Source organism: Achromobacter sp. EG18, assembly GCF_059759395.1.
In genome coordinates this window covers 6,184,033-6,238,755 of sequence record NZ_CM186213.1, presented here as the reverse complement: position 1 = coordinate 6,238,755, position 54,723 = coordinate 6,184,033, and the positions used below count along the sequence as shown (strand labels likewise).

At 66.9% G+C, this 54,723-nt stretch carries 58 protein-coding genes and 1 tRNA gene (2 of these 59 cut by a window edge); 18 read left to right on the top strand and 41 right to left on the bottom strand.

Annotated features, from left to right (window positions below; all coding sequences use genetic code 11):
• The 4 genes in view from AC6CR5_RS28715 to AC6CR5_RS28700 are tightly spaced (at most 13 nt apart) and all read right to left on the bottom strand, a layout consistent with a single transcriptional unit that may run on beyond the window.
• Positions 1–335, bottom strand: the beginning of a protein-coding gene (locus tag AC6CR5_RS28715; protein WP_498085119.1) for an ABC transporter permease. It extends 1,543 nt beyond the left edge of the window; the window shows 335 of its 1,878 coding nt (coding positions 1–335); its start codon is at positions 333–335; its stop codon lies off the left edge, out of view.
• A 13-nt stretch (positions 336–348) separates the two neighbouring features.
• Entirely contained in the window at positions 349–1,041 is a 693-nt protein-coding gene (locus AC6CR5_RS28710) for an ABC transporter ATP-binding protein (protein ID WP_020924491.1), read from the bottom strand.
• A complete protein-coding gene (locus tag AC6CR5_RS28705) occupies positions 1,041–1,802 on the bottom strand; it encodes an ABC transporter ATP-binding protein (RefSeq protein WP_006388423.1) in 762 nt (253 codons plus the stop codon). Before AC6CR5_RS28705 ends, AC6CR5_RS28710 begins: the two co-directional genes overlap by 1 nt.
• 10 nt (positions 1,803–1,812) lie before the next feature.
• The gene (locus tag AC6CR5_RS28700) at positions 1,813–2,592 is read right to left on the bottom strand and encodes an SDR family NAD(P)-dependent oxidoreductase (RefSeq protein ID WP_054484690.1); all 780 of its coding nucleotides are present in this window, start codon (positions 2,590–2,592) and stop codon (positions 1,813–1,815) included.
• A gap of 217 nt (positions 2,593–2,809) precedes the next feature.
• On the opposite strand from AC6CR5_RS28700, the gene AC6CR5_RS28695 reads away from it, so the two are divergent.
• The 4 genes from AC6CR5_RS28695 to AC6CR5_RS28680 all read left to right on the top strand — a co-directional run bounded on the left by AC6CR5_RS28695 (position 2,810) and on the right by AC6CR5_RS28680 (position 6,125).
• On the top strand, positions 2,810–3,208 hold the full coding sequence (locus AC6CR5_RS28695) for a cupin domain-containing protein (RefSeq protein WP_006388421.1): 399 nt from the start codon (positions 2,810–2,812) through the stop codon (positions 3,206–3,208).
• A 90-nt stretch (positions 3,209–3,298) separates the two neighbouring features.
• Positions 3,299–4,510 (top strand): ABC transporter substrate-binding protein, encoded by a 1,212-nt coding sequence (locus AC6CR5_RS28690; RefSeq protein ID WP_238920318.1) that lies wholly within the window; start codon positions 3,299–3,301, stop codon positions 4,508–4,510.
• A complete protein-coding gene (locus AC6CR5_RS28685; protein ID WP_272559070.1) occupies positions 4,507–5,271 on the top strand; it encodes an SDR family NAD(P)-dependent oxidoreductase in 765 nt (254 codons plus the stop codon). The genes AC6CR5_RS28690 and AC6CR5_RS28685 overlap by 4 nt, the downstream gene beginning before the upstream one ends.
• 14 nt (positions 5,272–5,285) lie before the next feature.
• On the top strand, positions 5,286–6,125 hold the full coding sequence (locus AC6CR5_RS28680; RefSeq protein ID WP_054472026.1) for an IclR family transcriptional regulator: 840 nt from the start codon (positions 5,286–5,288) through the stop codon (positions 6,123–6,125).
• Here the strand turns inward: AC6CR5_RS28680 and ppa are convergent, their stop codons facing one another.
• The 13 genes from ppa to metE all read right to left on the bottom strand — a co-directional run bounded on the left by ppa (position 6,126) and on the right by metE (position 22,553).
• Positions 6,126–6,656, bottom strand: a complete 531-nt coding sequence (gene ppa / locus AC6CR5_RS28675) for an inorganic diphosphatase (RefSeq protein WP_006388417.1) — start codon at positions 6,654–6,656, stop codon at positions 6,126–6,128.
• Positions 6,657–6,685: 29 nt separating this feature from the next.
• Entirely contained in the window at positions 6,686–8,299 is a 1,614-nt protein-coding gene (locus tag AC6CR5_RS28670) for a heme biosynthesis HemY N-terminal domain-containing protein (RefSeq protein ID WP_026383143.1), read from the bottom strand.
• 4 nt (positions 8,300–8,303) lie between these two features.
• The gene (locus tag AC6CR5_RS28665) at positions 8,304–9,497 is read right to left on the bottom strand and encodes a uroporphyrinogen-III C-methyltransferase (RefSeq protein ID WP_409138251.1); all 1,194 of its coding nucleotides are present in this window, start codon (positions 9,495–9,497) and stop codon (positions 8,304–8,306) included.
• Positions 9,498–9,534: 37 nt separating this feature from the next.
• Positions 9,535–10,347 (bottom strand): uroporphyrinogen-III synthase, encoded by an 813-nt coding sequence (locus AC6CR5_RS28660; protein WP_498085118.1) that lies wholly within the window; start codon positions 10,345–10,347, stop codon positions 9,535–9,537.
• Positions 10,347–11,291: a hydroxymethylbilane synthase gene (gene hemC / locus AC6CR5_RS28655; RefSeq protein ID WP_006388413.1), complete on the bottom strand. Its 945-nt coding sequence runs from the start codon at positions 11,289–11,291 to the stop codon at positions 10,347–10,349. The genes AC6CR5_RS28660 and hemC overlap by 1 nt, the downstream gene beginning before the upstream one ends.
• 9 nt (positions 11,292–11,300) lie before the next feature.
• The gene (locus AC6CR5_RS28650; RefSeq protein ID WP_020924500.1) at positions 11,301–11,423 is read right to left on the bottom strand and encodes a hypothetical protein; all 123 of its coding nucleotides are present in this window, start codon (positions 11,421–11,423) and stop codon (positions 11,301–11,303) included.
• A complete protein-coding gene (locus AC6CR5_RS28645) occupies positions 11,410–12,129 on the bottom strand; it encodes a TerC family protein (protein WP_498085117.1) in 720 nt (239 codons plus the stop codon). The genes AC6CR5_RS28650 and AC6CR5_RS28645 overlap by 14 nt, the downstream gene beginning before the upstream one ends.
• A 114-nt stretch (positions 12,130–12,243) precedes the next feature.
• Positions 12,244–12,942: a TerC family protein gene (locus tag AC6CR5_RS28640; RefSeq protein WP_006388411.1), complete on the bottom strand. Its 699-nt coding sequence runs from the start codon at positions 12,940–12,942 to the stop codon at positions 12,244–12,246.
• A 262-nt stretch (positions 12,943–13,204) separates the two neighbouring features.
• Entirely contained in the window at positions 13,205–14,086 is an 882-nt protein-coding gene (gene sucD, locus AC6CR5_RS28635) for a succinate--CoA ligase subunit alpha (protein WP_006388410.1), read from the bottom strand.
• A 103-nt stretch (positions 14,087–14,189) separates the two neighbouring features.
• Positions 14,190–15,350, bottom strand: a complete 1,161-nt coding sequence (gene sucC, locus AC6CR5_RS28630) for an ADP-forming succinate--CoA ligase subunit beta (RefSeq protein WP_006388409.1) — start codon at positions 15,348–15,350, stop codon at positions 14,190–14,192.
• A gap of 10 nt (positions 15,351–15,360) precedes the next feature.
• A complete protein-coding gene (locus tag AC6CR5_RS28625) occupies positions 15,361–15,963 on the bottom strand; it encodes a DUF2889 domain-containing protein (RefSeq protein ID WP_006388408.1) in 603 nt (200 codons plus the stop codon).
• Between the two features lie 151 nt (positions 15,964–16,114).
• Positions 16,115–20,089: a Pls/PosA family non-ribosomal peptide synthetase gene (locus tag AC6CR5_RS28620; RefSeq protein WP_498085116.1), complete on the bottom strand. Its 3,975-nt coding sequence runs from the start codon at positions 20,087–20,089 to the stop codon at positions 16,115–16,117.
• A gap of 166 nt (positions 20,090–20,255) precedes the next feature.
• Positions 20,256–22,553 (bottom strand): 5-methyltetrahydropteroyltriglutamate--homocysteine S-methyltransferase, encoded by a 2,298-nt coding sequence (metE, locus tag AC6CR5_RS28615; protein WP_498085115.1) that lies wholly within the window; start codon positions 22,551–22,553, stop codon positions 20,256–20,258.
• A 195-nt stretch (positions 22,554–22,748) separates the two neighbouring features.
• Here metE and AC6CR5_RS28610 point away from each other — a divergent pair, with 195 nt between their 5' ends.
• Positions 22,749–23,666 carry a LysR family transcriptional regulator gene (locus tag AC6CR5_RS28610; RefSeq protein ID WP_006388402.1) on the top strand — a complete coding sequence of 306 codons (918 nt, stop codon included), beginning with the start codon at positions 22,749–22,751 and terminating at the stop codon, positions 23,664–23,666.
• Positions 23,667–23,712: 46 nt separating this feature from the next.
• On the opposite strand, the gene recX is transcribed toward AC6CR5_RS28610, so the two are convergent.
• Positions 23,713–24,450, bottom strand: coding sequence for a recombination regulator RecX (gene recX, locus AC6CR5_RS28605; protein WP_054445465.1), 738 nt, complete (start codon positions 24,448–24,450; stop codon positions 23,713–23,715).
• Positions 24,451–24,551: 101 nt separating this feature from the next.
• Positions 24,552–25,616 (bottom strand): recombinase RecA, encoded by a 1,065-nt coding sequence (gene recA / locus AC6CR5_RS28600; protein ID WP_020924505.1) that lies wholly within the window; start codon positions 25,614–25,616, stop codon positions 24,552–24,554.
• A 379-nt stretch (positions 25,617–25,995) separates the two neighbouring features.
• On the opposite strand from recA, the gene AC6CR5_RS28595 reads away from it, so the two are divergent.
• The 3 genes from AC6CR5_RS28595 to AC6CR5_RS28585 all read left to right on the top strand — a co-directional run bounded on the left by AC6CR5_RS28595 (position 25,996) and on the right by AC6CR5_RS28585 (position 30,165).
• Entirely contained in the window at positions 25,996–26,685 is a 690-nt protein-coding gene (locus tag AC6CR5_RS28595) for a response regulator transcription factor (RefSeq protein WP_006388398.1), read from the top strand.
• 115 nt (positions 26,686–26,800) lie between these two features.
• Positions 26,801–28,177, top strand: a complete 1,377-nt coding sequence (locus AC6CR5_RS28590) for a sensor histidine kinase (protein ID WP_085941802.1) — start codon at positions 26,801–26,803, stop codon at positions 28,175–28,177.
• A gap of 326 nt (positions 28,178–28,503) precedes the next feature.
• A complete protein-coding gene (locus AC6CR5_RS28585) occupies positions 28,504–30,165 on the top strand; it encodes an MFS transporter (RefSeq protein ID WP_035183535.1) in 1,662 nt (553 codons plus the stop codon).
• Positions 30,166–30,594: 429 nt separating this feature from the next.
• On the opposite strand, the gene AC6CR5_RS28580 is transcribed toward AC6CR5_RS28585, so the two are convergent.
• On the bottom strand, positions 30,595–30,804 hold the full coding sequence (locus AC6CR5_RS28580; RefSeq protein WP_006388393.1) for a hypothetical protein: 210 nt from the start codon (positions 30,802–30,804) through the stop codon (positions 30,595–30,597).
• Positions 30,805–30,955: 151 nt separating this feature from the next.
• Between AC6CR5_RS28580 and AC6CR5_RS28575 the strand changes: the two genes are divergently transcribed.
• Entirely contained in the window at positions 30,956–31,855 is a 900-nt protein-coding gene (locus tag AC6CR5_RS28575) for a recombination-associated protein RdgC (protein WP_020924508.1), read from the top strand.
• 250 nt (positions 31,856–32,105) lie between these two features.
• Here the strand turns inward: AC6CR5_RS28575 and AC6CR5_RS28570 are convergent, their stop codons facing one another.
• The 5 genes from AC6CR5_RS28570 to AC6CR5_RS28550 all read right to left on the bottom strand — a co-directional run bounded on the left by AC6CR5_RS28570 (position 32,106) and on the right by AC6CR5_RS28550 (position 36,173).
• On the bottom strand, positions 32,106–33,518 hold the full coding sequence (locus tag AC6CR5_RS28570; RefSeq protein WP_498085114.1) for a diguanylate cyclase: 1,413 nt from the start codon (positions 33,516–33,518) through the stop codon (positions 32,106–32,108).
• Positions 33,519–33,648: 130 nt separating this feature from the next.
• Positions 33,649–34,941, bottom strand: coding sequence for an aspartate carbamoyltransferase (locus AC6CR5_RS28565; RefSeq protein ID WP_006388390.1), 1,293 nt, complete (start codon positions 34,939–34,941; stop codon positions 33,649–33,651).
• Positions 34,942–35,041: 100 nt separating this feature from the next.
• A complete protein-coding gene (locus AC6CR5_RS28560) occupies positions 35,042–35,455 on the bottom strand; it encodes a hypothetical protein (RefSeq protein ID WP_054484682.1) in 414 nt (137 codons plus the stop codon).
• Positions 35,456–35,457: 2 nt separating this feature from the next.
• Complete coding sequence (locus AC6CR5_RS28555; protein WP_054515406.1) at positions 35,458–35,883, bottom strand: BPTD_2524 family lipoprotein; 426 nt, start codon at positions 35,881–35,883, stop codon at positions 35,458–35,460.
• A 158-nt stretch (positions 35,884–36,041) separates the two neighbouring features.
• On the bottom strand, positions 36,042–36,173 hold the full coding sequence (locus AC6CR5_RS28550; protein WP_006388387.1) for an entericidin A/B family lipoprotein: 132 nt from the start codon (positions 36,171–36,173) through the stop codon (positions 36,042–36,044).
• Between the two features lie 168 nt (positions 36,174–36,341).
• Here AC6CR5_RS28550 and AC6CR5_RS28545 point away from each other — a divergent pair, with 168 nt between their 5' ends.
• Together AC6CR5_RS28545 and AC6CR5_RS28540 are read left to right on the top strand one after the other, a co-directional pair.
• Entirely contained in the window at positions 36,342–36,701 is a 360-nt protein-coding gene (locus tag AC6CR5_RS28545; RefSeq protein WP_006388386.1) for a hypothetical protein, read from the top strand.
• Between the two features lie 63 nt (positions 36,702–36,764).
• Positions 36,765–37,166 carry a hypothetical protein gene (locus AC6CR5_RS28540; RefSeq protein ID WP_006388385.1) on the top strand — a complete coding sequence of 134 codons (402 nt, stop codon included), beginning with the start codon at positions 36,765–36,767 and terminating at the stop codon, positions 37,164–37,166.
• Between the two features lie 6 nt (positions 37,167–37,172).
• Here AC6CR5_RS28540 and AC6CR5_RS28535 read toward each other — a convergent pair whose 3' ends face one another.
• From AC6CR5_RS28535 to AC6CR5_RS28520, 4 genes are all read right to left on the bottom strand, one after another.
• On the bottom strand, positions 37,173–38,423 hold the full coding sequence (locus AC6CR5_RS28535; protein ID WP_437257684.1) for a TIGR03862 family flavoprotein: 1,251 nt from the start codon (positions 38,421–38,423) through the stop codon (positions 37,173–37,175).
• A gap of 255 nt (positions 38,424–38,678) precedes the next feature.
• Complete coding sequence (locus AC6CR5_RS28530) at positions 38,679–39,023, bottom strand: hypothetical protein (protein WP_006388383.1); 345 nt, start codon at positions 39,021–39,023, stop codon at positions 38,679–38,681.
• Between the two features lie 222 nt (positions 39,024–39,245).
• Positions 39,246–39,322, bottom strand: a tRNA-Met gene (locus AC6CR5_RS28525).
• A gap of 20 nt (positions 39,323–39,342) precedes the next feature.
• Entirely contained in the window at positions 39,343–39,729 is a 387-nt protein-coding gene (locus AC6CR5_RS28520; protein WP_498085113.1) for a hypothetical protein, read from the bottom strand.
• Between the two features lie 163 nt (positions 39,730–39,892).
• Here AC6CR5_RS28520 and AC6CR5_RS28515 point away from each other — a divergent pair, with 163 nt between their 5' ends.
• Together AC6CR5_RS28515 and AC6CR5_RS28510 are read left to right on the top strand one after the other, a co-directional pair.
• Positions 39,893–41,332, top strand: coding sequence for an aminotransferase-like domain-containing protein (locus AC6CR5_RS28515; RefSeq protein WP_150101581.1), 1,440 nt, complete (start codon positions 39,893–39,895; stop codon positions 41,330–41,332).
• Positions 41,329–41,898 (top strand): DedA family protein, encoded by a 570-nt coding sequence (locus AC6CR5_RS28510; RefSeq protein WP_006388380.1) that lies wholly within the window; start codon positions 41,329–41,331, stop codon positions 41,896–41,898. The genes AC6CR5_RS28515 and AC6CR5_RS28510 overlap by 4 nt, the downstream gene beginning before the upstream one ends.
• Positions 41,899–41,933: 35 nt before the next feature.
• Here AC6CR5_RS28510 and AC6CR5_RS28505 read toward each other — a convergent pair whose 3' ends face one another.
• Both AC6CR5_RS28505 and AC6CR5_RS28500 read right to left on the bottom strand, forming a co-directional pair.
• Complete coding sequence (locus AC6CR5_RS28505; RefSeq protein WP_020924519.1) at positions 41,934–42,188, bottom strand: hypothetical protein; 255 nt, start codon at positions 42,186–42,188, stop codon at positions 41,934–41,936.
• A gap of 214 nt (positions 42,189–42,402) precedes the next feature.
• Positions 42,403–42,648, bottom strand: coding sequence for a hypothetical protein (locus AC6CR5_RS28500; protein ID WP_006388378.1), 246 nt, complete (start codon positions 42,646–42,648; stop codon positions 42,403–42,405).
• A gap of 138 nt (positions 42,649–42,786) precedes the next feature.
• Between AC6CR5_RS28500 and AC6CR5_RS28495 the strand changes: the two genes are divergently transcribed.
• The 5 genes from AC6CR5_RS28495 to AC6CR5_RS28475 all read left to right on the top strand — a co-directional run bounded on the left by AC6CR5_RS28495 (position 42,787) and on the right by AC6CR5_RS28475 (position 46,389).
• Positions 42,787–43,392, top strand: a complete 606-nt coding sequence (locus AC6CR5_RS28495) for a hypothetical protein (protein ID WP_006388377.1) — start codon at positions 42,787–42,789, stop codon at positions 43,390–43,392.
• Positions 43,393–43,437: 45 nt separating this feature from the next.
• A complete protein-coding gene (locus tag AC6CR5_RS28490) occupies positions 43,438–43,896 on the top strand; it encodes an Lrp/AsnC family transcriptional regulator (protein ID WP_026383132.1) in 459 nt (152 codons plus the stop codon).
• A gap of 125 nt (positions 43,897–44,021) precedes the next feature.
• The gene (locus AC6CR5_RS28485; protein WP_006388375.1) at positions 44,022–44,333 is read left to right on the top strand and encodes a hypothetical protein; all 312 of its coding nucleotides are present in this window, start codon (positions 44,022–44,024) and stop codon (positions 44,331–44,333) included.
• A gap of 14 nt (positions 44,334–44,347) precedes the next feature.
• Entirely contained in the window at positions 44,348–45,328 is a 981-nt protein-coding gene (pdxA, locus tag AC6CR5_RS28480; protein WP_150101580.1) for a 4-hydroxythreonine-4-phosphate dehydrogenase PdxA, read from the top strand.
• Positions 45,329–45,411: 83 nt separating this feature from the next.
• Entirely contained in the window at positions 45,412–46,389 is a 978-nt protein-coding gene (locus tag AC6CR5_RS28475; protein WP_006388373.1) for a bile acid:sodium symporter family protein, read from the top strand.
• A 68-nt stretch (positions 46,390–46,457) separates the two neighbouring features.
• Here AC6CR5_RS28475 and AC6CR5_RS28470 read toward each other — a convergent pair whose 3' ends face one another.
• From AC6CR5_RS28470 to AC6CR5_RS28425, 10 genes are all read right to left on the bottom strand, one after another.
• Positions 46,458–47,840, bottom strand: a complete 1,383-nt coding sequence (locus tag AC6CR5_RS28470) for a replicative DNA helicase (protein WP_006388372.1) — start codon at positions 47,838–47,840, stop codon at positions 46,458–46,460.
• Positions 47,837–48,676: an RIO1 family regulatory kinase/ATPase domain-containing protein gene (locus AC6CR5_RS28465; RefSeq protein ID WP_006388371.1), complete on the bottom strand. Its 840-nt coding sequence runs from the start codon at positions 48,674–48,676 to the stop codon at positions 47,837–47,839. The genes AC6CR5_RS28470 and AC6CR5_RS28465 overlap by 4 nt, the downstream gene beginning before the upstream one ends.
• 146 nt (positions 48,677–48,822) lie before the next feature.
• Positions 48,823–49,278, bottom strand: coding sequence for a 50S ribosomal protein L9 (gene rplI, locus AC6CR5_RS28460; RefSeq protein ID WP_006388370.1), 456 nt, complete (start codon positions 49,276–49,278; stop codon positions 48,823–48,825).
• Positions 49,279–49,292: 14 nt separating this feature from the next.
• Complete coding sequence (gene rpsR / locus AC6CR5_RS28455; protein WP_006218308.1) at positions 49,293–49,565, bottom strand: 30S ribosomal protein S18; 273 nt, start codon at positions 49,563–49,565, stop codon at positions 49,293–49,295.
• 105 nt (positions 49,566–49,670) lie between these two features.
• Positions 49,671–49,994, bottom strand: coding sequence for a primosomal replication protein N (priB, locus tag AC6CR5_RS28450; RefSeq protein ID WP_006388369.1), 324 nt, complete (start codon positions 49,992–49,994; stop codon positions 49,671–49,673).
• A 51-nt stretch (positions 49,995–50,045) separates the two neighbouring features.
• Positions 50,046–50,420 carry a 30S ribosomal protein S6 gene (gene rpsF / locus AC6CR5_RS28445; protein WP_020924524.1) on the bottom strand — a complete coding sequence of 125 codons (375 nt, stop codon included), beginning with the start codon at positions 50,418–50,420 and terminating at the stop codon, positions 50,046–50,048.
• A 234-nt stretch (positions 50,421–50,654) separates the two neighbouring features.
• Positions 50,655–51,569, bottom strand: coding sequence for a DUF817 domain-containing protein (locus tag AC6CR5_RS28440; protein WP_053499617.1), 915 nt, complete (start codon positions 51,567–51,569; stop codon positions 50,655–50,657).
• Between the two features lie 7 nt (positions 51,570–51,576).
• Positions 51,577–52,374: a GTP cyclohydrolase FolE2 gene (gene folE2 / locus AC6CR5_RS28435; protein ID WP_006388366.1), complete on the bottom strand. Its 798-nt coding sequence runs from the start codon at positions 52,372–52,374 to the stop codon at positions 51,577–51,579.
• A gap of 190 nt (positions 52,375–52,564) precedes the next feature.
• Positions 52,565–54,427 (bottom strand): 1-deoxy-D-xylulose-5-phosphate synthase, encoded by a 1,863-nt coding sequence (gene dxs / locus AC6CR5_RS28430; protein ID WP_054480941.1) that lies wholly within the window; start codon positions 54,425–54,427, stop codon positions 52,565–52,567.
• A gap of 53 nt (positions 54,428–54,480) precedes the next feature.
• On the bottom strand, positions 54,481–54,723 hold the 3' portion of the coding sequence (locus AC6CR5_RS28425; RefSeq protein ID WP_006388364.1) for a polyprenyl synthetase family protein. Its footprint extends 669 nt past the window's final position; 243 of the gene's 912 nt are visible here — the last part of the coding sequence; its start codon lies beyond the right edge, outside the window; it ends in the stop codon at positions 54,481–54,483.

Below are 54,723 nucleotides of genomic sequence, written 5' to 3'. Positions count from 1 at the left end.
AAGGCCAAACCGAAGGTCAGCGGCAGCCCGTACAGATGGTCCATGCGGTAGGTGCGCGAGATCAGCACGCGCTCGACCACGATGGCGAACGCCGCCATGATGAGCGGCACCAGCACCAGCGCGGCCCAGTAGTTCACCCCCAGGTAGTTCAGCAGCATCCAGGCCAGGAACGCGCCCGCCGTGTACTGCGCGCCATGGGCGAAGTTGATGATGTTCAACAGACCGAAGATCACCGCCAGCCCGATCGAGAGCAAGGCGTAGAACGAACCGTTGATCAGGCCGAGCAGGAGCTGGCCGAACAGTGCCGTGGACGGCACGCCGAAAATTTCGAACACAGGATTCTCCCCCTCAGACACCCAGGCGGCGCGCGATCCGCCCGGGATCGTTGCGCGCCTCTTGCGCCGACAACTGGTCGACCACGCGGCCATGCTCCATCACGTAGTGGCGGTCGGCCACCTTGGTGGCGAAGCGGAAATTCTGCTCGACCAGCACGATGGTGAAGCCGCGCTCCTTGAGCGTGCGGATGGCCTGCCCGATCTGCTGCACGATCACCGGCGCCAATCCTTCGGTGGGCTCGTCCAGCAGGATCAGCTGGGCGCCAGTGCGCAGGATTCGCGCGATGGCCAGCATCTGCTGCTCGCCGCCGGACAGGTTGCCACCGGAGCTGCCGCTGCGTTCGCGCAGGTTGGGAAACAGGGTGTAGATCTCGTCCAGCGACATGCCGCCGTCGGCCAGGCGCGGCGGCAGCATCAGGTTCTCGGTCACGTCCAGGCTGCGGAACACCGCGCGTTCCTCCGGGCAATACACCACGCCCAGGCGCGGGATGCGGTGCGGCGCCATGCCCACGGTTTCCTGGCCATTGAGCCGGATCGAGCCGCGGCGCTTTTCCAGGATGCCCATGACGGCGCGCAGCGTGGTGGTCTTGCCGGCGCCATTGCGGCCCAGGATCGTGACCAGCTCGCCGCGCCGCACCTCGATGTCGACGCCGTGCAGCACATGCGATTCGCCATACCAGGCGTTGAGGTCCTTGATCGACAGCATCAGTCGTCTCCCTCGTCGGCGCCCATGTAGGCGGTAATGACGCGCTCGTCGCGCGACACCGTGGCGTAGTCGCCCTGCGCCAGCACCGCGCCACGCGCCAGCACCGTGATGGAATCGGACAGGTCCGCCACCACCGACAGGTTGTGCTCCACCATCAGAATGCTGCGATTGGCCGAGACCCGGCGGATCAGCGCCGCGATACGGGCCACATCTTCCTGGCCGAGGCCGGCCATCGGTTCGTCCAGCAGCATCACTTCGGGTTCCAGGGCCAGCGTCATGGCGATTTCCAGCGCGCGCTTGCGGCCGTAGGGCAGCAGCGCCGCCGTGGTGTCGGCCAGGCCCGCCAGGCCGACGGCCTCCAGCAGGGCCAGGCCCTGGTCGTTGAGCCGATCGACGCTGCGGCGGCTGCGCCAGAACCGCATGCCGTCGCCATGCTGGCGCATCAGCGCCACGCGCATGTTCTGCAGCACGGTCAGCCCCAGGAACACCGCCGAGATCTGGAACGAGCGCACGATGCCCAGGCGCGCGATCTGCTCCGGCGCCAGCGCGGTGATGTCGCGGCCGCGGTAGTGGATCGTGCCCTGGTCGGGCGTCAGGAACTTGGTCAGCAGATTGAAGCAGGTGGTCTTGCCGGCGCCATTGGGGCCGATCAAGGCATGGATGGAACCTTCCCGCAGGGCCAGGGACACGCCGTCGACGGCATTGAAGCCGCCGAACCGCTTGACCAGCCCCTGGGCGGACAGAACCGCTTGGGTGCTCATGGCCGTCCTCCTACATGCGGGCCAGCAGGCCGCCGTCGATGGCCAGCACGTGGCCGTTGACGAACGCGGCGCCCGGCGAGGCCAGGTAGACCACCGCCGGCGCGATGTCTTCGGGCGTGGCCCAGCGTCCCGCCGGCACCGCGGTCGACAGGAACGACTGGAACTGCGGATTGTCTTGCAGCCCCTGGGTGAAGTCGGTGCGCACGAAACCCGGCGCCAGCGCATTGCAGGTGACGCCCTGGCCGCCATACTCGACCGCCAGCGCGCGGGTGAACGCCGCGATCGCGCCCTTGGCGGTGGCGTAGGCCGCGATGTTGGGCATGGTGGCCTGGCCCGCGACCGACGACATCAGCACGATGCGGCCGAAGCCGCGCGCCGTCATGGCGGGCAGCACCGCGCGGGCGCAATGGAAGGCGCCGTTGACGTGGACGTTCTGCAGCGCCTGCCACTCGGCCGGAGTCATCTCGACCACCGGCTTGCGGTTCTGGTTGCCGGCATTGCTGACCAGCACGTCGATGGCCACGCCATCGGCTTCCAGCTGCGCGACGGCCGCCGCCACGGCGGCGCCGTCGGCCACGTCGAACACCGCGCTACGCGCCGTGACGCCGGCCGCGGCCAATCGTTCGCAGGCGCCATCGCAGGCGGCCTGCGACAGATCGTTGATGATCACGCGCGCGCCCGCCCGGCCCAGGCCGGCGGCAATCGCATAGCCCAGCCCGCGCGCGCCCCCCGTCACCAGCGCGGTGCGCCCGGCCAGCCCGAAGGCCTGGCCCAGATAGTCCTGATTCAAGCTTGTCTCCTTGTTTTATAGGCGCCGGATCTCTCGCCGCGGCGACCTTCGGGACTGGCTCCTGAAGGTCGCCGCGCCCTGGCCCGGCCCGTGTCGCTCCGCTTTCCTTGCTGGAAAACGTGATTGACATAAATCTCAATATACGCGACTATTTTTAAACACTCAATAACAAGATTTTTAGTTTTTCTTCCATAACGAGTTTTGGCTAGGAGACATCATGGCCCTCGAAACCCCTGGCTGCCCTGCGGCCAACGCGCTGCCGCCGCTGGCATCGCGCTTTTTGAAAGTGGATGAATTGCCCTGGAAACCCACGCAAGTGGCAGGCATCGACATGAAGGTACTGATGCAGGACAAGGAGTCCGGCCTGCTGACCGCCCTGTTCCGCTGGCAGCCGGGCACCGAGCTGCCGCTGCACGAGCACGTCGAGGTCGAGCAGACCTACGTGCTGGAAGGCTCGATCGTCGATGCCGAAGGCGAAGTGCGCGCCGGCGACTACGTCTGGCGCCCGCGCGGCAACCGCCACGTGGCGCGGGCGCCGCACGGCGCGCTGGTGCTGAGCTTCTTCCTGAAACCCAATCTGTTCATCGACGCCTACGCCGGCCAGACGCTGGAATAGACGCCGGAACAGGCGCACCCCGGCAAGACCCGCGCGACCGCCCGGCACAGGATGGCGCGCCAAGATACAAGCCCCCGAGGAGACAAACCCATGAAGATCCGTTTCAAGCATTGCCTGGCCGCCTGCGCGCTGGGCGCCGTTTCACTGTCGGCCCAGGCACAGGTGTCCGACGACGTCGTCAAGATCGGCGTGCTGGGCGACCAGTCTGGCATGATGGCCGACCTGTCCGGCAAGTTCGGCGTCGAGGCCGTGAAGATGGCCGTGGAGGATTTCGGCGGCACGGTGCTGGGCAAGCCGATCGAGGTGGTGTCCGCCGACCACCAGAACAAGGTGGACATCGGCGTAGCCACCGCGCGCCGCTGGTACGAGAACGAAAAGGTCGACCTGATCCTGGACGTGCCCAACTCCGCCATCGCCCTGGCGGTGCAGGACCTGACCCGCCAGATGAAGCGCGTGGTGATCTTCACCAGCGCCGGCTCGGCCGACCTGACCGGCAAGGCGTGCTCGCCCAACGGCATGCACTGGACCTACGACACCTACGCCTACGCCACCGGCGTGGCCAGCGGCGTCATGGAGGACGGCGGCAAGAGCTGGTACTTCATCACCTCCGACTATGCCTTCGGCCATTCGCTCGAACGCGACGCCATGGCGGTGGTCAAGGCCAAGGGCGGCCAGGTCGTGGGCAGCGTGCGCCACCCCATCGCCAGCGCCGATTTCTCGTCATTCCTGCTGCAGGCGCAGGCCTCCAAGGCCCAGGTGATCGGACTGGCCAACGGCAGCGGCGACACCATCAACAGCATCAAGCAGGCCTTCGAGTTCGGCATCATGGGCAGCAAGCAGCGCGTGGCCGCGCTCTTCATGAGCATCGTCGACGTGCGCAGCGTCGGGCTGGAATACGCGCAGGGGCTGAACCTGGTCGAGCCGTTCTACTGGGACCAGGACGACAAGGCGCGGCAATGGTCCGAACGCTACTTCAAGCGCACCGGGCGCATGCCCTCGATGGTGCAGGCCAGCAACTACAGCGCCGCCATGCACTATCTGAACGCCATCAAGGCGGCCGGCACCGACGGCTCCGAGGCGGTGATCAAGAAGATGCACGAAACGCCCATCAACGACTTCATGACCGAGAACGGCCGCGTTCGCGAGGATGGCCGCGTGATGCGCGATCTGTACCTGTTCCAGGTGAAGAAACCGTCCGAATCGAAGCGCGACTGGGACTACTACAAGCTGGTGCGCAAGATCCCCGCCGAACAGGCGTTCCGTCCGCTGGACCAGGGCGGCTGCGCGCTGGTGAAGCCATGAGCGGCGGCTCACTCGGACTGCTGGCCGGCAAGCGCGCCGTGGTCACGGGGGGCGCCAACCCCCGTGGCATCGGCGCGGCCATCGTCGCGCAGTTCCTGGCGCAGGGGGCCAGCGTGGCGGTGCTGGACCGCGACTACCCGGCCGGCGCCGACGCCGCGCTGGCCGGCGGCCGCGTCAACCTGCACTGCGACGTGTCGAGCGGCGCCTCCTGCGAGCAGGCCGTGGCGCGGGCGGCGCAGGCGCTGGGCGGCATCGACCTGCTGGTCAACAACGCCGGCATCGTCGCCGCGACCCGCATCTGGGACCTGCCCGAGGACGAGTTCCGCCGCATGCTCGACGTCAACCTGACCGGCACCTACAACGTCACCCGCGCCGCCCTGCCCCATCTGTTCGAGAGCGGACGCGGTCCCGCCATCGTCAACCTGGGCTCGACCGCCGCATTGCGCGGCGGCGGGCTGCTGGGCGGTTCGCACTATGCCGCGTCCAAGGGCGGCGTGATCAGTTTCACCAAGGCGCTGGCGCGCGAACTGGGGCCTCGCGGGGTACGCGCCAACTGTGTGGCGCCGGGCATCATCGAGACCGACATGACGCTCGGCAAATTCGGCGAAAATTGGGAACAAGAACTCAAACAGGGCATTCCGCTGCAACGCTTCGGCTCTCCGGCCGAAGTGGCGCAGGCCATTCTGTTCCTGGCCTCGGACCTGTCCTCCTACTCAACCGGCATCGTGGTCGACGTCAACGGCGGCTTCCACATTCACTAGGCGCGTCAGCAGCAATGAGCACTCCCGATCGCATGTTGTCCATCCTCGACCTCTTCCGCGACGACACCACCGCCGCCTTCCAGGAGGACGTCATGGCGCATCTGGAGTGCTCGCGCGCCACCGCCTACCGCTATCTCAAGTCGCTGACCGAAAGCGGGCTGCTGGCGCCCACCGCGGGCGGCGCCTACGTGCTCGGCTCGCGCATCATCGAGCTGGACCGGCACCTGCGCCGGCACGACCCGCTGATGCGCGCGGCCCGCGACGTCATGCGCGCCACGGGCGACGAACTCAACGCCAACCTGATGCTGTGCAGCTATTACGGCGACAAGGTCATGTGCGTGGACCGCTACTGGACCGACCATTCGATCGAATCCAGCTACGCCCGCGGCCGCCCCTTCCCGATGTTCCGCGGCGCCACCGCCAAGCCCATCCTGGCCAACCTGCCGCCTTACCAGTTGCGCAACCTGATGCTGTGGCACGCCGCCGAGATCCGCGAGGCCGGGCTGGGCGAGGACTGGGATGCGTTCCGCGCCAACCTCAAGCAATTGCGCGCGGCCGGCGTGTGCGTGTCGCACGGCGAGGTCGACCCGGGCCTGATGGGGATCGGCTCGGCGATCTTCACGCCCGACCAGAAGGTGGTGGGCAGCCTGGTGTTCATCGCCGCCGAGGCGCGCACGCCCGCCAAGCGGCTGGCGCTGCTGCAGGAACGCATTCAGGAGGCGGCGGCGCAGGTGACGCAGAATCTGCAGGGCCTGCAAGACAACGGCGCGGCGGCGATCGGCATCATGCCGTCGCGGCCGCGCCGCCTGAAGACGCCCGCCGGTGCGACACCGGCGCGGCGTGGCAAGGCCTGATCAGGCCTTGTTGTAGCGCTCGGCGCTCTTGGTGATTTCCTCATGGGCGGCATCGACGCCCTTCCAGCCCTTGACCTTGACCCACTTGCCCTTTTCCAGGTCCTTGTAGTGCTCGAAGAAATGCTGGATACGGGCGGTGTCTTCGGCCGGCAGGTCCTCGTAGGACTTGATGTTGCGGTACGGGGGGTACAGCTTTTCGATCGGCACGGCCAGCAGCTTGGCGTCGCCGCCGGACTCATCGTCCATTTCCAGCACGCCGATGGCGCGGCAGCGCACCACGGCGCCGATCTGGATCGGGAACGGGGTCAGCACCAGCACGTCGGCGGGGTCGCCATCTTCCGACAGGGTCTGCGGGATGTAGCCGTAGTTGCACGGGTAGTGCATGGCCGTCAGCATGAAGCGGTCGACGAAGATCGCGCCCGATTCCTTGTCGACCTCGTACTTCACCGGGTCGGCGTTCATGGGGATTTCGATGATGACGTTGAAGTCTTCCGGCAGCTTCTTGCCGGGGGGCACGCGGTCATAACTCATGATGGAACCTTGTCAGTCTGAAAAGAGGATCAAAGCGAACCGTCGTCCTTGAACGGCGGCTTGGTGGTCGGCACCGGCACGGCGGGCGGCGCGGCCGGCTTGGGGGCGGCCGGCGTGGCCGGCGTATAGGTCGGCACGGGATTGTCGAAAGCCGCCGCGGGAATCGGTGCGCTGTCGAAATACTCGTCGATGTCGGAAGTGCTGCCGCCGACGACCGGCGCGTCTTCGGGCGCCAGGGCGCGGGCCTGCTGCTCCTTGCTGGCGCGGGCATCCGGATCCAGCACGTAGTCGGACGCCGATGCCGCCACGGCGGGCGGCAACGCGGGATAGTCGCCGCCGATCTCGGCGTCGCCATCCGATAGCCCCACCGCGTAGCCGCCCTCGGCGTCGACGTGGTAGGGATCCGATCCGGTATCCGCGGCCGGCAGCGCCGCGTCCGCGGCCAGCACCGGCAGCGCCATGCTGGCGGCCGTCGCCAGGCGCCAGTGGCGCACCGCGTCGGCCGGCCGATCGAGGCGGTCGTACAGGCTGCCCAGCAGCGCGTGCGTCTGCGCGTCGCTGCGGCGCGACAGGCTGCGCAGCAGGTAGCGCTCGGCCTGGCCCCACAGCTGGCCGTTCAGGCACAGCATGCCCAGCGCGGTCAGCAGATCGGGATCGGTGGGACGCTGCTGCAGCCAGGTCTCGGCCTTGGCCAGGCGACGCGAGACCTGCCCGGCATCACAACGGGCGTAGGCAGCCACCAGGGCGGGATTGAATTTCACGGCGATGGCGGCTTCCAGCACCTTGGCGGCCTCGTTGGCCTCGCCCGCCGCCTCGAAGGCGGAGGCGCCGGCCAGCGCGATTTCCGGCAGCAGGCGCTCTTCGGCCTTCAGGTCTTTCCAGATGGCGCGCCAGGCGTCATTGGCCGCACCCGCGCGCAGGCGCGCCGCGCCGGCCGCGTCGATCAGTTGGTCGCCTTCGCTGCGCGCCAGCGCATTGCGGCGCAGCAGGCCGCGCGCCAGCGTGAAGACCTGCTCGTCATGATGCAGGGCCGTGTGGGCGCGCAGCAGCAGGCGCATGGTGTGCAGATGACGGGCGCCGCCGTCGGCCAGCGGCGCCAGCACCGCCAGCGCGCGTTCGGCGCGGCCCTGGTCGAGCAGCATGTCGGCCGACACCGTGGCGGTGGCCTCCACCAGGCCCGGCTCGGCGCCGGCATGTTCCTGGGCCACGGCCAGCAGGCGGTCACGGCGGTCGAATTCACCCAGGCCATGCGCCGCGCGCGCGGCGGACAAGGCGGCCAGCACACGGCGGGTCTGCACCTTGGTCTGGTCGAGCAGGCGGGTCAGGTCTTTCTCGGCATGGGAATAGCGGCCTTCCAGCAGGCCGATCCAGCCGCGTTCGAGCAATTCGTGATCCCGCGCCTGCGCTCGCTTGCCGCGCCAGGCGCGGACGCGATCGGGAATCGCCAGCAGCCAGGCCAGCAGGCGCAGGCCCACGTACAGCACCACGAAGGCCGCCACGATCAGCAGCACGGCCAGCGTCAGCGACATGGAGATGCGCCACGGCCACACCAGCAGCAGCACATTGCCGGAATGGGAACGCAGCACCACCGCCAGGGCGACGGCGATGACGGCAAGCAGCAGGGTCCAGAACCAGGTACGCATGGGCCTAGTCCTGGTCGGTGGTCTTGAAGCCGGCGGCGCGCAGGGCGGCCACGGCGTTCAGGCTGTCGGAGACGTCCGGCATGCGCACGGCGATGTCCGTCTGCGCCAGTTCGCGGGCCAGGTTCTGGGCCGCGACCGTGTCAGGTGAGCGGTTGTCGAAGTACTTGGCCAGCGTGGTGCCGACGTTGTCGAGTTCGCTCTTCCAGACCGCGGGCTGGCGCATCAACATGGCCAGTTGCACGGTCAGCAGACGCTGGCGCAGCGTGCCGCGCACCTGGTCGGCCTGTTCCGGCGACAACAGCAGCGCCGCGGGTTCGTCCACGCGCTGGATGGTGATCAGGCCGCCCAGTTCATGCGCCAGCGCCGAACCGGCACGGCCAGGCCAGGACGCCACTTCGGCGCGCCAGCGTTGCCACCAGGGCGCATCGGCCGGCAAGCCGGCCTGCGGGTCGGCCACGGCCGGAGCCGGGGCCGCGGGACGGGCGTCGCCGGCGGCGGCGATGCCGGGCGCGGCGGCGTCCGGCACCAGCAGCGGTGCCTTGCCGATCAAAGCAGTCAGGCGCTCGATGCGCGCCGATTGGGCGGGGATGTCCACGGTGGACACGGCGCGCAGGCGGTCCAGGTCGCCATTGATGGCTTGCTGCAGGCTGGAGAAGCGCGGACGGTCGGCGCGGGCCAGCCGCGACTGCGCAGTTTCCAGCGCGACGATGGCGTTGGAGACGTTGCCGGCCAGGCGCAACTGCTGGCTGCCGATGGTCAGCAGGCGCTCGACGTCGTTGGCCAGCAGTTCGTCACTGGCGCTGTCGTTGAAGTTCTGCCAGGCCTGTTGCAGGGCGTTGTACTGGCTCTGGGTCTCGCGCACGCTTTCTTCGAGGTCGCCCAGGCGACCGGCCTGGGCTTGCGCCAGCGCCAGCGCTTCGCGCGTGTCCTTGCGCGCCTGCGCCACGTCGGCGGTCAGCGTATCGAGCCGCGAGGCGACCTCGCGGCCGGCGGCGACGAACTGGATACGCTGTTGCCACAGCGCGTAGCCCAGGCCGACGGCCAGCAGGATGACGATGATGAGGGCGGTGACCAGGGGGCCACTGCCGCGCTTGGCCGGACGGGCCTTGACGGAATCGGCCGGGGCCGATGCGGGCGCGCTGGCGCCCGGGGCGGCCGGGTGAACGGCCGGATCGGTAGCGGGAGTCTTGTCTGTCATGACGCGATTGTATTCGGTGTCAGTCCGAAGCAACGAATCAAGCAGCAACAAAAGCCTGGAAAATCGACTCGTCGTTGGGCATGCAGATTTTTACCATTGCCTGCTGCCCGGCTCCACCGGCCGGTGCGGGCACGCGGGCGCCGAGCGAGGGATGGGTCAGGACGAAGCGGCAGCGCTGCCACCAGTCGGCCAGCCCCGCGGCCCGCAGTTGCGCGCGCACCGCGTCCGCGCCCTCCCCGCTGGTGATGAGCCAGGTGGGGAAAACGCCTTCCGCGGCCCAGCGCCGCAGGCACGACAGCTCGGATTCGTCCCATTGCGCGGGAGACCGCGCATAGGCCGCATGACGTGTCACGACAACGCCATGCGCCGCCAATTTGTCGCCCAGCCAGTCACGCCCCTGCGTGCCGCGGACCAGCAGAACCCGGGCGGGCAGCCGTGGCAGCCCGCGAAGGACCTCCCAGAGGGCTTCGGAGTCATGGCTGGCGGCCTCGTCCCCAGGGTGCAGAACTGTTGTATTCGCGCCAAAACCGGGCATTTCCCGCAGCCCCGCCGCGCTGGCCGGCCCGACCGTGGCGACGACCACCTGCCGCGGCCAGGCCGTGCAGGCTCCGATGCGCGCCAGCTGGTCCAGGTACTGCCGGGCGGCATTGCCGCTGACGAACACCACCATGTCATGGTCGGCCGGCCGCGGCAGGTCGTCCGCGGCCACCGGCAAGGCGTGGATGGCAAGCGCCGGCAGGACGCAAGGCGTCCAGCCGGCGGCACGCAGACGGTCGGCCAGCGGCTCATTGCGGCCCGCGGGCCGTGTCAGCACGGCCACGCGCGACGCTCGGGCGGCGGCCCTTTCCATCACTCGGGGGCGGCGTCTTGCTGCAGTTCGTCGAGGATGGCCTGGGCGCCGGCGTCGAACAGCTCGGCGGCGACCGCCTCGCCGATCGCCTGGGCCTGGGCCACCGGGCCGCTGCCGTGGGCGCGCAGCATGCGCGTGCCATCGGGCGACGCCACCAATGCGCGCAGCGTCAGGGTGTCATCGGCGATTTCAGCGTAGGCCGCCAGCGGCACCTGACAGGAACCGCCCAGCCGGCGCGACACGGCGCGCTCGGCCAGCGAAATCGACGTGGCGCCCGCGTCGTTCAGCGGCGCCAGCCAGGCGCGCATATCGTCGCGATCGTCACGGATTTCGATGGTCAGCGCGCCCTGCCCGGCCGCCGGCAGGCTTTCGGCGGGATCGAGCAGGCTGCTGATGCGGTCGGTCAGGCCGAGCCGGTTCAGGCCGGCCGCGGCCAGCACGATGGCGTCGTATTCACCGCGATCGAGCTTGCCCAGGCGGGTGTCGAGGTTGCCGCGCAGCGGCTTGACCAGCAACTGCGGGTAGCGCGCGCGGATCTGCGATTCGCGGCGCAGGCTGGAGGTGCCGACGACCGCGCCGGCCGGCAGGTCGGCCAGCGTGGCGTAGCGGTTGGAGACAAAGGCGTCGCGCGGATCGGCGCGATCGAGCACCGCGCACAGCTCGAACGGGGCCTGCATGTCGACCGGCATGTCCTTCAGGCAATGCACGGCCAGATCGGCGCGGCCGTCGAGCAAGGCGGTTTCGAGTTCCTTGACGAAGAGTCCCTTGCCACCCACCTTGGAGAGGGTGCGGTCGAGGATCTGGTCGCCTCGGGTCGTCAGGGTGAGAAGCTCAACCGCGCACGCCGGATACAGCGTGCGCAGCCGATCGCGCACATGCTCGGCTTGCCACAGGGCAAGCCGGCTGGCGCGGGTCGCGATGACCAAGCGTTGCGGTAGCGACACGTCGCGCCATCAAACGAAGTTGGAGACGATGACCGTCGCCACGACCCCGAGGATGGCCAGCACGAACAGGCCCTGCAGGAGGCTCAGGCCTGATTCGGATTGCTGGGGATCGGCGGATCTACGCAGACTCATGTACGGATTCCTTGGAGGCGGTTTTGCGGCTTGCCAGCCACCGTCCAAGGACAACAACGAGCAAGGCGCCGAAGATTTCTGCGCCGATTTTAACCGCAGTGGGCTGGACGCCGAATTGACTTTCGACAAACACGTCCGTAACCAGCATGCCGCCCGCGATCCAGCCCAGCAACGCCGCGCCGAAGGTCACCACCAGCGGGTAGCGGTCGATCAGCTTCAGGACCAGCGTGCTGCCCCAGATGATGATGGGCACGCTCACGACCAGGCCGAAGATCACCAGGCCGATCTGGTGATCGGCGTGAGCGTTCTGGGCGGCGCCGGCAATGGCGATGACGTTGTCCAGGCTCATCACGAAGTCCGCGATGATGATGGTCTTGATGGCGCTGATGATGGACGTCCCGCCCTTCACGTTGCCATGGGCGTCGTCTTCGGGGATCAGCAGCTTGACGCCGATCCACACCAGCAATGCGCCGCCCACCACCTTCAGGAACGGAATCGACAGCAGGGTCAGCGCGAAGGCGATCAGGACCACGCGCAGCAGGATGGCGCCGGCGGTGCCCCACAGGATGCCCTGCATGCGTTGCTTGGGCTCCAGGTTGCGGCACGCCAGCGCGATCACCACCGCGTTGTCGCCACCGAGCAGGATGTCGATGAGGATGATCTGGAATACCGCTGCCCAACTCAGCGTCTGGAAAAACTCAAGCAATTTGAACCCCCGAAGGCATTTATCAAAATAAAGGCCGGCCCCGTGCCGGCCAGCCCGCCGCGCGCCTGGCGCGGGCGGGCCCATTCAAAACAACATATTATTGTAGTTCAGCTTTCAGTCAGCTTTCTGGCGCATCAACAAAACTTTGCCAATTGCCAGGACCAGCAGCGCACCCATCGCGCCGGTCATGAGGGCGAAACTGTGCTGCGTCACGCCCAGGGCCGCGTCGATGCGCGCCACCGGCTCCTGCAGGGCCGGATCGCCCACCAGCAGTTCGCCGGCGATGAACCCGAGCAGCGCCGCGCCCACCCAGACAATGAGGGGGAAGCGCTCGATGACCTTGAGCAGCAGCGTGCTGCCGAAAATGACCAGCGGAATACTGATCGCCAGGCCCAGCACCAGCAGGGTCGTGTCGCCCATGGCCGCGGCGGCCACGGCCACCACGTTGTCCAGGCTCATCACGAGGTCGGCAATCATGATAGTGCGGATTGCGGTCAGCAGATTGCCGTGGGTCTTGCCATCGCCCTCTTCTTCGCCTTCGGGCAACAGCAGCGTCACGCCGATGTAGACCAGCAGCAACGCGCCGATAAGCTTGAGCCACGGCAGCATCAGCAGCTTGGCGGCGACCAGCGTCAGCACGATACGCATGATGATCGCAGCGGCAGAGCCGATCACGATCGCTTTCTTTTGCTGCGCCGGAGGCAGCGAGCGCGCGGCCAGCGCAATTACCACGGCGTTGTCGCCCGACAGCAGAATGTTGACCCAAATGATCTGGAGCAACGCTAACCAGAATGCCGCTGAACTGAGTTCCATACCTCTCTTTCCTAGGACGTGATCCCCCTAGGACAAACCAAATGAATGGGTGGAAAAGACAAAAAGACGTACTGACCGTCTTGGTGCGAGCCCGACGGCATTCTTGCTGGGTACGTGCAGAATTTCTTTCATTATAGTTTCGTTCAGCTTTCCGTATGTTTCACCCGGCCGCATCATGGACGCGGGATTTCCCCTAGGCCCTGCGGTGAGCGGGCAAGAAAAAGGCCCGCCGAAGCGGGCCTTTTGGGTCAGGCTGACAACCTTACAGCACCGACTTGAGCAGCTTGCCCATTTCGGAGGGGTTGCGCGTGGTGCGGATGCCGCAGGCTTCCATGACTTCCAGCTTGGCGTCGGCCGTGTCGGCGCCGCCGGAGATCAGCGCGCCGGCGTGGCCCATGCGCTTTCCGGGAGGGGCGGTGACACCGGCGATGAAGCCGACGACCGGCTTCTTCATGTTGTCCTTGGCCCACTGGGCGGCGTTGACTTCGTCCGGGCCGCCGATTTCGCCGATCATGATGACGGCGTCGGTGTCGGGATCGTCATTGAACATCTTCAGGACGTCGACGTGCTTGAGGCCGTTGATGGGGTCGCCACCGATGCCGACGGCGCTGGATTGACCCAGGCCCAGCTCGGTGACTTGCGCCACGGCTTCGTACGTCAGGGTGCCCGAGCGGCTGACGATGCCGATGCGGCCCTTGCGGTGGATGTGACCGGGCATGATGCCGATCTTGATTTCGTCCGGGGTGATCAGGCCGGGGCAGTTCGGGCCCAGCAGCAGCGTCTTGCTGCCCTTGGCCTTCATGCGGTTCTTGACTTCCAGCATGTCACGGACCGGGATGCCTTCGGTGATGCAGATCACCAGATCCAGTTCGGCCTCGACGGCTTCCCAGATGGCGGCGGCAGCGCCGGCGGGCGGCACGTAGATGACCGACACGGTGGCGCCGGTATCGGCCTTGGCGTCCTTGACCGACGCGAAGATCGGCACGCCTTCGAAGTCCTCACCGGCCTTCTTGGGGTTCACGCCGGCCACGAAGGCGGCTTTGCCATTGGCGTACTCGCGGCACATGCGAGTGTGGAACTGACCGGTCTTGCCCGTGATGCCCTGGGTGATGACCTTGGTGTCCTTGTTGATCAGAATCGACATTTGTGAATCCTTGGATTTTCTTTGTACCGCCGGGCCGTCCCAAGGTGCAAAGCGCCCCCTTGGGGGGCAGCAAGCCACGAAGGGGCGCGGCGTGGGGGCATAGTTACTTGACGGCGGCAACGACGCGGGTGGCGGCTTCGGCCATCGTGTCGGCACTGATGATCGGCAGGCCCGACTCGGCCAGCATCTTCTTGCCGAGTTCTTCATTGGTGCCCTTCATGCGCACGACCAGCGGCACGTTCAGGTTGACGGCCTTGCAAGCGGCGATCACGCCTTCGGCGATGACGTCGCAGCGCATGATGCCGCCGAAGATGTTGACCAGGATGGCCTTCACGCTCTTGTTCTTGAGCATGATCTTGAAGGCTTCCGTAACCTTCTCGGCCGTGGCGCCGCCGCCGACGTCCAGGAAGTTGGCCGGCTCGCCGCCGAACAGCTTGATGGTGTCCATGGTGGCCATGGCCAGGCCGGCGCCGTTCACCAGGCAGCCGATGTTGCCGTCGAGCTGGATGTAGGCCAGGTCGAACTTCGAGGCTTCGATTTCAGCCGGATCTTCTTCGTCCAGGTCGCGGTAGGCGACGATTTCCGGATGGCGGAACAGGGCATTGGAGTCGAAGTTGAATTTGGCGTCCAGGGCGATGATGTTGCCCTTGCTGTCGCGGTTCAGGGGGTTGATTTCGACCAGCGAGGCGTCGGTGTCCATGTAGCACTTGTAGAGCTTCTGGAACACGTCCACGGCCTGGGCGGTCGAGTCGGCGGGCAGGCCGATCGCGTTGGCGATCTTGGTGGCTTGCTCGGCGGACAGACCGGTCAGCGGGTCGATGTATTCGGTGACGATCTTCTCGGGGGTGGAGTGGGCCACTTCCTCGATGTCCATGCCGCCTTCGCTGGAGGCGATGAAGGCGACCTTCTGGGTGGCGCGGTCGGTGACCAGCGACACGTAGTATTCCTTCTGGATGTCGGCGCCGTCTTCGATGTACAGGCGGCGGACCTTCTGGCCTTCCGGGCCGGTCTGGTGCGTGACCAGCTGCATGCCCAGGATTTCGGAGGCGAGCTTGCGCACGTCGTCCAGCGAGCGCGCCAGCTTCACGCCGCCGCCCTTGCCGCGGCCGCCCGCGTGGATCTGTGCCTTGACGACCCAGACCGGTCCACCCAGCTTTTCAGCGGCAGCCACGGCCTCGTCGACGGAAAGAGCGGGGATCCCGCGCGGCACCGGGATGCCAAATTGCTTCAGCAGTTCCTTGCCTTGATACTCGTGGATTTTCATGTGTTACCTGTCAGGACGTATGAGAAAGAGAAGGTGAATCGGAGGTCGAATCGGCCGATGCCTCAGCGCTGCCCCCGGTGTACCACTTGGGATAGTGCTCAGCCACCACCGGGCCGTCGGTGCTCAGGGCATGACAGCCGTCCAGTTGGAATGGACGCCGGTTCGGGTTGCTTTCCTGCCGCCGGCGGTTGGCCATGGTCTGCACCGCCGCGGTGGGAAGCACCTGCGACAGTTCGGTCATGTGCGTACAGCCCTCGACATGGCCGAAGCGCTCCTTGACCTGGCGGCGGAACCCCTTGAGCAGGTTCATGCCGATCAGGTCAGCGTAGGCGGATTCGATGGCCATGCAATGCTCGCCGTAAGGCGCGGCATCATAGACGGCCTGCGCCGCCACGATGGTGAAATCGCCATCGATGGTGATGCGCAGGTGCATATGGTGGATGGGCTGCCCCGCCTTGAACATCTCGCCGTCGCGCTTGGGAAAATCGTACGCCTTGACGTCGATGAGTTCGGCCTCCAGGTCCCAGTTGCCGTCATCGCGCGCATACGACTGCACGCGTATGGAACGCGTGTGCAGCGGCTGGCGAGGACAATCCGGCGGTGGCAAGGGCATGCTTGGGGCCTGCGGGGCAGAGACGGCCGGCGCATGGTGCGCGGCAACAAAACCTTCAAAGTATAGCGCAGCCCGCCCTGCCCCGACCGTCAGAATACGCGCCGCGCCCGCCCCGCGCCGGGCGTGCCGGCACTTGCCGACACTTGCCGGCTCATTGGCGCGTCCACGGCGTGGCCGGGCTGCCCATCCAGGACTGCCCAGCCGGGATGCTCTCGCCCTTGAGCACCAGGGTCAGCGGCCCCAGCCGGGCGCCGTCCTCGACCCGGGTGTCGTACAGGATGGTGCTGCGCGGCCCGACGTTGACGCCATGGCCGATCCGTACCGGCCCGATTTTCATCACGCGGTCTTCGAACAGGTGGGTCTGAGGGCCCGACCAGGCGTGCATGACGGCATCGTCCCCAATTGATACACAGTCGTACTCGGTGACGTCGGTGGTGTCCATGAACACGCGCTTGCCGATGCGCGCGCCCATGCAGCGCAGCGCCAGCGGCAGCCAGGGCGTGGCGCGCAGGAAATTGAAGAAATTGGGCACCGCGATCGATTCATACAGGCTGGTGACGGCCTCGCTCTTCCACACGAACGGCGTCCACATGGGCTCGGCGCGCGGCCGGTAGCGGCCGACCAGCAGCCACTTGAGCAGCACCAGGAACAGGAAGGTGCCGACGCCGTAGAGCACCCCGGCCAGCATCAGCTCGTCGAAGGCGGCCAGGAATCCCTCGCGCGCGGCGATCGGGATGACCTTCATGACCGTCAGGTAGCCCACCGCGATCACCACCGCCAGCGGCAGGATCATGCGCATCAGCTCGACCGCGCCGCGCGCGACCTTGCGGCCCAGGCTGGGGCGGAAGGTCAGGTGCTCGGGAAAACCGGCCGCCTGCTCACGCGCCGGCAGCGCCAACGGCGGATTGCCGAGCCAGGTCTGGCCGCTGGCCATGCGGGCATTGGCCGGGGCCCGGCTCTGCACGCCGATCAGCACGTCGTCGGGCAGCACCGAGCCGTCCGGTACATAGGCGCCGTTGCCAACGAAGCTGCGATTGCCGATGACGGTGGGCCGCATGGTCATCCAGCCCCGGTCGATCTCCTCGTCGCCCAGCATCACGCCGTCGGCAATGAAGCTGTCGCGGCCCAGGGTCAACATGTCGGGCACGATGCCCATCGCGGTCGAGATTTCGGTGCCGCGCCCGACCCTGGCGCCCAGCAGCCGGTACCAGGTGCCGGCGTAGATCGACGCGTACAAACCGTGCAGCACGCTCAGGCTGGATTCCTGGATCTGGTTGGTCAGCCAGCGCCGCAGGTAGATTTGTCCATACACCGGCCAGCGGCCGCTGGTCAGGCGCGGCAGCAGCGTCCAGCGCAACAGCGCGGACACCAGCACGGTCAGCAGCAGCAGCAAGGCGCTGGCCGGCAGCGCCAGCAACAGGTAGACCAGGAACGCGTAGGGCCAGGACACGCGCGAGCCCATCAGGTCGAGCCAGCGCGCGTCGATCCAGTCGATCAGCACGAAACTCGGGAACACGGGCATGAAGAACAGGGCCGCGATCAGCGTGCCGCCGGCCGCATAGGCCAGCACGTCCAGCCGCGCCCAGCGTCCTTCGCGCGCCGGCCGCGCGGGTAGCTCGGGGGCGCGCGCCTGCGGATCGTGCCGCGCCGGCGCGCCGGTCCATATCTGGCCGGCCGGGATACGGGCGCCGGCGGGCAGCGAAGACAGGCCCTCGAGCCGGCCGTCGTCCTCGATCACGACGTCGCCCTGCACCACCGCGTAGGAGCCGACGTAGGCATTCGCGCCCAGCGCGATGGGCGCCACCTCCCAATGCGCGCCGCGCACTTCAAAGTTCTCCAGGTTGACGGCGGCGCCGATGCTGGCGCCGTCAGCCACCGTCAGCAGATCCGGGGCGCGCACCGAAATGCGGCTGATGGCGGTATCGCGGCCAATGCGCGCGCCCAGCGCCCGCAGGTACCAGGCCTGCAGCGGCGAGCCCGCCAGCAGGTGAGCCGGCGGGATGTCGAGGATGCGGTCGACCAGCCACCAGCGATAGAAGGTCCAGCCATAGAGCGGATAGCGGCCGGCCTTGAGTCGCCCCAGGATGCCCCACTTGCAGACCACCGCCACGCCAAAGCTGAGCAGGTTGCAGGCCAGGTAGCTGGCGATCGACAGCGCCACCGCGCGCCATACCGAATCGCCCTCGTCGCCGGTGAAGTAGTGGTAAGTGAAGAACGGCGTCAGCCAGATCAGCATGCGCACGCCGATCAACAGCGGCAGCACCGCCAGCTGCGCCAGGCCGCAGGCCCAGCGGCGCCACTGCGGCGCGCGCTCGACCACCGCTGCCTCGGCCGCCGGGGCCTGGACCTCATCCGAAGCGAGCGCCAGCGCATCGAGCCGGGCCGCCAGGGCCCCCAGCACCGAATGCTGGTAGAGCTCGTGCATGGTCAGAGCCGAGAACTGCGGATGCTTGCGCAACGACGACACCAGCCGCGCCGCCAGCAGCGAATGGCCGCCCAGGTCGCGGAAGAAATCGCTCGCCAGCCGCAGCGGCTGGCCCGGAAAGAGTGGCCCCAGCGCCTCGAACAGGGCCTGCTCACCCGCCGAGACCGGCACGTCATCCTCGCCGCTGGGCTCGGACGCCGTGGCCAGTTCGCGCGCCTTCAAGGCCTTGCGGTCGATCTTGCCCGAGGTCAGGCGCGGCACCTCGGCCACCAGCTCGAAACGGGCCGGAATCATATAGGCCGGCAGTTCGGCGGCCAGCGCCGCCCGCAGCGCGTGCGGGTCGAGACGGGCATCGCCCTCCGGCGTCAGGAACGCCACCAGTTGGTCGATGCCCGCCAGGTCGCGCAGCACCACGGCGGCGGCGCCAACGCCAGCCTGGCGGTACAGCGCGGCCTCGATCTCGCCCAGTTCGACGCGAAAGCCGCGCACCTTGACCTGATCGTCGCTGCGGCCCAGGCACTGGATCTGGCCGTTCTCGTCGATGCGCGCAAGGTCGCCGCTGCGGTACATGCGGGTGTCATGTTCGCCGCTCGGACGCGGGTTGGCCAGGAACTTCTCGGCTGTCAGTTCGGGGCGCCCCAGATAGCCGCCGGCCACGCCCGGGCCGGTGATACAGAGCTCGCCGGTCTGACCCTGCGGCAGCACCGCGCCGTCCTCGCCGCGGATCAGCATGCCGTAGTTGGGCAGCGGCGTGCCGATGGTCACCGGCTGGCCGGGCAGCAGTTCGGCCAGGCTGGCCGAAACGGTGGTCTCGGTGGGGCCATAGGTATTGAACAGGCGCCGGCCGGGCGTGGCCCAGCGCTGCACCAGGAACTCCGGGCACATCTCGCCGCCCAGGTTGACGATGCGCAGGCCCGGCACGTCGCGCGCGAACAGCGCCAGCAGCGTCGGCACCGCGTGCAGCACGGTCACGCCCTCGCGCGCCAGCGCATCGGGCAGCGCCTCCGGATCGGTGGTCAGCATCTTGGGCGCCACCCACAGCGTGGCGCCGACTAGGTAGCTGATCCAGATTTCCTCGAACGACATATCGAAGGCAACCGAGAAGCCCTGGTAGACCTTATCGCCGTGGCGCACACCGAGCACCTCGTTTTCGCTGCGCAGGAAATGGCAGATGCTGGCCTGGCTGATCGGCACGCCCTTGGGCTTGCCGGTGGACCCCGACGTGTAGATGACGTAGGCGGGATGTTCGGGCAGCAGGCCATCCCGGCGCCGCAATGGCGCGTCGACCGCCGCCGCCAATTCCCAGGGCGTCCATGTGGCCATGCCGTCCAGGCGGACCTCGCCACCGGCAACCAGCCCGTGGGCGCCGGCGTCCTGCAGGCAAACCAGCATGCGCTCGGGCGGCGTGTCGGATTCGAACGGCAGCCAGGCCGCGCCCGCCTTGGCGATGGCCGCCTGCATGATGAGCAGTTCGTCGCCGCGCGGCAGGCACAGGCCGACGATGTCGCCCGGCCGCACGCCGGCCTCGATCAGGTGGTGCGCGGCCAGGTCGGCGCGGCGCCCGAGTTCGTCATAAGTGAGGGATTGATCCAGCCAATGGATGGCAATGGCGGCGGGATGCCGCAGGATCGTGGCTTCCAGGATATCGGGCAGCGTTTCCGCTTGCAGCAGATCCGGCCGACGGGGGCCTTGGAGAATCATAGGTACGGCGACAATCCGGCAAATGGGATGTTTGCCTATTGACCCACACGGTGCGAATTCGTTCAAGCAGGGACGAAAAAAACCCCTGTGGCGTGCATCAGGCGCGCAACACAGGGGCTCCGGGTTGCCGGCCCCGGCAAACTCACGGCGGGCCGGCAGCCGCCGGTCAGGCGGCTTCGCGCAGTGCGCGGGCGGCTTGCACCATGCCGATCAACGCCGCTTCGGTTTCCGGCCAGGCGCGGGTCTTCAGGCCGCAATCCGGATTGACCCACAACCGCTCCTTGGGCAGGCGGGCGGCGGCTTTCTGCATCAGGCCGACCATCCAGTCCACTTCCGGAACGTTGGGCGAGTGGATGTCGTAGACGCCCGGGCCGATGTCGTTCGGATAGCGGAAATCCTCGAACGCCTTGAGCAGTTCCATGTTGGAGCGCGATGTCTCGATCGTGATCACGTCCGCGTCCATGGCGGCGATCGACTCGATGATGTCGTTGAACTCCGAATAGCACATGTGCGTGTGGATCTGGGTCTCGTCGCGCACGCCGGCGGTCGACAGGCGGAAGCAATCCACGGCCCAGTCCAGGTACGCCTGCCAATCGGCGCGGCGCAGCGGCAGGCCCTCGCGGATGGCCGGCTCGTCGATCTGGATGACACTGATGCCGGCCGCTTCCAGGTCCACCACCTCGTCGCGCAAGGCCAGCGCCAGTTGGCGGCAGGTCTGTTCGCGCGGCTGGTCGTCGCGCACGAACGACCACTGCAGGATGGTGACCGGACCCGTCAGCATGCCCTTGACGGGCTTGTCGGTCAGCGACTGGGCGTACGAGGACCAGCCCACCGTCATCGGCGCGGGGCGCGCCACGTCACCGAAGATGATCGGCGGCTTGACGCAACGCGAACCGTAGCTCTGCACCCAGCCGTTCCTGGTGAAGGCAAAGCCGGCCAGCAGCTCGCCGAAGTACTCCACCATGTCGTTGCGCTCGGGTTCGCCATGCACCAGCACGTCCAGGCCGACCTTCTCCTGGAATCGGATCACTTCCTCGATTTCCTTGCGGATGGCGCTCTCGTAGGCCGAATCCGTCAGCGCGCCCGCCTTCCAGTCGCGGCGCAACGCGCGGATCTCGGCGGTCTGCGGGAACGAACCGATGGTGGTGGTCGGGAACGCCGGCAGGCCGAGCTCTTCCTGCTGCCGGGCGATACGGCCGGCGAAAGGCGCGCGGTCACGCGATACCGCGGCCGAGGCGGCCATGCGTTGCGCCACGGCAGGGTTGTGGATGCGGGCGGACGAGCGACGCGCGGCCAGGGCGGCGCGCTGACGGGCCAGGCCGTCCTGCACGGTGGCCTCGGTGGCGCTGTCCAGCGCGCGGCCCAGCAGGCTCAACTCATCCAGCTTCTGCGTGGCGAACGACAGCCAGCTCTTGAGCTCGGCGTCCAGTTCGGTTTCGTTGGCCAGGTCCACGGGCACGTGCAACAGCGAGCACGACGGCGCCAGCCACAGCCGCTCGCCCAATTGCTGCTTGACGGGCGCCAGCGTCGCAATCGCGGCATCCAGATCGGTGCGCCAGATGTTGCGGCCGTTGATGACGCCAGCGGAAAGCACCTTGTCGGCGCCCAGGCCGGCCAGCACGTCGGCCAGTTGCTCCGGAGCGCGCACCAGGTCCACATGCAGGCCGGCTACCGGCAGCGCCAGCGCCGTCCCCAGGTTGTCCTTGAGGCCATCGAAGTAGGTGGCGACCAGCAGCTTGACCGGGCTGGCCGAGAGCGTGGCGTAGACCTGCCTGAAGGCATCGCGCCAGGCTTGCGGCAGGTCCAGCACCAGGATGGGTTCGTCGATCTGCACCCACTCCACGCCCAACTTGGCGAAGCGGGCCAGCACTTCCTGATACACCGGCAGCAGGTTGGCCAGCAATTGCAGCTTGGCCGCGTCGGCCGCGCCGCCGGCAAAGGCGTCGCCCTTGCCCTGGAACAGCCAGGTCAGCGGACCCGGGATCACCGGCTTGACGGCATGGCCCAGCGCCTGCGCTTCGCGGATCTGCTCGAACAGCGATTCACGCGCGATGCGGAACGCCTGGCCCGGCACCAGTTCCGGCACGATGTAGTGGTAGTTGGTGTCGAACCATTTGGTCATTTCGCACGCGGCGGCGGGCTTGCCCGACGGGGCGCGACCGCGGCCCATGCGGAACAGCGTGTCCAGCGAAACCGGCTCGTTGTCCTTCTGGCCGAACCGCGCCGGCACGGCGCCCAACAGCGTGGTCCATTCCAGGATCTGGTCGTACCAGGCGAAATCGCCCACCGGCACGAATTTGACGCCGGCGGCGGCCTGCACCTGCCAGTGCCGGGCGCGCAGCTCGCGGCCGGCCTGCTCCAGCGCTTCGCCGGTCTGCTTGCCCGCCCAATAGGCTTCGACCGCGCGCTTCAGTTCGCGCTGGGCACCAATGCGGGGGAACCCCAAATTATGAATCGTAGTCATGGTAGTCGCGTCTTAGACAAATTTTGTTCAAGTGCCGATTATTCTGGACCCAAAGCAAAATGAATCAAAATCAATGTCTACATTCATAAGATGAAAAAATCTCATAGAATATAAGTTCATTCCCGCCCCTGGTCGGGAGTTCCCGCCGTGTTGCCCCCCCGGCGACGGCGCCATCCTCACCGCTACCGCCGCCCCATGCTGGAAATCCGCCACCTCGAAACGTTGACCGCCATCCGCGAAGGCGGCAGCCTGCAGGAAGCCGCCGAGCGCCTGCACCTGACCCAGTCGGCCTTGTCGCATCAGTTGCGCGACCTCGAAACCCGGCTGGGCACGCCGCTGCTGAACCGCCGCACCCGGCCGGCCCGCCTGACCACGGCGGGCCTGCGCGTGCTGGCGCTGGCCGACGAAGTGCTGCCGCGCATGCGCGCCACCGAACGGGAATTGCAGCGGCTGGCCGCGGGCCGCACCGGCCGCCTGCACCTGGCCATCGATTGCCATTCCTGCTTCCAGTGGTTGATGCCGGCGCTCGACGCCTTCCGCGCGCAATGGCCCGACGTGGCGCTGGACCTGTCGGCGGCCTTCTCGTTCGCCCCCCTGCCCGCGCTGGTGCGCGGCGACCTTGACCTGGTGATCACGTCCGACCCGCAGCCGCTGGACGCGGTCGAGTACCTGCCCCTGTTCAAGTACGAGCTGGTGCTGGCCGTGTCCGAATCGAATCCGCTGGCCGGCAGCAAGTTCGTCATGCCCGACCAACTGGCCGACCAGACGCTGATCACCTATCCGGTGGACAAGCAGCGCCTGGACATCTTCACGGCCTTCCTGGATCCCGCCGACGTCGAACCGGCCGCCATCCGCAAGGCGGAACTGACGCCCATCATCGCGCAACTGGTGGCCAGCAACCGCGGCGTGGCCGCCCTGCCCAACTGGGCGCTGACCGAATACATGAACCAGGGTTGGCTGCGACAGTGCCGGCTGGGGCCCCAGGGCGTGTGGCGCACCTTGTACGCGACGGTGCGCAGCGAGGACACCGACGCCTCGTACATCGACGAATTCCTGACATTGACGCGCGACGTCTGCTTCAAGACGCTGAGCGGCATCAAGTCGGCGAAATAGGAAAAGGCAACGACGGGCCGGCAATGACCCTCGCCGCGCGGCCCGCTCAGTCGTCGCCCGCGCCCAGGATGCGACGGATGACGTCATGCGCGAAGCCGCGGCTGGCCAGGAAGCGGGCCTGCTTGGCATAGGCGGCGCGATCCTCGGGCTTGGCGCCGAAGCGTTTCTGCCAGACCTCGAGCGCGCGCTCGTATTCGGTGGCGCGCAATTGCTCGCGCAGCTCGGATACCTGGGCGTCATCCACGCCGTGCTGGCGCAATTCCTGCACGATGCGGGCCGCCCCCTGGCGCGAGGCGCGGCGGTGCACCAGGCTTTGCGCAAAACGCTCGGTCGACAGCCAGCCTTCCTTTTCCAGCGCGTCCAACACACGCTCGACCTCATCGGGGTCTTCGGCATGGGGCGCGAGTTTTCGCGCCAGCTCATCGCGGGCATGCTCGCGCCGCGACAGATAACCCACCGCCCGCATTTTCAGCGACGGCCCCTTGGGGCGCGGGCGCGACTTGTCTTCGGATGCCTGCGCCCCCTCGTCCGTGCCATCGCCATCATCACCGCCCTTGCCACGCCGGCCGCGCCCGCCGGCCGCGCGCCGTTCGGAGCTGCGCTGCCACTGCGACGCCGGCGCGCCGGCGCCCTCTGGTTCCTGGCCGGACGCCCCGGTGGATTCGGCGGCCCGCCGCAGGTCCGACGTGCGGCGCAGCCCTTCGGGCTTGGCCACGGTCTCGAATTCATCGTCCAGCCTGGCGCGCAGGCGATCAGCGGACGTGACGGGCGGTTTCCAGCTCATGCGCTTCCTCTATGTGCCAGCGGCAGGCCTCCCGGGACGGGAGCCTGCCGCTGGCGGCCGGGCTGGCGGGCCCGGCGCTATCCGGTGAAGGGGCGACGCGATTACTCTTCGCTGTCGTCTTCGGCGGTGGGCACGAATTCCGCGGCGCGGCTGACGATGCCCTGGTTCTCGCGGACCCGGTTTTCGATCTCGATCGCCAGTTCCTTGTGTTCCTTCAGGTATTCACGGACGTTGTCCTTGCCCTGGCCGATGCGGTTGCCGTTGTAGCTGTACCACGCGCCCGACTTGTCCACCACGTTGGCGGCCACGCCCAGGTCGATGATTTCGCCTTCGCGCGAGATGCCGGCGCCGTACATGATGTCGAACTCGGCCTGCTTGAACGGGGGCGCGACCTTGTTCTTGACCACCTTGACGCGGGTTTCGTTGCCGACGACCTCGTCGCCCTTCTTGATCGAGCCGATGCGGCGGATGTCCAGGCGCACCGAGGCGTAGAACTTGAGCGCGTTTCCGCCCGTGGTGGTTTCGGGGTTGCCGAACATCACGCCGATCTTCATGCGGATCTGGTTGATGAAGATGACCATGCAGTTGGTCTTCTTGATGGTGGCGGTCAGCTTGCGCAGCGCCTGGCTCATCAGGCGGGCCTGCAGGCCGGGCAGCGAATCGCCCATTTCGCCTTCGATTTCGGCCTTGGGCACCAGGGCGGCGACCGAGTCGACCACGATCAGGTCGACCGAACCCGAGCGCACCAGCGCGTCGGTGATTTCCAGGGCCTGCTCGCCCGTGTCCGGCTGCGAGATCAGCAGGTCGGCCAGGTTGACGCCCAGCTTCGAGGCGTACTGCACGTCCAGCGCGTGTTCGGCGTCGACGAAGGCGCAGGTGCCGCCCAGCTTCTGCATTTCGGCCACGACCTGCAGGGTCAGCGTGGTCTTGCCCGAGGATTCCGGACCGTAGATTTCCACCACGCGGCCACGCGGCAGGCCGCCGACGCCCAGCGCGATGTCCAGCCCCAGCGAGCCGGTCGACACCACCTGGATGTCATGCGAGACCTCGTTGTCGCCGTAGCGCATGATCGAGCCCTTGCCGAACTGCTTTTCGATCTGCGAGAGCGCGGCGGCCAGCGCCTTGGCTTTTTCCGAAGCGGCGGCCTTGGTGGTTTTGTCGTCCATGTAGTGTCCTGTCAGGTCTGGGTCTGTAACGTATCGGGGCGCGGCACGGGTGTCGGTCAGCGCGCGGGTTGTCGCAAGGGGTGATCGGGCCGTTGCTGACAGCTGTTGCCAGAAAACTGGCGGTGAAAGCTGTGGCGCTGAAGCGGTGATCGGTAAAGCGATAGCGCAGATTATGGCATCGGATTATACTGTACAAAAAACCAGTGTGCCACAGTTTTCCACGTATTCCCTGAGTGGGCAAGCCCGGTGCCGTATGACAGAATCAGGGAAAAAACTGGCGCTATGTCCCCATTGCGCTCCCGGCACGCCGCCCCGGCATCCCACCGAGGGCGGCACGCGTGCGCCGCTCACCCGGCGCCCTTCTTCTTTTCGACTGCCCATGCGCATCCTGATCGCGGAAGACGACAGCATCCTGGCCGACGGCCTGTCACGCTCGTTGCGCCACAACGGTTACGCGGTCGACGCCGTCCGCGACGGCCTGGCGGCCGATTCGGCGCTGGCGGCCCAGGCCTTCGACCTGCTGATCCTCGACCTCGGCCTGCCGCAACTGGCCGGCCTGGAGGTCCTGCGCCGGCTGCGCGCCCGCAATTCCGCCCTGCCTGTCCTGATCCTGACCGCCGCCGACAGCATCGAGCAGCGCGTCAAGGGGCTGGACCTGGGCGCCGACGACTACATGGCCAAGCCCTTCGCCCTGTCGGAACTGGAAGCGCGCGTGCGCGCTCTGACCCGCCGCGGCGCGGGCGGCGGCGCCACGTTGCTCAAGCATGGCCGACTGGTGTTCGACCAGACCGGGCGCGTGGCCACGGTCGACGACCAGACGCTGGACCTGTCCGCGCGCGAGGTCAGCCTGCTGGAAATCCTGCTGACCCGCAGCGGCCGCATGGTCAGCAAAACCCAGCTGGTGGACCACCTGTGCGAATGGGGTGAGGAAGTCAGCACCAATGCCATCGAAGTCTACGTGCACCGCCTGCGCAAGAAGCTCGAGCCCAGCGGCGTGAAGATCGTGACGGTGCGCGGCCTGGGCTATTGCCTCGAACGGGACCAGGGTGCGGCCTACCTCGCCAGCTGAACCGCCACAGCCGGAGGCGCTCAACCAGGAAGCGCTGGATGTGATGCAGGCCGGGGCCCGCGGCCCCAGTTTCGCGCCACCGCAGCGCTCGCTGCTGGGCGAGATCCTCGACTGGATGCTGGCGCCGCTGTTCCTCTTGTGGCCCATGAGCGTCGCCATCACCTACGTGGTGGCGCAGAACATCGCCAACGTGCCCTACGACCGCGCGCTGGCCAACAACCTGCACGTGCTGACGCGCCAGGTCCATGCCCAGGATGGCCGCGCGGTGCTGCGCATGACCGACCCGGCGCGCGAGGTGCTGCGCGCCGATGAAACCGACAGCGTGTTCTGGCTGGCCCTGGGAAGCCGCGGCGAATACCTGGGCGGCGACCGCGCCCTGCCGCTGCCGGCCTCGGTCGGCCAGCCGCGACCCGGCGAAGTCCAGTACGAGGACGACACCCTGCGCGGCTTCGGCGTCCGCCTGGCCTTCACCTGGGTCGACCTGAACCTGCCCAATACCCAGCCGGCGCTCTTGATCGTGGCCGAGACGGTGGAAAAGCGCACCCAGCTGGCCAACGACATCATCAAGGGCGTGATCATTCCGCAGTTCGTGGTGCTGCCGATCGCGGTGTTGCTGGTGTGGTTCGGCCTGTCGCGCGGCGTCGCGCCGCTGAACGCGCTGCAGCAGCGGCTGCGGGCGCGCCGGCCGGACGACCTGTCGCCCATCGACGAACGCGCCGCGCCCTCCGAGATCGCGCCGCTGGTGGCGGCCATGAACGACCTGCTCGACCGCCTGTCCGCCAACGTGCAGGCGCAGCGCCGCTTCGTCGCCGACGCCGCGCACCAGTTGAAGACGCCGCTGGCCGGCCTGCGCACCCAGGCCGAGCTGGCCCTGCGCGACGCCAGTCCCGAGGAAATGCAGGCCAGCCTGCGCCAGCTGGTGACCGGCTCCGAACGCGCCACCCGCCTGGTGAACCAATTGCTGCTGCTGGCGCGGGCCGAAAACCCCAGCGCCATCGGGCTGGCCGCCACCGACCTGAACGCCATCGCCTATGAGCAGGCCATGCACTGGGTGCCGCAGGCGCTGTCGCTCGGCACCGACCTGGGCTTCGAGGGTTCGGAGACCCCAGTCGAGATCAACGGCAACCCGCTGCTGCTGGCCGAGCTGCTCAACAACCTGGTCGACAACGCGCTGCGCTACACGCCGCGCGGCGGCCACATCACGGTGCGCGTGCAAGCCCTCGATGGGCAGGCCGTGCTGGAAGTCGAGGACTCCGGCCCCGGCATCGCGCTCGAAGAGCGCGAACGCGTGTTCGACCGCTTCTACCGCGTGCTGGGCACCCTGTCCGACGGCAGCGGACTGGGCCTGGCCATCGTCCGGGAAATCGCCCAGAAGCACCAGGCGACCGTCCTCATCAGCGACCATCCGACCCCGCACTCCGACCTGCCCGGCACTCGCATCCGGGTGGTGTTTCCGCTTTACGCCGAACCGGTCGAGGACCTCGGCGACTAGGGCTGCCGTGGCGCGCGGGCGCCATGCAAGGCTCCCCCCTCGCGCACAGGCGCACGCCCCATCTTGCCGACCCATTCTTCGCATGGCAGGTTCGCGCCCGGGCGAGGCAAGGTTCCCCACTATGTCCCTAGGACTATCCCTAGCCCCCCAGGGAAAAGTTACCTTTTGTTTCAATTTTAAGATTCAGGTAAGGGTCTCGTCAGAACCCCGTCAGCCTGGCGTTCCAACCTTGCGGTAGCTCGATGTCGGCCCCGCCGGCGGAGGGTCAAGCACGGCGGAAAACCGCCGGCCAGAAAAATCGAGGAGACATCATGAGCACAACTACCATGGCAGGTCGCGGTCCATCCGCGAATCCGCGCCCGATGACCAAGGATGAACGCCGCGTCATCTTTGCCTCGTCGCTGGGCACGGTGTTCGAGTGGTACGACTTTTATCTTTACGGTTCGCTGGCCGCCATCATCGCCCAGCACTTCTTCTCCGGCGTGAACCCCACGGCCGGCTTCATCTTCGCGCTGCTGGCCTTCGCCGCCGGTTTCGCGGTGCGCCCTTTCGGCGCGCTGGTGTTCGGCCGCCTGGGCGACCTGGTCGGACGTAAATACACCTTCCTGGTCACCATCGTGATCATGGGCCTGTCCACCTTCCTGGTGGGCGTGCTGCCCAGCTACGCCAGTATCGGCCTGGCCGCGCCCGCCATCCTGATCGTCCTGCGCCTGCTGCAAGGCCTGGCGCTGGGCGGCGAGTACGGCGGCGCCGCGACCTACGTCGCCGAGCACGCGCCGCACGGCCGCCGCGGCTTCTACACGTCGTGGATCCAGACCACCGCCACGCTCGGCCTGTTCCTGTCGCTGCTGGTGATCCTGGGCATCCGCACCTTCATGGGCGAGGACGACTTCAAGGCCTGGGGCTGGCGCATTCCGTTCCTGATCTCGGTCGTGCTGCTGGGCATCTCGGTGTGGATCCGCCTGCAATTGAACGAGTCGCCGACCTTCCAGCGCATGAAGGATGAAGGCAAGGGCTCGAAGGCTCCCATCGCCGAATCGTTCGGCCAGTGGAAGAACCTGAAGGTCGTGCTGCTGGCGCTGCTGGGCCTGACCGCCGGCCAGGCCGTGGTCTGGTACACCGGCCAGTTCTACGCGCTGTTCTTCCTGACGCAGACGCTGAAGGTCGACGCCAACACCGCCAACATCATGATCGCGATCGCGCTGCTGATCGGCACGCCGTTCTTCGTGATCTTCGGCGCGCTGTCGGACAAGATCGGCCGCAAGCCCATCATCATGGCGGGCTGCCTGATCGCCGCCGCAACCTACTTCCCGATCTTCCAGGGCCTGACGCACTTCGCCAACCCCGCGCTCGAAAAGGCGCAGGCCAGCGCGCCGGTCACGGTCATCGCCGACCCGTCCACCTGCTCGTTCCAGTTCAACCCGGTGGGCACTGCTTCGTTCACCAGCTCCTGCGACGTGGTCAAGTCGTTCATGGCGCGCAACTCGGTGAACTACAAGAACGAGGCGGCCCCGGCCGGCTCGGTGGCCAAGGTCAAGATCGGCAGCGACGAATTCGCCTCGTTCGACGGCAAGGGCATGGCCCCGGCCGACTTCAAGGCCAAGGCCGCCGAGCTGGACAAGGCCCTGACCACCGCGATCCGCAGCCACGGCTACCCGGCCAAGGCCGATCCGGCGCAGAGCAACAACGTCATGGTCGTCGTACTGCTGACCATCCTGGTGATTTACGTGACCATGGTGTACGGCCCGATCGCGGCCATGCTGGTGGAAATGTTCCCGACCCGCATCCGCTACACCTCGATGAGCCTGCCGTACCACATCGGCAACGGCTGGTTCGGCGGCTTCCTGCCCCCGGTCGCCTTCGCCGTGGTGGCCGCCACCGGCAACATCTACGACGGCCTGTGGTACCCGATCATCATCGCGGTCATGACCCTGGTCATCGGCACGCTCTTCGTGCGCGAGTCCAAGGACAACGACATCAACGCTTAACGACCATCCCCCGCCGGGCGGGACTGCTGCGCCTGCCCGGCCTTTCAAAAGCTCCCCTGGGAGCTTTTTTTTTGCGCCGCAATCCTCGCCGGCCGTCCAGCCTGGCAACGACCGGGGCTGGATGGACCGCGGACACGCGATGCGCAATCCTGATTCAGGACGCTGTCAGACCCCCGCCGTTAGACTGGCGCCTCAGATTACGGCCTTGCGCCTCATCGCCCGGCGATTGATCCCCCTGCCAGGCGGTTGCAGGGCTAGTGTTCTGACACCGATACCGCGTTCCCCGCGAGCCTTTTATGACGCGGTATTGTGTGCTCCCGTACCGGCCCGGCCTTTATTGAGCCGGGCCGCTTTTTTTTGCGGTGGCTGACGCCGGCGCAAAAAAAAGGCGGCCGCGATGGCCGCCTCCGGTTTTCCGGGGGATGCGCCTCAACGGCGCATGCCGACCCCGATGACCAGCACGCCGGCCACGATCGCGGCAATACCGGCCCACATCGGAATTGGCACGGACTTCTCGGTCTCGGCCGTGGCCTTGACCGAGCCGACCTGCAGCACGGTTTCCTCGGACTTGTAGCTGAAGCCCTTGTAGGCCAGGGCGGCAATGCCCAGCACGATCAGGATGGCGCCGACGATCTTCATGCTTCTTCTCCTATTGCACGGGGATGTCGCGGACATTACCGCAAGGCCGTCCCCCTGTCAGTGACAGAACGTGTCGCCTGGCCCCATCGTATTGCGCCGCTACGGCAAAGCGGTCCGCGTCGTATAGAATCAACCCTTTTGGCCGACGCTCATGTGGTTCAAGAATCTCAAGATTTACCGTCTCTCCTCGCCGTGGACGCTGACCGGCGAGCAGCTTGAAGAAACGCTTGCGCGGCATGCCTACCAGGCCGGCAACAACCTCGAAATGCAAAGCCTGGGCTGGGTCCCGCCGCGCGAAAACGGCGGGCTGGCCCACGTCGTGGGCGGGCAGATCCTGCTGAATCTGCGCGCCGAGAAAAAGCTGCTGCCCAGCACCGTCGTCAACCAGGTCGCCAAGGCGCGCGCCCAGGAAATCGAAGAGCAGCAAGGCTACAAGCCGGGCCGCAAGCAGATGAAGGAAATCAAGGAGCGCGTCACTGACGAACTGCTGCCGCGCGCCTTCAGCGTGTACCGCGACACCCGCGTGTGGATCGACCCGCAGAACCACTGGCTGGTGATCGACGCCGCCGCCTCGGCCAAGGCCGATGAAGTCATCGGCCTTTTGGCCAAGTGCGTGGACCCGTTCCCGCTCGAAAACCTGTACGTGGCGCAGTCGCCCGCCTCCGCGATGACCGGTTGGCTGGCGGAAGACGAAGCGCCGAGCAACTTCAGCATCGACCAGGACACCGAGCTGCGTTCGTCCGGTGAAAGCGGCGCGGCCATCCGCTACGTCAAGCACTCCATCGACGCCGACGACGTGCGCCGCCACATCCAGTCGGGCAAGCAGTGCACGCGCCTGGCCATGACCTGGGCCGACCGCATTTCGTTCGTGCTGACCGAGGGCCTGGACGTCAAGCGCGTCGCGCCGCTGGACGTGCTCAAGGAAGGCAACGACACCGTCGCCGCCAACGACGACGAGAAGTTCGACTCCGACATGATGCTCATGACCGGTGAACTGGCCAAGATGCTGGCCGAGCTGGTCGAGGCGCTCGGCGGCGAAAAGAAGATCTGAACGCAGCCCGCCTCGCCGACACAGGCCGCCTTCGCAAGAGGCGGCCTTTTTCATCGCCGAGCCGCCTCAAGATGAAAACGCCCCCCCGGGGGGCAGCAAGCCGAAGGCGCGGCGTGGGGGGTTCTTTTTCATCGCCGAGCCGCCTCAAGATGAAAACGCCCCCTTGGGGGGCAGCAAGCCGAAGGCGCGGCGTGGGGGCTTCCTTCATCGCCGAGCCGCCTCAAGATGAAAACGCCCCCTCGGGGGGCAGCTAGCCGGCGACGCTGCGGTCGCGCCCCGCCTGCTTGGCCTGGTACAAGGCCTTGTCGGCCCGATCGATCAGGTAGGCGTAGTCCGGATGACCATCGAAGGTCGCCACGCCGATGCTGGCGGTGATCCGCAGGCTGCCCGCTTCCGGAATGGCGAAGGCGTGCCGGCGGATTTCCGCGCCCAGTTTCTCGGCCGCGGCCAGCGCCGCCTCGCGCGCCGTGTCCACCAGCACCACCAGGAATTCCTCGCCGCCATAGCGGAACACGAAATCGCTGGAACGACAGGACTGATGCACGACTTCGGCGAATTGCCGCAGCACCTGGTCGCCGCCAGCGTGGCCATGACTGTCATTGATGGCCTTGAAGTGATCAATGTCCAGCAGCAATACCGAGAAGGTCGAATGCTCGCGCGTGGCGATCAGGATCTCGCGGCCGATCACCGACGGCAGGAAGCGGCGGTTGAGCACATTGGTGAGGGGATCGCTGCCGCTTTCGATCTCGGCCACCATGTCGAACAGGCCGTTGAGCAGATGCTTGATGCGCGCCACCAGTTCCTGCAGTTCGCGCACCTGGTCCGGCAGCGACTCGGGGCCGCCCTGCAGCAGGCGTGGCAGCACCACGTCGTCGAGCCGCGCCACTGCCTCGATGATCTGTCCCAGCGCGGGCGCGCTCTCGAACAGCACCCCGCCCTTGTGTTGCAGCCACAGGCCGAACTCGGAAGCGGCCAGCCGCGGCAGCACCTGCTCGGGGGCGCGATAGTGCAGGCCGATCAGTACCGCCTGGCTCCATTCGAGCAACGCGGCCCGCTGGCGCTCGCGCTCGGTCGATATGTTCTGCCCCAACGCGAACAAGCGATAGGCCTCGTCGTTGCGGGCGCCGCGGTTGATGTCGCGCATGAACGCGCGGCTCATCTGCTCGATCGCCAGGTCGAACAGGTTGCAGACGTATTGGGTCGCGATCGACGCAGCCATGCCATCCAGATCGCTGGCGCGCAGTCGCTGGGCGATCTCATTTTTCAGAATGCGGGCGCCGGCCATCACCAGATGGATCGGGATATGCACGCGCGCATGGACTTCGCCCACTTTTTTCTGGGTCGCCATCAACACCGCAATGTCGCCCTGCTCGCGCACGCACAGCAGGCCCTTGAGCCAGCCCTTCATGCCTTTGTGCAGGCGCGTGGAAACGATCTCGTGGGACAGGCGCGGCCCGGCCTCGGCATCGGCCAGCAGGGTGGAATAAAAGGCGTCGACCAGTTCGTTGGCGCTGTCGGACACCACCGCGGCAACCTGGCCGCGGGTATAGGCATCGACCGAGGAATAGACCGCCTGCCAGGCCTGGGCATTGGAAGCGCTGAGGTAGCACGCCTGCCCGGCGGGATCAGGGGAAGACGGGACTGCGCGACTGCTCGAAGACATAAGACCATCCGACCGAAGATTCCACGGCGTGCCCTGGAGCGGCACGCGACGGGAAAAACCAGCGCGGATTATGCTTGAAATCGCCGGCGGCGGCCGTCATGACCACACCGCCGCGCGGCCCGCGGACGCCTTATTCCAGGCCGTGGAACACCGAGTCGTCCGGACCGATGTGCGACGGGTGCTGCCAGGTCACATCGCGCAGCGAGTGCTGCACCAGCCCTTCCACGCCCAGCAGCACCGCGAAGATGGCCATGCGGATGGGAATACCGTTGTCGGTCTGGCGGAAGATCGCCAGGCGCGGATCGTGGTTCAGGTCCACGCTCAGGTCGTTGGCGCCCGGCCGGCTGTCGCGCGGCAGCGGGTGCATGACGATGGTGTCCGGACCGCAATAGGCGTCGATGATGGCGCGGTTGATCTGGAAGTCGGGCGTATAGCCTTCGTTCTCTTCGTTGGCGAAGCGCTCCTTCTGCACGCGCGTGGCGTAGATCACGTCCGCGCCGGCAAGGCCTTCGGCCAACGAACTCTTCTGCTCGATGATGTTGCCGTTGCGGCTGGCCTGCTCGACGATGTAGGACGGCATTTCCAGTCCCTTGGGCGACACCAGCGAAAACTTGACGTTCTTGTAGAGCGCCATCAGCTTGATCAGCGAATGCACCGTGCGCCCGTATTTCAGGTCGCCCACCATGGCGATGTGCGCGCCGTCGAGCAGCTTGCCCAGGCGCGAGAACTCGGTCAGGATCGTGTACAGGTCCAGCAGGGCCTGGCTGGGATGCTCGCCCGGGCCGTCGCCGCCGTTGACCACCGGGATGTTGGTGGCGCGCGCGAATTCCGCGACCGAACCCTGGTCGGGGTGGCGGATCACCATCGCATCGACGTAGCCGCTCATGACGCGGCTGGTGTCGTAGATGGATTCGCCCTTCGCCATCGACGAAAACGTGAAGCCCGTGGTGTCGCACACCGAGCCGCCCAGGCGGCAGAAGGCCGAGCCGAAGCTGACGCGGGTGCGCGTGCTGGCCTCGAAGAACAGGTTGCCCAGCACTGCGCCTTCCAGCACGCGCGAGACCTTCTGGCGGCGCGCGATGGGTTGCATCATGTCGGCCACTCGGAACAGGTCTTCCACCGATTCCCGGGTGAACTGGTCCACCGACAGCAGTTGATGCTTGCCTTCCACCGCGATGCGTTCACGCAGCGGACCTTCTTGTACGCTTTGCGTATATTTTTCGAGCAGCACGCCGTTCTGCACGATTTCGCTGACGAAGCGCTGCACCACTTCCGGCATGGCGCGGAATTCCTGCGATCCTTCCGGCAGCAGCCACGTGTCCAGTGCCCGGCGCTTGACGCCGATCCGGGTGGCGAACACATCGCGCGTGAGGTTCAGGCGGCGCATCGCATCGCGCAGGAAGGCTTGCTGGGAAATGGTCATGGCAGGTCCCGGAGAATGGGTTTATATACGCACTGCGCATATTATTCTCAACGCATGCGCAAGTCCAACATTTTTGCGCACACGGGTTTACCCTGAAAACTCAAAGCGTGGCGTAAGTCGTCATTTGCGAGGCGGCATCGGTGGTGCCCTGCCCGGCGGCCAGCCAGCAGGCGGCGCAAAATGCCAGGGCGCTGGCCACGTAGCAGAGCATGGCCAGTATCTGCGCCGGCAGGTGGCCGCGGCCCAGGCGACCGGTGTAGCCCTGGCGCAACAGACTGACCTGCGCCAGGTAGGCGAACAGCACGCCCAGGCAGGCGACCAGCAGGCCCGCCAACAGAAAGAACAGCGGCAATTGCAGATCGGGCGCGGCGATATCGCCACCCACCATGCCGAGCACGAATGCCACCAGGCCCAGCGCGGCGCCGCCGTTCAACCAGCCCAGCAGGCGAAAAGCGCCCGTCAGCAGCGCGAACGGCAAGCCGGCGGCGCGGATCTGCTGGGCGCGCGGGTCCATGCCTAGTCGCCCTTGCGGCACACGGGGGTGGCGCTCTGGATCGATGCGCGGGCGGCGGCGATCTCGGCCGCGTCCCAGCGGCCCTCGCCCAGCACCGTCACGGTGACCTTGGCCTTGGCCGGCCCGTCGGACTCGGCGGACACCAGCTCCAGGATCTTGGCGGTTTCACCCACCTTGTAGACCTGCACCTCGTCGGGGGCGCCCTTCTCGCCGATGACGTGCTTCCACGCATAGGCGACGTTGTAGGGATGCTGCACGTTGACGTGGCAGGTGCGCACGTATTCGCCCGCGCGACGGAAGGCGGCCTGGTAATTGGTATCCACGCTGAAGGTTTCCTTCAGCGAGGTTTCGGACTCGTAGACGCCCGTGCTGGCGCAACCACCCAACAAGGCCATCAACGTGACGCCCACCCACACAGACTTGCGCATGATTCTTCCTGCCATCGGATTCGGATTCCGCGATTATGCCAGCGCACGCAAAAAGGCCACGCCCGAAATGCCGCAACATTCCTGCGTGGCCCTGGCCGCGCCGCGAAGCGCGAAACCCATGCCGGCCGAGACTGGCTTGCCCGGCTCGCCTGCCCGGATTACTTGGTCGCGGCGCCCTCGATTTTCTCGCCACCGCGCTGGATGTCCTTGCCGGCCCCTGCCACGGTATTGCACCCCGCCGACATGGCGGCAATCGAAAGCAGCATCACGAGAATGACTTTGTTCTTCATGGGCATCTCCTATCGAGGCGTGAAAACCGAAGCCAGCATACCGCAAAGACCGCCGTTTTGCGCGCTGTGTCGCTGGCGTCTCTCGCCGGCCTGGCCAACCGCGCGGTCACATGGCCCGGCCTTGCGCGGCCTGTCGCGTATTTGCCGGCAATCGATTAGGATTCTCCAATGACCACGAAACACCTATCGGAAAACACGGGCGGCGGGCCCCAGGCATGGGGCTGGGAACAGCCGCAATGCCGCGGCCAGGCCGCATTGGCGCTCTTCATCGACGATCTGCACCGCATCCTGCAGGCGCACGCCGCCGGCCAACTGGCGGCCAGCAGCACCCTGGCGGATGCCCAGGAACAAGTCGACCAATTGCTGGTCCGATACAACGACATCGCCGCGGCGCCCGAGATTTTCCTGGGGCAGTCGGTGCAGCTCAAGGAAGGCGTCGACCGCAGCGGCGTCTCGCATACGGTACCCATTTTTTCGTCGCGCCTGAAACAGTCGCTGGTCGCGATGCTTGGCCAAGCACCCGGCTGACCCCGCCCCGGCGCGCCTGTGGGCGACCGGCCAGAACAGCTCCAACAAGAGGGAGACCGCAGCATGAATACCGACAACGTCGTAGAGTTCCTCCGCCTGCTGTCGCTGGATGTCTCGTTGGGCGCGGCCGCGCAACATGCCGCGAGCCAGGCGGACGCGCCCCTGGCGTTGGCCCGCCTGGCCACCGCCCACGGCCTGCCCTGCAGCGCCTCCGACTGGTCAGTATTCGCCCGCAGCTGTCTGGATGCCCCCGACAGCACGGAAACCGATGGTTTTTCCGGGGACGCCAGGATCTGGCAATTGGTGCAGGATCCCGGCCAGGGCACCAGCATGCCGGCCAGCGCCATCACCCGGGTCATCGGCATCGTCACGCAACCCGAGGGCCCGGCGGTGGTCGGCCACGTGGTCAACGACCTGGCGCCGCGCCCGGCGCAGAGCGCCGCGCCCTATCCCAACGGCTCCTGAAGTCGCTCAGCGGCTCGCCAGGAACCGCGCCACGCCCTCGGCGGCGATCACGCCGCTGGCCATGCACGCGGTCAGCAGGTAGCCGCCTGTCGGGGCTTCCCAATCCAGCATCTCGCCCGCGCAGAACACGCCCGGCGCCTGGCGCAACATCAAGCCCGGCGCCAACGCGTCGAAGCACACGCCCCCTGCCGTACTGATGGCCTCGTCGATCGGACGGGTCCGCTGCAATACCAATGGCAAGGCCTTGATCAATCGGCCCAGGCGCGCCGGATCGCGATAATCGTCGGCGCCCGCGCATTCGCGCAGCAACCCCGCCTTGACTCCCGTCAGCCCCAGCCTGCTCTGCAAGTGGCTCGACATCGAACGCGCGCCACGCGGATGCATGATCGCGGCCAGTACCTTTTCGTCGCTCCAGTCCGGCGCCAGATCGAGCAGCGCCACGGCCTGGCCGGCCGCTTCGATCCGGTCGCGCAAAAGCGCCGACAACGCATACACCAGGCTGCCCTCGATGCCGCTCTCGGTCACCACGAATTCGCCCTGGCGGGCCGGCCCGGGTCCGGCGTCGCCGACACAGCGCAGCGTGACCGACTTGACCGGCTGGCCGGCATGGCGCTGGCGGAAATGCGAGGACCACGCCACCTCGAAGCCGCAATTGGCCGCCCGCAGGGGCGCCATGGCAATGCCGTGCGCCGCCAGTCCCGGCAGCCACGCGCCATCGGAGCCCAGTTTGGCCCAGCTTCCGCCGCCCAGCGCCAGCACCACGGCGTCCGCCGCCTGGGTGCGAACGCCGTCGGGCGTATCAAAGCGCAGGCTGGCCGCGTCGGGCCGCTCGGCCGACGGCCAGCCCAGCCAACGGTGACGCATGTGGAAGCGCACGCCGCTCGCTCGCAAGCGCGCCAGCCAGGCCCGCAACAAGGGCGCGGCCTTCATTTCCGCGGGGAAGACCCGCCCCGACGACCCCACGAAGGTCTCGATGCCGAGCTGTCGCGCCCAGGCGCGCAGGCCATCGCCATCCAGCGCGCGCAGCCAGGGTTCGATCTGCGCGGCGCGCGCGCCGTAGCGCGCCAGGAACGGCGCCGCGGCTTCACTGTGGGTGAGGTTCAACCCGCCACGGCCGGCCATCAGGAATTTGCGGCCCACCGATGGCATCGCGTCGTATACATCGACCTGGATGCCGCGCGCGGCCAGGCCTTCGGCGGCCATCAGGCCAGCCGGCCCGCCGCCGATGACGGCCACGCGCCAGGAGGACGCGCTCATGGCGCTGGCGCCTTCGCGCCGCCACGGAACGGATGCGGGTTGCAATGCATGAGGAGGAATCCGGAATTACCGAGGCGGCACCGCCGCCGGGGCTGCGATTGTCGCACGCGTCACGGCGCCTGCCGCCGGAATGAAAAAAGCCCCGTAGGGGCATTTTTTCATCGCCGCGGCCAAGCCCTTGATATTGCTGCCATATCGAGACATGCACAGCGTCTATCCCAAGGCTTGTCCACAATCGCTGTGGGTAACTCCAGCCTAGGCGTTGCCGGCCGCCTGCATCGGGCCCGACCAGGGCTCGGCATCGAGTTGGAAACGCAGCTCCTGGTATTCGCCGTCGACGGCCACGGCGCGCAACAGCCCCGCCCCCAGGGCCTGGCCTAGAGCCCGGCGGCAGAGGGTTTCGGGATCGTCGGGCAAGGACTGGAACACCCCATCGGGAATGCGCAATCGCAGAAGCGCCTGCGGATCGCCGCGTTCGGCGGGCCGGCCGATATGGATGTGGGCCGGATAGCCGTGCGGGCACCAGATGCCCACGTGGTACTTGCCTTCGGCGCCGGTATCGGCGACATAGCCGGGATGATCGTATTTTGCCGTGCCCATGGACCCTCCTCGTATGCGGCGGACTCGCGCGCTTGAGCCATGGTAGCGCAGCGCCCGCCGGCTGTGCGGTCCGTGGACCCAGGGAAACTCCGGACTGGAACGATGGCTTGATGCAAGGCAAGCGAAGGACGAAAAAAAACCGCGACGCGTGTCACGGTTTTTTCGCAGCGCTGGCAGAGGCTTGGAACCTTGCCGCCGATGGCGCCGGGTACTGCTGGAAACTGGTTGCGGGGGCAGGATTTGAACCTACGACCTTCGGGTTATGAGCCCGACGAGCTGCCAGACTGCTCCACCCCGCGTCTGATGTGTGAATCATACATCATTTTGAAATCTTGTGCATTGCACCCAGGCGCGCCGGCGCGCAATTGCCCCGTCCCAGGTGCAAAAGGCGGGCCAGGACCGCCACGGCACGGGCCGCCATGCCCGGCGGATCCAGGCAGATCACCTGGGCCGATGTCACCGCTCTCAATGCCAGCCAGCCCCCTTCCGCCAGGCAATAGGTTTCGCCTGCATTCAACGGCGGCGACGGCGCCAAACGCGCGCCGGGCGGCAAATCCGGCCTGGACGACGGCTCTATCGCGATCAGGCGGCCGCTGACGCAGACGACGGCGGCCCCGGCACGCAGGCGTACCTGCCGGCTGGCGCCGGCCGGCAGGTCGAAGCGTAGGGATTGCGGTTCGGGGGCGGAAAAAAGGGCCATGGTCATCTCCAATCTGACCCTCACAGGCTACGCGCGCCCTGCTTTGCGCAACAGCCACACAATCCGGCTTTCTGTACCGATGCAGTCTTCCGATTTTGGCCCTGTTATGGTGTACTTTGCGTGAATCTGTGCCTACCCTCAACCCAACCTAGGGGAGCATGATCGGCGCATGGACCCGCAACCGCTATATCTCCGCCTGGCGAACCACTACCGGCGCGCCATTCAGACCGGGGTCCTGGCCCCCGACCAGCGCATGCCTTCCGTGCGCACCCTGGTGCGCACCCACCACGTCAGCCTGTCGACCGCTTTGCAGGCCTGCCGGCTGCTGGAAGACGACGGCCTGATCGAGGCCCGGCCACGGTCCGGCTATTTCGTCCTCAAGCCACGCCGCAACAGCATTCCACCGGTCAACGAACCCGACATCCGCCAGGCGCTGGGCGCCGCCCAGTACGTCGGCATCCACGACCGCGTGTCGGACTTCGTCGCCAAATGCGAGGCCCATCCCGTCAGCGCCAATTTCGCGCTGGCCGCGGCGGTGCCGGACGCCTATCCCATGGAAGACCTGAAGCAGGCCATGATCCGCGCGCTGCGGCAGGCGCCGCAGGTGCTGGTCAGCCCGGTGCCGCCGCAGGGCCACCCGGAACTGCGCACCGTGCTGGCGCGGCGCGCCCTGGCCAACGGTATCAATGCCACCCCCGACGACGTCATCGTCACGCACGGCTGCATCGAAGCGCTGAACCTGGCGTTGCGCGCGGTGGCGCGCCCGGGCGATACCATCGCCGTCGAATCGCCGACCTACTTCGGCCTGCTGCAGATCCTCGAAAGCCTGGGCATGCGCGCGCTGGAAATTCCCACCAGCCCGCAGCACGGACTGTCGATCGAAGCGCTGGACCTGGCCTTCCAGACCCACGGCAACATCCGCGCGGTGGTGGTGGTGCCCAATTTCCAGAATCCGCTCGGCTGCGTCATGCCGGATGCCGAGAAGGCGCGGCTGGTGGCCTTGTGCGAACGCCAACAAGTGCCGTTGATCGAAGACGACACCTATGGCGCGCTGACCGACGACGACACCCCGCTGCCCGCCGCCAAGTCCTGGGACCCCACCGGCAACGTCATCTATTGCGCGTCGATGCACAAGACGCTGGCGCCCGGCATGCGATTGGGCTGGCTGCTGGGCGGCCGCTGGAAGGCCCGCATCGCGATGCTGAAATTCGCGCAAAGCCGGCCCAACGAGCCGCTGGCGCAGATGGCGGTCGCCGAGTACCTGGGCTCGCGCGCCTACGACCGGCACCTGACGCGGCTGCGCCGGCTCCTGAAGACGCAGCGCGACCAGACCGCCGAAGTCATCGCCGCGCACTTCCCGCGCGGCACCCGCCTCAGCATGCCTACCGGCGGCATGCTGCTGTGGGTCGAAATGCCGGACGGCCGCTCCGGGCTGGAAGTGTTCGAAGCCGCCCTGCAGCAGGGCATCCGCGTGGCACCCGGTGCCATGTTTTCCAACAGCGCGCGCTATAACCATTTCCTGCGCATCAGTTGTGGCCAGCGCCACACCCCCGAAATCGCGCGGGCGCTGGTGACCCTGGCGCGAATCGTGGGCGCGCGCCCGCCATGAATCCGCAGTTGCACCAGTTCATCGTCGACTATGGCCTGTGGGCGGTCTTCGGCGGCACCCTGCTCGAAGGGGAAAGCGTGGTGGTGCTGGCGGGTTTCCTGTCGCACCAGCGGCTGCTGCACCTGCCCTACGTGATGCTGTGCGCATTCGCGGGCTCGTTCCTGGCCGACCAGGCGCTGTTCTACCTTGGCAGGCGCTATCGTGAACATCGCTACGTGCGGCGCATCCGCGCGCAACCGGCCTTCGGCAAGGCCCTGGCCGCGGTCGACCGCTATCCGCACGGCTTCATCCTGGCGCTGCGCTTTCTCTACGGCCTGCGCACCGTGGGACCGGTGGCGCTAGGGGTTTCGCAGGTTCCGCCCATGCGCTTTCTCGCGCTCAACGCCCTTGCCGCCGCCATCTGGGCGCTGTGCTTCAGCCTGGTGGGCTATCTGTTCGGGCAGACCATCGAGTCCCTGCTCGGCCGCTTGCACGGCGTGGAAACCAAGCTGGCGGTGGCCGCCGTGATCGGCGCGGCAACCTGGCTGGTGTATTGGTGGTATGCGCGCCGCCGTCGGCGGCGCTAGGGCCCTATGCGTGGCGGCGCCAGGCGGATGCCGTTTCAGAAAACCAGCTTGCCGCTGGCGCGCATCACGTGGCGGCGGCGCGCCTTGCGATACAACGCGCCGATGAAGGGCAACAGGGCCAGCCGCCGCAGGACCGGATGGCGCTGGTCGAAGTCGTGCCAGGCCTTGAAGCCATGGCCCAGGCGCTCCCAGCTCTGGCGCGCCTCGGGAGAGAGTTTGCCGGGGTCGAAGGCCGCCAGCTTTGCCGCTTCCGAACCCCGGGCCGCCAGGCCACGGTTCCGGTGTTCCAATGGATACTGATTCCGCATGGGGCGGCATATTACCCGGCTTGCGTGACCCTTGCCGGCCTGCGTCAGGCGCCGTTCGTGGGCGACTCTGGCGCCGCCTTTGATCGCACTTTGCAAGCCGTTGTAAACAAAGGAAAAAGGCATCCTATGCCAGCGCTATCCCAAGGCTTGTCCACAGAAGTTGTGGGTAACTTCGGCGGGCCGTGAGACTGTGTGGCTACTTGAGCGCAGCGACGATCTGGTCGCGCACGCTCTCGAATCCGGCCACGTACTGCGGGTTTTCGGAACGGGCGAGCAGGCTGGAATAGTTTTGCTCCAGCTGGGCCTCGATCGCCTCGCGCAGTCCGGGCGAAGCCTTGGCCAGGTGCAGCATCGTCAACAACGCCGAATTGAGCGCATCGATGCGGCCGCCCTGGTGCGAGATGGTATGCACGATGACCGCGATTTGTTCCTGGGTGTCCATGGGTAAGCCTCCTGGATTGATGTCGGCGCAAATCCTAGCATGGGCGCGCGCGGCCACTGGGCAAGGCGCGCGCTGCGCGCTAGCATGAAGCGTAGCGCGGCGCGGCGACGGCGCGCCAAGGCAACCGGGAGCGTACCCATGAAGACGATCCACGACTACATGCCCCCCGACGCGGCGGCGCTGCGGCGGTTGCAGGAACGGTTGGGATACGGCGACGCCCAGATGGCCGAACTGGCCGGCCTGGACGATGCCGTGCCCTGGTCCAGCTATATCGGCGGCCCGCAACCGCGGGCATTAGGCCAACACCGGCTGCTGGCCATGGCCGCCCGCCTGGCCCTGGACGACCCGGCCTGGCAGGCGGTGCTGGCGGCCATGCGCGAGATCGGCGCGCGCTTCGACTATGACATCGCCCGGGCGCCGCTTGCGACGCCGACGCCGGCGCCGCCTCCCGCGCAGGAAAGCAAGTTCGGCATGCAGCTCGTCAGCGACCACGGCGCCTTCCACGAGATGGAGCAATTGCGCGAATTCGCGCACCATGCCCAGGCGTTCGGCGTCACCGACCTGGTGCGCGTGGCGCGCTACGACAGCGGCGCCGACCTCTGTCGTTTCACCCTGGTTCCGGCGCGGGAGCAGGATGCCGCGCGCCGCGACCGGGTCTTCGACGCCGCCTCCCGGACCATCACCCGCTTCGTCTTCGACGGCCGCGTCTACCGCGGCGGCATCCCGCCGGAATCCGACGGCTGACACATGCATTGACTTGCGCCGCGCCGCGCCTGTATGGTCGGGCGCATGAACGAACGCCTAGACGCCATCGACCGGCAGTTGCTCAGCCTGCTGCAGGCCAACGCCCGTGAACCCGCCGCCATCCTGGCGCGCAAGCTGGGGTTGGCGCGCACCACGGTGGTGGCGCGCATAGCCCGCCTGGAACGCGAGAACATCGTGGCAGGCTACGGGGTGCGCCTGGGGCGCTTGCTTGAAGAAGCCGCGGTGCGTGCGTATTGCTTCATCAGCGTGCTGCCCAAGACGCCGGCCGCGGTGATCCGCGAACTGGAGAAAATGCCCGAGGTCGAGGAAGTCTCGTCCGTCAGCGGCCCCTACGACTACCTGATTTTCCTGCGCTGCGAAACCCACGAACAACTGGACGCGCTGCTGGACCGCATTGGCCTGATCGATGGCGTCAAGCAGACGCAGACCTCGATCGTCCTGAGCCGCAAGGTCGATCGGCGCAGCGCCGTGGGCGCGCCCTAGCGGCGCGCTGACCGGGCCGCCGGCAGCCGCCACGCGACGCCAGCCTTTCTCTGTATTGTGTATCCCGGGGACAGCGGGAGCGGCATAATGTTGTAATGTGAATTGTCGCCTTTTACGGATTCCCCATGTTCGCACGCCTTGCCCTCGCCTCCGCCTTGCTCGCCCTGCTGACCGCCTGTTCCAGCATGAGCGAAGTGACGCCCACCGGCAAGAACAGCTACAGCGTCACCTACAGTTCCGGCACGCAATTGCTGACCTGGGTCGAAATCAAGAACCAGGCGCTGCAGCGCGCCGACCAGTATTGCCAGTCGATCGGACGCAAGCTGCAAAAGCCAGCCATCACCTCGAACCACGCGACGGGCCTGGGCTCCAAGCGCGCCACCGTCACGTTCGAATGCGGCGAGGTCCCGCCGCCCAAGAGCGCGCCGCAGCAATAAGCCGGGAACGCATCGTGAAGACGCCCCCGCCCGTCGGCATCACCATGGGGGATGCCGCCGGCATCGGCCCCGAAATCGTCGTCAAGGCCTGCGCCCAGGGCTTGAATGCCCCCTGCGTGGTGTATGGCGACGCCGGCGCCTTGCGCCGCGCCGCCAGCGCGCTGGGCGCGCGCCTGGAGATCACCGAGATCGCGCGGGCCGGGCAGGCCAGCGGCGACGCCGGCCGCATCGAGGTGGTGAACTGCAGCCCCGCCCTGCCGCCCGACCTGCCCTATGGCCGGATCAGTGCCGCCGCTGGCCGCGCCGCCTACGACTATGTCTGCGCCGCCATCGACGACGCCCGGGCCGGCCACATCCGCGCCATCGTCACCGCGCCGTTGAACAAGAAATCGATGCACGAGGCCGGCATCGATTATCCCGGCCACACCGAAATCCTGGCCGAACGCTCCGGCACCGATGATTTCGCCATGATGCTGGCCAACGACGAGTTGCGCGTGCTGCTGGTGACCATCCATGTGGCGCTGGCCGACGTCATGGCGCGCATCACTCCCGAGGCCGAACTCATCGCCATGCGCCTGGCCGACCGCGCTTGCCGCCAGATGGGCATCGCGCGCCCGCGGGTCGCGGTCGCCGGGCTGAATCCGCATGCCGGCGAAGGCGGCAAGTTCGGGCGCGAAGACATCGACATCATCGAGCCTGCCATCCGCCGCGCGCGCAACGAGGGCATCGACGCCAGCGGCCCGTGGCCCGGCGACACCATTTTCATGCGAGCGCGCCGCGGCGAGTTCGACATCGTGGTGGCCCAGTACCACGACCAGGGCCTGATCCCGGTCAAGTACCTGGGCCTGGATCACGGCGTCAATGTCACGGTGGGCCTGCCGTTCGTGCGCACCAGTGTCGACCACGGCACCGCCTTCGACATCGCCGGCAAGGGGGTCGCCGACCAGGCCTCGCTGATCGCCGCGTTCGACCTGGCCCTGGCCATGACGCCCTGACCGTCCAAGCCCCCGCGTCTACAATACGCCCCGATTCCGGCGCCCGTCGCGCGCCGCTGCTTTTCCTCCCCGTCCCTATCTCCATGTCACGCCTTGCCCGCCTCCTGCCCGACCGCTTCACCCTCTACCTGATCTGCACCGTCATCATCGCCAGCATCGTGCCCGCCCACGGAAAGGGCGTGGTGGTGTTCGGCTGGATCACCAACATCGCTGTCGGCCTGCTGTTCTTCCTGCACGGCGCGCGCCTGTCGCGCGAGGCCATCATCGCCGGCCTGACCCACTGGAAGTTGCATCTCACGATTTTCTCGGCCACGTTCCTCATGTTCCCGCTGCTGGGCCTGGCGCTCAAGCCGGTGCTGGAACCGCTGGTCACCCCCGAGCTCTATCTCGGCATCCTGTTCCTGTGCTGCCTGCCGGCCACCGTGCAGTCGGCCATCGCCTTCACCTCGATGGCGCGCGGCAACGTGCCGGCGGCGGTCTGCAGCGCCTCGGCCTCGAGCCTGCTGGGGATTTTCCTGACGCCGCTGCTGGTGGGCACCGTGGTCGCCAACGCCGGCAGCGCGCCGATCTCGTTCGATGCGGTCGGCAAGATCATGTTGCAGCTGCTGCTGCCGTTCGTGCTGGGGCAGTTCGCCCGCCGCTGGATCGGCGCCTGGGTGCACAAGCGCAAGGCGATGCTGAAGTTCGTCGACCAGGGTTCGATCCTGCTGGTGGTCTATACCGCGTTCTCCGAAGCCATCAACGAGGGCCTGTGGAGTTCCACGCCGATCCCGGCGCTGCTGGGCCTGGTGGTGTGCTGCGCCGTCATCCTGGCGCTGGCGCTGGGCCTGTCGGCGCTGGCCGGCAAGATGTTCGGCTTCAACCTGCCCGACCGCATCACGCTGCTGTTCTGCGGCTCCAAGAAGAGCCTGGCCAGCGGCATTCCCATGGCCCAGGTGCTGTTCGCCGGCCATGCGGTGGGCGCCATCGTGCTGCCGCTGATGCTGTTCCACCAGATCCAGCTGATGGTCTGCGGCGTGCTGGCCGCGCGCTACGGCAAGCGCCCCGAAACGGACGAGTGAATCGCCGTGCCCGCATGAAAAAACCGCGCTCGGGCGCGGTTTTTTTTGGGGGGCCGGGCGCCGGGCGCTCAGTACATGTCGCGCGGCTGCGCGCCGGAGAAGTTCAGGAAGCGCGTGCTCGAACCCTGGAAGGTCAGGCGCACCGTGCCGATCGGGCCGTTACGCTGCTTGCCGATGATGATCTCGGCGGTGCCCTTGTCCGGCGAATCGGGGTTGTAGACTTCGTCGCGGTAGATGAACAGGATTACGTCCGCGTCCTGTTCGATGGCGCCCGATTCGCGCAGGTCGCTCATCACGGGGCGCTTGTTGGGACGCTGTTCCAGGCTTCGGTTCAGCTGCGACAGCGCGATCAGCGGACAGTTCAGTTCCTTGGCCAGGCCCTTGAGCGAACGGCTGATTTCCGACACCTCGGTGGCGCGGTTCTCGCCCGAACCGTTGCCCGACATCAGCTGCAGGTAGTCGATGATGATCAGGCCGAGCTGGCCGCACTGGCGCGCCAGGCGCCGCGCGCGGGCGCGCACTTCCATCGGGCTGAGCGCGGGCGATTCATCGATGTAGACCTGCGCGTCCTGCATCAATTGCACCGCGTGGGTCACGCGCGGCCAGTCCTCGGCGATCAGTTTGCCGGTCCGCATGCGGTGCTGGTCGAGCAGGCCGACCGAACCCAGCATACGCATCGCCAGCTGCACCGCGCCCATTTCCATCGAGAATACCGCCACCGGCAGGCCCTCTTCGATGGCCACGTGTTCGCCGATGTTCATCGAGAACGAGGTCTTGCCCATGGACGGGCGGCCGGCCACGATGATCAGGTCGCCGCCCTGCATGCCCGAGGTCATCTTGTCGAGATCGGTGAAACCGGTGGGCACGCCAGTCACATCAGAAGTGCTTTCGCGGTGATAGAGCTCGTCGATGCGTTCGACCACCTGCGTCAGCAGCGGCTGGATTTCCTGGAAGCCGGCGGCGCCGCGCGCGCCTTCCTGGGCAATCTGGAACACCTTGGACTCGGCCTCGTCCAGCAGCTGGCGCGCTTCCTTGCCCTGCGGATTCATGGCGGCCGAGGAGATCTCGTCGGCGATCGACACCAGCTTGCGCAGCATGGCGCGCTCGCGCACGATTTCGCCATAGCGGCGGATGTTGGCGGCCGACGGCGTGTTGTGCGCCAGCGCGTTCAGGTAGGCCAGGCCGCCGGCGTCCTCGGCCTTGCCGGCGCTGACCAGCGATTCATGCACCGTGATGACGTCGGCCGGACGCGCCAGGCCGATCAGGCGGGCGATGTGGTGCCAGATCAGCCGGTGGTCGTGGCGGTAGAAGTCCTCTTCGACCAGCACGTCGGCAATACGGTCCCAGGCTGCGTTGTCCAGCAGCAGGCCACCCAGCACCGACTGCTCCGCCTCGATCGAATGGGGAGGAACGCGCAGGTATTCGAGCTGGGAATCGGCAGGTGTGTTCATGGCTTCAATAGTAACGGCTGCAGGATATCCGCGACGCGGAAGAAACCCTGCACATCGCGCGACGGCAGCCGGCCCAGGAGCGGGCGCAACGGCGTGGCGATGAAGGAAAGCACCCGGGTCAGGCGGCGCAGGCGCGCCTTGACCTCGGGATCGGGATTGCACTCGAAATAGACTTCCAGCGCCAGTTTACCCAGGGTGCGGCCGACCTCGTCGGGCAACTTGCGCAACGATGCCAGCGACGCCAGCATCTGGAACAGATCATAGGCCTGCGCCAGCGGCCGCGACAGCGTCGAACCGATGTTTTCCTCGAAGTCGATGCGCCACAACTCGCCATCCTGCAAGGTGATGTTGCGGATCTGGGCGCCGCCATGCCACAGCCCACGGGCGTGGAAGGCGGCCAGGTCGGTCGCGGCCGCCCGCGTCAGCCACAGGCGCGAGGTGGTGTCTTCGTTGCGGATCAGGTCGGCCAGGTCGTCGCCGACGAACTCCAGCACCAGCAGCCCCTCTTCCTGCCACCAGACCTCGGGCACGCGGCAGCCGGCCTGCAGCAATTGCTTCAGGCGCCGGGCCTCATGCTCCAGGCCGTTGCGCAACAGGATGCCGGGCCGCGGGAATTCGCCCAGGAACAGCTTGCACCCCAGCCCAAGGAACAACGCGCGCGCATAGCGCAACACGTAGCTCACGCCGCTCGCCAGTCCCGGGCGCCGGCGCTTGACGATGCAGCGCACCCCATCGATGGTCGCATCGCGCACCGACGGCTCGCGCTCGGCGTCCAGGCTGTCGAGCCAGGCTCGCAATCCGGCGGGGGCGTTGTGGTGGACGGGCGGCTGGGTCAAGAGGTCCTCGAAGGAAACGGCGTGGGAGACAAGCGTGCAGCCCGCAAGACTACACGCAAATGGCGGCGGGTACCGCGACGGAACACAAGCCGCAAAGAAAAAAAGCCGGCGCGCGGGCCGGCTTTTTTTCTACCGCGGGGCGAGGCTTACGACAGTTCGCCTTCGACCAGCACCGTGACGTCGACGGTCACGTCGGCGTGCAGGGCGACCTGGATCGGGAACTCGCCGATGGCCTTGAGCTGGCCGTTGGGCATGCGCACCTGGGCCTTTTCGATGCCTTCGAAACCGGCCTTCTTCAGACCTTCGGCGATGTCGGCGTTGGTGACCGAGCCGAACAGACGGCCGTCGACGCCAGCCTTCTGGACGATCTTCAACTGGTAGCCGTTGACGCGCTCGCCCAGGGCCTGGGCGGCGGCCAGCTTCTCGGCCTGGATCTTTTCCAGTTCGGCGCGGCGGGCTTCGAATTCCTTCAGGGCGGCGTCGGTTGCGCGACGGGCCTTCTTCTGGGGAATCAGGAAGTTGCGGGCGTAGCCATCACGCACGCGGACGACTTCGCCGAGGTTACCCAGGTTGACGACTTTTTCGAGCAGAATAACTTGCATTTCAGTGCCCCGGATTAGTTGTGGTTGTCGGTGTAAGGCAACAGGGCCAGGAAGCGCGCGCGCTTGATGGCGGTGTCCAGCTGGCGCTGGTAGATTGCCTTGGTGCCGGTCAGGCGAGCCGGGATGATCTTGCCGTTTTCTTGCACGAAGTCGCGCAGGGTGTCCAGATCCTTGTAGTCGATCTCTTCGACGCCGGCGGCGGTGAAGCGGCAGAACTTACGACGCTTGAAGAGCGGGTTCTGCTGCGTGAATTTGCGTTTTTCCTTGCGTTTTCCGAAGAAAGCCATGATATGTGCCTTATGTTTGAGAGGACCGGGTCTGCCTTGATCGGGCCCGACTCCCCGTAACCTATCCGTATTCAGAAGGCGCTCTCGCGCCCGTTGCCCTTCCCGTCAAGCCACCAGCGGATCGCGTCCTGCGCTGCCGCTGATCCTGCGCGCCTGCTGCAGATGCAGCTTGAACTTCACGGAGTCCTTGCGCACCGGGGCCAGAAACCCCTGCACCTGCAATTCGGACCCCAGCGCCGTTCCTTGCAACAGCAACGCCAGATCGCCCAGTGCCACGGCCGAGATCGTCAGTTCGACACGGCGCGGATGGCCGGCTTCGATGACCTCGGATTCGTGCGCCAGCACCATTTCCAGGGCTGGCAGACCGGCGGGAGTGTGGCGCAAAGGCTCGCATTCGAGAACGCGGGCGCTGAGTTCCAGCTTGTTCATCCTGCCAGGCACCAAGGGGACTTCATGGGATGGGCTCTGCCTGAGCCCTGCTTACTCGGCCTGAGCCGCGACAGCTTCCGCCGAAGCCTTGCGGGCTTCTTCGCGCTCGACCGACTTCATCATGATCGAGGGAGCGGTCTGGGCCTTCTTGGTCTTGATGACCAGGTGGCGCAGCACGGCGTCGTTGTAGCGGAACGAGTGTTCCAGCTCATCCAGCGTGGCTTGGCCGCACTCGATGTTCAGGCAGACGTAGTGAGCCTTGACGAGCTTCTGGATCGGGTAGGCCAGTTGACGGCGGCCCCAGTCTTCCAGGCGGTGCACCGAGCCGCCTTGGCCCGTGACCAGCGCTTGGTAACGCTCGACCATGGCGGGCACTTGCTCGCTTTGGTCGGGGTGAACGATAAACACCACTTCGTAGTGACGCATGAGTAAAACTCCTTGAGGATGTCTTGCCCGCCGTCCGCCCGACACCGTCATCAGTCCGCGCACACATCGTGTTCGCGATCCGTTCCGGCTTTCCAGTGCTTTCTCTATCACTGGTCTTTTTCTTCGAGGCGTATGGCTTGCAAGGGGCAGCCCGCTACCCAAAAAACATGGGCGGTCGAGCAAGAAAGCTCTCGATTATCGCCGATCGGGCCACTGGGCGCAAGCCAGCGGCGCTCAGGAAATCGGGGACGCGTTATCCGGTCCCACGGGATGCGGCGCAGCCGCCACACCGATCGGCTGCGGCCGGCTGACCAGGCTGACCATCACGTAGCTGATGATCATGAGCAGGAACCACGAGCCCAGCTTGGCAATGGATACCAGTTCCCAGCCCTGCGACTGGTTGGGATAGCGCCAGGCGTTGGCGAAGGTGCCGATGTTCTCGGCGAACCAGATGAACAGCGCCACCAGCACGAAACCCAGCAGCAACGGCATGCGGCGGTAGTCGCGCCAGATGCGGAAATAGACCCAGGTGCGGGCGAACAGCAGCGCCGTCAGGCCGAACAGCGCCAGCCGGAAATCCACGATGAAATGATGGGCGAAGAAATTCACGTAGATCAGCACCGACAGCGCCAAGGTCGCGGCCAGTGGCGGATGGGCGCGGAAGCGGAAGTCGAACAGGCGCCAGACCCGCGCCAGGTAGCTGCCGACCGCGGCATACATGAAGCCGGTGAAGAGCGGCACGCCGCCGATGCGCAGCACGCTGGCCTCGGGGTAGATCCAGGAACCGGCCGCCGTCTTGAACAGTTCCATGCCGGTGCCCACCACATGGAACATCAGGATGACCTTGGCCTCGCTCCAGGTTTCCATGCGCAGGGCCAGCAGCGCCGCCTGGATCGCCAGGGCCGCCAGCGTCAGGAAATCGTAGCGCGCCAGCCAGGCGTCCTTGGGATACCACCAGTGCGTGCCCAACAGCAGCGCGCACATCAGGCCGCCGAACAGGCAGGCCCAGGCCTGCTTCACGCCGAAGCGGAAGAACTCGTAGAAGGCGACGCCCAAACGACCGCGGCCGGCCAGATGATCGGCCAGCCGCGCTTCCCACCCCTGCAGTCTCGCGATGAGCGGCCAGTCATTGGCCGCCGGATGCCGCACGGAGGGCTCAGCCTTCCACCACGGCGTAGGCCGAGTGGTTGTGGATCGATTCGAAGTTCTCGGCTTCGACGCGGTAGCGCGCGATGCCGGGATGCGCGTTCAGGCGGGCCGCCACGTCGCGCACCAGGTCCTCGACAAACTTGGGGTTGTCGTAGGCGCGCTCGGTGACGTACTTCTCGTCGGGGCGCTTGAGCAGGCCCCAGAGCTCACACGAGCCTTCGTCTTCGATCAGGCGGATGACGCCGTCCATGCTGATGTCGGATTCCAGGATGGCCGAGACCGTCACATGCGAGCGCTGGTTGTGCGCGCCGTATTCGGAGATGGCCTTGGAACACGGGCACAGGCTGGTCACCGGCACCTGCACCACCAGCTCGAACTCGACCTGATCGCCCTGGGCACGGGCGATCCACTGCACTTCGTAGTCCAGCAGGCTCTGCACGCCGGAGATCGGCGCCGACTTGTTGATGAAGTACGGGAAAGCCGCGGTGATGTCGCCGCGCTCGGCATGCAGCAGCGGCAGCATGTCGGCCGCCATGGCGCGGAACAGCGTCGGCGTCATGGGGGTGCTGCGGTACTTTTCCAGCAGCGCCACGAAGCGGGACATGTGCGTCCCCTTTTCTTCGGGCGGCAGCGCCACCGTCAGGGTCCAGTTGGCCACGGTGCCCTGGGGCGAACCATCGGCGTTCTCGATGAGCATGGGGTGGCGCACGCCACGGATGCCCACGCGCTGGATCGGGATGTGCCGCGTGTCCGTCGAACTCTGGACGTCGGGCATCACGATGGCGGGGTCGATCGGAGAATTCATTTCGGCTTACCAGTCTGGGCGACGAGCGTGGCGTGAACACGCAGACCCAGGAATCTTTAGGAGGGGGCCATTATCGCCCAAAGTCCCGCCAGCGCCAGGGAAAACCCTTTCATTCGTAGGCTGTCGGGGCCGGAACACACTGTTTCGCCACACGGACCAAACCACCGGGCCGGTCCGAGGGTGCGCGCAATCAGGCCAGCAGCGCGGCGTAGCGCGTCCGGATCGATTGCTCGATGCCCGCGGCATCCAGGCCGATTCCGGCCAGCAGCGCCAACTGATCGCCGTGGTCGATGAATTCGTCGGGGAAGCCCAGTTGCAGCACCGGAATCGAGACGCCTTCGGCGGCCAGCACCTCCAGCACCGCGCTGCCAGCGCCGCCCATGATCGCGGCGTCCTCGATCGTCACCAGCGCGTCGTGGCGGCTGGCCAGGTCAAGGATCAGCGCGCGGTCGATCGGCTTGACGAAGCGCATGTCGGCCACGGTGGCATCCAGTTTTTCGGCCGCCGCCAGCGCTGGCTGCAGCAGCGTGCCGAAGCCGAGAATGGCGATCTTGCGGCCTTCGCGCCGCACCACGCCGCGGCCCAGCTCGACCGTGTCCAGGCCGGCCGTTTCCGCCGCGCCGCAGCCCGCGCCGCGCGGATAGCGCACCGACGCGGGGCCGGGATACTGATAACAGGTGGACAGCAGCAGGCGGGTTTCGTTTTCGTCCGAGGGCGTGGCCACCACCATGTTCGGCACGCAGCGCAGGAAGGCGGTGTCGTAGTTGCCGGCATGGGTGGCGCCGTCGGCGCCGACGATGCCGGCGCGGTCGAGCGCGAAGGTGACGTCCAGGTTCTGTAGCGCCACGTCGTGGATCAGCTGGTCGTAACCGCGCTGCAGGAAGGTCGAGTAGATAGCCAGCACCGGCTTCTGCGCTTCGCAGGCCACGCCGGCGGCGAACGTCACGGCGTGCTGCTCGGCGATGCCGACGTCGAAGTAGCGTTGCGGGAAGCGCTTCTCGAATTCGACCAGGCCGCTGCCTTCGCGCATGGCGGGCGTGACAGCCACCAGGCGCGGATCCTGCTGGCCCATGTCGCAGAGCCAGTCGCTGAATACCTGGGTGAAGGTGCGCTTGCCCGGCGCCTTCGATTGCTGGATGCCGACGGCGGGATCGAACTTGCCCGGGCCGTGGTACAGCACCGGGTCGGCCTCGGCCAGCTTGTAGCCCTGCCCTTTCTTGGTGACCACGTGCAGGAATTGCAGCCCTTGCAGCGCCTTCAGGTTCTGCAGCGTCGGCACCAGCGCGTCGAGGTCGTGGCCGTCGATCGGGCCGACGTAGTTGAAGCCGAATTCCTCGAACAGCGTGGCCGGCGTGACCATGCCCTTGGCGTGTTCCTCGAAGCGGCGCGCCAGCTCCAGCACCGGCGGCACATGTTGCAGCACGGCGCGGCCGACGTTCTTGGCGGCGGCGTAGAAGCGGCCGGACATCAGGCGCGCCAGGTAGCGGTTCAGCGCCCCCACCGGCGGCGAGATCGACATGTCGTTGTCGTTCAGGATCACCAGCAGATTGATGTTGGCGGTGACGCCGGCATTGTTCATGGCCTCGAAGGCCATGCCGGCGGACATCGCGCCGTCGCCGATCACGGCGATGTGCTGGCGCTGCACGCCAGCGTTACGCGAGGCCACCGCCATGCCCAGCGCGGCCGAGATCGAAGTGGACGAATGCGCGGTGCCGAAGGCGTCGTACTCGGATTCGCTGCGCTTGGGAAAGCCCGAGATGCCGCCCTGCTGGCGCAGCTTGGCCATGCCGGCGCGGCGTCCGGTGAGGATCTTGTGCGGGTAGGATTGGTGGCCCACGTCCCAGACGATGCGGTCATGCGGCGTGTCGAAGACCTGATGCAGGGCCAGCGTCAGCTCCACCGTGCCCAGGTTCGACGACAGGTGGCCGCCGGTCTTGGAGACCGACTCCAGCACGAAGCCGCGCAACTCGTCGGCCAGGCGCTTGAGCTCGCGACGATCCAGGCGCTTGAGGTCTGCCGGGGATTGGATGCGGTCCAGTAATTCTGTCGTCATGCTTGTATGGGGTTCGTATGCCCGGCCTGCGGCCAGCCCGGACGGGTCACGGTTCAGCGGTCTCGGAGGACGATGAAATCAGCCAGTTCGGCCAGGCGCGAACCGGCATCGCCCAACGGCTCGAGCGCGGCCAGCGCGGCTTCGCGCAGCTCGCCGGCAAAGGCGCGGGCCTCGTCCAGGCCCAGCAGCGAAACGTAGGTCGGCTTGTTTTCGGCAGCGTCCTTGCCCGGCGTCTTGCCCAGGCTGGCGGAATCGGCGGTCACGTCGAGGATGTCATCCACCACCTGGAACGCCAG

Bases quoted from the DNA above. Each gene is read 5' to 3' on its own strand.
- AC6CR5_RS28710 (WP_020924491.1), bottom strand. From the start codon at position 1,041: ATGCTGTCGATCAAGGACCTCAACGCCTGGTATGGCGAATCGCATGTG.
- AC6CR5_RS28705 (WP_006388423.1), bottom strand. From the start codon at position 1,802: ATGAGCACCCAAGCGGTTCTGTCCGCCCAGGGGCTGGTCAAGCGGTTC.
- AC6CR5_RS28695 (WP_006388421.1), top strand. From the start codon at position 2,810: ATGGCCCTCGAAACCCCTGGCTGCCCTGCGGCCAACGCGCTGCCGCCG.
- AC6CR5_RS28690 (WP_238920318.1), top strand. From the start codon at position 3,299: ATGAAGATCCGTTTCAAGCATTGCCTGGCCGCCTGCGCGCTGGGCGCC.
- AC6CR5_RS28685 (WP_272559070.1), top strand. From the start codon at position 4,507: ATGAGCGGCGGCTCACTCGGACTGCTGGCCGGCAAGCGCGCCGTGGTC.
- AC6CR5_RS28680 (WP_054472026.1), top strand. From the start codon at position 5,286: ATGAGCACTCCCGATCGCATGTTGTCCATCCTCGACCTCTTCCGCGAC.
- ppa (WP_006388417.1), bottom strand. From the start codon at position 6,656: ATGAGTTATGACCGCGTGCCCCCCGGCAAGAAGCTGCCGGAAGACTTC.
- AC6CR5_RS28670 (WP_026383143.1), bottom strand. From the start codon at position 8,299: ATGCGTACCTGGTTCTGGACCCTGCTGCTTGCCGTCATCGCCGTCGCC.
- AC6CR5_RS28665 (WP_409138251.1), bottom strand. From the start codon at position 9,497: ATGACAGACAAGACTCCCGCTACCGATCCGGCCGTTCACCCGGCCGCC.
- AC6CR5_RS28660 (WP_498085118.1), bottom strand. From the start codon at position 10,347: ATGGAAAGGGCCGCCGCCCGAGCGTCGCGCGTGGCCGTGCTGACACGG.
- AC6CR5_RS28650 (WP_020924500.1), bottom strand. From the start codon at position 11,423: ATGAGTCTGCGTAGATCCGCCGATCCCCAGCAATCCGAATCAGGCCTG.
- AC6CR5_RS28640 (WP_006388411.1), bottom strand. From the start codon at position 12,942: ATGGAACTCAGTTCAGCGGCATTCTGGTTAGCGTTGCTCCAGATCATT.
- sucD (WP_006388410.1), bottom strand. From the start codon at position 14,086: ATGTCGATTCTGATCAACAAGGACACCAAGGTCATCACCCAGGGCATC.
- sucC (WP_006388409.1), bottom strand. From the start codon at position 15,350: ATGAAAATCCACGAGTATCAAGGCAAGGAACTGCTGAAGCAATTTGGC.
- AC6CR5_RS28625 (WP_006388408.1), bottom strand. From the start codon at position 15,963: ATGCCCTTGCCACCGCCGGATTGTCCTCGCCAGCCGCTGCACACGCGT.
- AC6CR5_RS28620 (WP_498085116.1), bottom strand. From the start codon at position 20,089: ATGATTCTCCAAGGCCCCCGTCGGCCGGATCTGCTGCAAGCGGAAACG.
- metE (WP_498085115.1), bottom strand. From the start codon at position 22,553: ATGACTACGATTCATAATTTGGGGTTCCCCCGCATTGGTGCCCAGCGC.
- AC6CR5_RS28610 (WP_006388402.1), top strand. From the start codon at position 22,749: ATGCTGGAAATCCGCCACCTCGAAACGTTGACCGCCATCCGCGAAGGC.
- recX (WP_054445465.1), bottom strand. From the start codon at position 24,450: ATGAGCTGGAAACCGCCCGTCACGTCCGCTGATCGCCTGCGCGCCAGG.
- recA (WP_020924505.1), bottom strand. From the start codon at position 25,616: ATGGACGACAAAACCACCAAGGCCGCCGCTTCGGAAAAAGCCAAGGCG.
- AC6CR5_RS28595 (WP_006388398.1), top strand. From the start codon at position 25,996: ATGCGCATCCTGATCGCGGAAGACGACAGCATCCTGGCCGACGGCCTG.
- AC6CR5_RS28590 (WP_085941802.1), top strand. From the start codon at position 26,801: ATGCTGGCGCCGCTGTTCCTCTTGTGGCCCATGAGCGTCGCCATCACC.
- AC6CR5_RS28585 (WP_035183535.1), top strand. From the start codon at position 28,504: ATGGCAGGTCGCGGTCCATCCGCGAATCCGCGCCCGATGACCAAGGAT.
- AC6CR5_RS28580 (WP_006388393.1), bottom strand. From the start codon at position 30,804: ATGAAGATCGTCGGCGCCATCCTGATCGTGCTGGGCATTGCCGCCCTG.
- AC6CR5_RS28575 (WP_020924508.1), top strand. From the start codon at position 30,956: ATGTGGTTCAAGAATCTCAAGATTTACCGTCTCTCCTCGCCGTGGACG.
- AC6CR5_RS28570 (WP_498085114.1), bottom strand. From the start codon at position 33,518: ATGTCTTCGAGCAGTCGCGCAGTCCCGTCTTCCCCTGATCCCGCCGGG.
- AC6CR5_RS28565 (WP_006388390.1), bottom strand. From the start codon at position 34,941: ATGACCATTTCCCAGCAAGCCTTCCTGCGCGATGCGATGCGCCGCCTG.
- AC6CR5_RS28560 (WP_054484682.1), bottom strand. From the start codon at position 35,455: ATGGACCCGCGCGCCCAGCAGATCCGCGCCGCCGGCTTGCCGTTCGCG.
- AC6CR5_RS28555 (WP_054515406.1), bottom strand. From the start codon at position 35,883: ATGCGCAAGTCTGTGTGGGTGGGCGTCACGTTGATGGCCTTGTTGGGT.
- AC6CR5_RS28550 (WP_006388387.1), bottom strand. From the start codon at position 36,173: ATGAAGAACAAAGTCATTCTCGTGATGCTGCTTTCGATTGCCGCCATG.
- AC6CR5_RS28545 (WP_006388386.1), top strand. From the start codon at position 36,342: ATGACCACGAAACACCTATCGGAAAACACGGGCGGCGGGCCCCAGGCA.
- AC6CR5_RS28540 (WP_006388385.1), top strand. From the start codon at position 36,765: ATGAATACCGACAACGTCGTAGAGTTCCTCCGCCTGCTGTCGCTGGAT.
- AC6CR5_RS28535 (WP_437257684.1), bottom strand. From the start codon at position 38,423: ATGAGCGCGTCCTCCTGGCGCGTGGCCGTCATCGGCGGCGGGCCGGCT.
- AC6CR5_RS28530 (WP_006388383.1), bottom strand. From the start codon at position 39,023: ATGGGCACGGCAAAATACGATCATCCCGGCTATGTCGCCGATACCGGC.
- AC6CR5_RS28520 (WP_498085113.1), bottom strand. From the start codon at position 39,729: ATGACCATGGCCCTTTTTTCCGCCCCCGAACCGCAATCCCTACGCTTC.
- AC6CR5_RS28515 (WP_150101581.1), top strand. From the start codon at position 39,893: ATGGACCCGCAACCGCTATATCTCCGCCTGGCGAACCACTACCGGCGC.
- AC6CR5_RS28510 (WP_006388380.1), top strand. From the start codon at position 41,329: ATGAATCCGCAGTTGCACCAGTTCATCGTCGACTATGGCCTGTGGGCG.
- AC6CR5_RS28500 (WP_006388378.1), bottom strand. From the start codon at position 42,648: ATGGACACCCAGGAACAAATCGCGGTCATCGTGCATACCATCTCGCAC.
- AC6CR5_RS28495 (WP_006388377.1), top strand. From the start codon at position 42,787: ATGAAGACGATCCACGACTACATGCCCCCCGACGCGGCGGCGCTGCGG.
- AC6CR5_RS28490 (WP_026383132.1), top strand. From the start codon at position 43,438: ATGAACGAACGCCTAGACGCCATCGACCGGCAGTTGCTCAGCCTGCTG.
- AC6CR5_RS28485 (WP_006388375.1), top strand. From the start codon at position 44,022: ATGTTCGCACGCCTTGCCCTCGCCTCCGCCTTGCTCGCCCTGCTGACC.
- AC6CR5_RS28475 (WP_006388373.1), top strand. From the start codon at position 45,412: ATGTCACGCCTTGCCCGCCTCCTGCCCGACCGCTTCACCCTCTACCTG.
- AC6CR5_RS28470 (WP_006388372.1), bottom strand. From the start codon at position 47,840: ATGAACACACCTGCCGATTCCCAGCTCGAATACCTGCGCGTTCCTCCC.
- rplI (WP_006388370.1), bottom strand. From the start codon at position 49,278: ATGCAAGTTATTCTGCTCGAAAAAGTCGTCAACCTGGGTAACCTCGGC.
- rpsR (WP_006218308.1), bottom strand. From the start codon at position 49,565: ATGGCTTTCTTCGGAAAACGCAAGGAAAAACGCAAATTCACGCAGCAG.
- priB (WP_006388369.1), bottom strand. From the start codon at position 49,994: ATGAACAAGCTGGAACTCAGCGCCCGCGTTCTCGAATGCGAGCCTTTG.
- rpsF (WP_020924524.1), bottom strand. From the start codon at position 50,420: ATGCGTCACTACGAAGTGGTGTTTATCGTTCACCCCGACCAAAGCGAG.
- folE2 (WP_006388366.1), bottom strand. From the start codon at position 52,374: ATGAATTCTCCGATCGACCCCGCCATCGTGATGCCCGACGTCCAGAGT.
- dxs (WP_054480941.1), bottom strand. From the start codon at position 54,427: ATGACGACAGAATTACTGGACCGCATCCAATCCCCGGCAGACCTCAAG.